Origin of the sequence: Cryobacterium breve, from assembly GCF_004402375.1 — a bacterium.
In the GTDB taxonomy this organism is placed as follows: Bacteria; Actinomycetota; Actinomycetes; order Actinomycetales; family Microbacteriaceae; genus Cryobacterium; species Cryobacterium breve.
In genome coordinates, this window is the sequence record NZ_SOGJ01000003.1 from 1 (window position 1) to 54,587 (window position 54,587).

Below are 54,587 nucleotides of genomic sequence, written 5' to 3' on the forward strand. Positions count from 1 at the left end.
CTCCAACTGGTTCGCCGTGGATCGCACCGGGATACGCTTCGTAGCCGATCAACTCGACTACGGTCGATTTCTCGGTGTCGGTGTCAGCCCAGCGGGCATAGTCATCGATCATGTCCGTCGCCTCACGGTAGAGACCCCGAGAGACGTCAGCGACTGCCTTTCGCGCCGACACTTGTGACGCCGCGTCCGACGCCGGGACTGCTCCCGCGCAACCAGTGAGCGTGCCGCACACCGCGAAGGACAACAATGCGACGGAGCTCAGACGGTGCCGGTTCAAAACGGAATGGCGCACGTTGTTGATCAAACCACAAGTCGGCCGGATGTTATTGCGTGGGGGATGGCCCACATCAGCACGGCGTCAACGCCGAAGGCAAAGTCAAGCGGTGGTAATCATGTCATCGACGGTACCGCGGCTCCCCGCCCGCAAGGGGGACTCTGAGCGCACACGTTCACGCAATGACAGCTTCGAGGAGCCTTCGCGTCACGGGGTGATGGAATAGCCCGCCCGAAACAGCTTCCCGCTCGGGTGAGCAAATTGCGACAGCGCGGGCCACGCATGAGCCAAGCGCTATCACTGCCACTTTATAAGGGCTTCTATGATCGAGTAAGCGATCTGTTTACTCGTGGCTATATTGTTCTATTTATGGAGCTAACGACGAATCCTTTCAAGCCAGGCGCAGGGCGGGTGCCACCGGTCCTGGCAGGCCGCTCCGACCTGCTCAGTGAATTCCGCACACGGCTGTACCAGTCGCGGGAAACGGGGGAGGGAGAGAGGCCTTGGATCCTCTCCGGGCTCCGTGGCGTAGGGAAGACAGTGTTGCTCAATCAGCTCGGACGCGACGCGGCCGAGCTGAAGTTGATCTTCATCAAAGTCGAGGCCTCGAGCAGCAAGCTCCTGGCCGTCGCGCTGGCCAAGGAGCTCCACCTCGCACTTCGACGAGTCCTCTCAAGCTCTGACCGTGCCAAAGCGCTCTGGTCCAAGGCCGCCCGCGTACTTCGTTCATTCCAAGTGCGTGTCGACCCGTCCGGGACCTACTCCTTCACTGTCGACGTTGAACCGGAGCGCGGCGTAGCCGACAGCGGCGATCTCGCCGTCGATCTCCAGGAGTTATTGGAGACCATCGGGCTTGCAGCGCGTGAGGCCAATACGGTTATCGTGCTGGCCGTCGATGAACTCCAAGAAGCCTCATCCGAGGATCTCGCGGCTCTCAATGTCGCCCTGCATAACCTCGGTCAAGACGTCTTCCCCGTCCCGGTCGTGTTCGTCGGCGCGGGGTTGCCGTCCCTGCCTGCCGTGCTCGCTGACGCGACCAGCTACGCGGAGCGCCTCTACGACTATCGTCAGATCGGTTTGCTCGACACCGCCGCGACATCTGACGCCCTGACTGCCCCGGCCCGTGCCAACGGAGTCGACTGGGAGCCTGACGCCCTGGATGCAGCGGTGACAGCGACGGGGGGATACCCATACTTCATTCAAGCCTGTGGCAGTCATGTCTGGGCCGTCAGGGCCACGGACACCATTTCTCTGCAGGATGCACAAATCGGGATCGAGTCAGCGCGAAGTGAAGTGGAACAAGGCCTGTATCAATCGAGGTGGGAGCGGGCTACACCGACTCAGCGGGCCTTCATGTCCGCAATGGCCATCGACGACGATGCCCCCTCTTCAATGGCCGAACTCGTGACACGGTTGCGGAAGAAGCGCACGACGGACCTCTCCGTCAATCGTCGAGACTTGATCCGGAGCGGTCACATCTACACGCCAGAACGCGGTTTCGTCGCGTTCACCGTGCCCGGCATGGCTGACTACATCGGCAGACAAGTGGAGTAGCCCCGAGTCATCCGCGCCGACGTCGGCACCTGCTCATGCCTTGCGATCGGACCGCTGGCAGCATCTGGCGAGGCGTACGCCGTGCAGACGGGGGCCTCGGCGTCCGGTCAGGACGTGAGCATCGTCACGTCAAGCGCGGGCGTAGCGCGACGCGAGTTGGCGCAGGGTGGCTTCGATACCGGCGGCGTTCTTCCGAGGAACGCCGAGCAACTCGAAGACCTTGCCCTGCACGGCTGGGACGGTGCTGTAGTCGAACGTCTCAGTGACGCGAGTAGACGTGGGCGTGAGCGGCGTGAGTTCCCAGCGCCACCGGTGGCCCGCTGGGCTACTCCATTCCACAAGCCGACCGTCCTCGAAGCGCGTCACCGTGCTGGTAATGCGATACCGGACGCCGAACTGCTTCATCGCTACCGAGAATCGTGCGCCCTGGCTGAGCCGCCGCGGCCCCGACACCGTGTCGCAGACGGTGCCCGAGCCGTCCAGCTCACCGTGACGGTGCGGATCAGCCAACGCGAAAACGTCGTCGGCCGAAGCCGGCACCGCGACAGTGCGCGCGACTCGGCGCGGTCCTTGCTCAACCTGTTCGACCGTCATGCTGCCCAGCCTAAGCCGCGGCTACGTAAGACCGCGCCGCGGCCATGACCTCTCGGGAACGTCCCTCCGAAAGCGCTTCGGCCGGCGACGCATCACCCAGTTCCGGGTTCATACCCATAAACCACGCCCTGGCAACGTCAGCCGAATACCATCCTCACCGCCCTCATCCGCGCCATCTGCAAAACCGCCGAAACCGCTGCGCAGCGAAACGGCGGCCGGCTCCTGGTCCCGCTCGTGATGGAGCTCGACGAGTGCGCAAACATCGTCCGCTGGCCCGAACTGCCCTCCGTGTATTCCTTCTACGGATCGATGGGCATCATCCTCAACTCCTACTTCCAATCCCGCGCCCAAGCCATCGACGCGTTCGGGAAAGACGGGTGGCAAACCCTCTGGGACGCCGCCGCGACCCGCGTCTTTGGCGGCGGGTCCGGCGACGACGACTTCCTCCGCTCTTTGGCCGCCCTCATCGGCGAGCACGACGAAATCACCTACGGCAGCTCCACCGGCAAAGACGGCCACCAATCCACCTCCACCAACACCCGCAAGGTCAACACCCTCGACATCGCCGCCCTCGGCTCCCTCCCCGAATGGCGCGCCATCGTCTTCAGCTCGAAATGCCGACCCGTCATGGTCAACACCGTCCCCTGGTTCCGCGACAAAACCCTCACCACCACCATCAACCGCACCCCGACCACGTCGCCGAACCCCAGGCCGGCACCGGTCCTGGTGCCGGTGCCGGCCCCGGACGACACCACTGCAGCGGAGGTGGCAGCTCGTGGCTGAGCACGATGACTACGACTCGACCGGCCCTGAAGAGGACCCGGTCGACGTCCGCCAAATGTTCCTCGACTGGTTGACCGGCCACCTGGCCACCGTCGAGGTCGTTGGCACCAAACCAACACCGTGGTGCACCCAGTGGTGGCTACACCCCGAGGTCGTCGCCAGGTTCAGAGCCCTCTGGCAGGCCAGCATGCAAGCTGACGCCAGCGTCATGGACGGTGACGCCGGTGCCGTGTCGTCCTGGTGGATCAACCACTGGGACCGCCACGCCGCCGTGATCTTCGACAAAGGAAACGGGCCGTTCCGCGACTGCGACCCCGACCAAGGCCACCTCTACCGTCGCAAGAACAAAGCTGCCTGGATCGTGCCGACGTCAATGCCGCCTGACGACGTGGAGCTCTAAAAGAAGGGGGACGCCACGTCATTCTTAGAGCGTGCCCCGATAGAAATTAATCATTAATCGAAGATTGTTCAACGCGAGTGGAGCTGTTCGACGGGGGATCAGCCCGCGCATGCGTATTGCTGGGTAGTGGCCGTGTCCATCCCGAGTTGCTTGCAGTTGCGGAAAATGACTTGATAGACTTACCGATATGGAAAACAACTTGACGCCGAGCGGGCCGGATGACGCCCGAGTCGTATCCGGGCTCCTTGAGGAACTCCAAGCTGACCGGGCCCGTCTTGTTGAGAAGGTCCGGGCACCGAAATGGCTTGCACCTGGATTTGGACTCATCGCAGCCAGCTACGTGATGACACCCCCCTTCCCCGGCGAGGGCGCCGGGGGCTTTGTGCTGAGCACGGCTCTTGCTGCCGGAATTCTGTTGGTGGCCCTGTCCTACCGGGTCACTGGCATCAAATTCACGCGGTTTGGGGTGCAGGCGTGGGCGGCATTCGCCGCCGCAGTGGTCGGCACGCTCGCGCTCTTCAGCGTCTCCTTAGGGCTCGCTGCCAGCGGCTTGGTCTGGTGGATTGCGATTCCAGCAGTCGTGGCCTTTGTGCTGGTCTGCTGGCTCGCGAGCCTGATCTTCTCGTCGCTGCGAGAGCGTCTTCACTATGTCCGCTGATGGTATTTTCAACGAGATCATTCATGCACCGCTGCGATTGCGGATATGCGGACTCCTCCGCTCGGTCGATGAGCTGGACTTCGCCGTACTCCGCGACACGCTCGGCGTCAGCGACGCCACGCTCTCGAAGCAATCGAAGGCACTCATTGACGCCGGCTTCGTCAGCGTCACCAAGAAAACATCAGAATCGCGCGACGATTCCCGTCGCATCACCTGGCTTCGCCTCACCGCAACGGGTAGAAACGCGTTCGACGAGCACATTCGTGCACTGAGGAAGATTTCAGTGGGCTTCGAGCACCTCGACAACACGGACTCTTGATCCTGAGGCGTCCTACTCAAAGCGTTAGACCACTAATCCTGTGCGGAACGGTCAATTGGACAGTGGTGGCCGTGGGTCGAGGATCCCGTTGTCATTCACGTTCTGACCTGACGCAGCTGCCTACGGGTGCGCGAAGGGCTCGATCGATACCCCCGGCGCTGGAGCCCGGAACCCGGGGGTGTCGCAAGACACCTCTACGAGGTATATCCAGTTGTCGCCGTCGAACCCACCCGTCACCCGCAATTGGTCGCTGTCAACCAGTCCAGCGATCTGGGCCCCGTAGGTGAACAAGTCGTAATCCGGGTCGAAGCTGGTAGCAGGGAAAGCTGACGTCCAGACCCGTGCGTAGCGTTCAGCGGTAGTCCACGGGTCCTCGTCCATATCGAACCAGGAGTTCTTTGCGGAAAAGGCGACTTCGTAGCCGTCTGACCTTTTCTCCCAGTGCGGGGTACCACTCAAGTCCTCGGACTCGGTCCAGCAGGCGGACTCCGGTGGCGCGGCGCGCTGCACGTCCCACGTTCCCTCGAACGCGTCGAAGGTGGGCTGGATGGAGCCCGCGATCGTGTCGGTGATGCTCGACCACTCGGTGAGCGTGCCCCCGGACGCAGCGGCCGGCGACACTTGGGCATCGGTGGGCTGGGAAGCGCAGCCGGTAGCGCCCAACAAGAAAAGCGAGACCATTGAGAGAACGAGCGCGGTGCTTCGGATACGAGCCATGGCTTCACCCTAAGACCAGCGTTGCTGCAGGCGAGTCGGGCGCAGGTATGACGGACGTCCACCGACGCAGATTCGGTGACTGAGCGGGACGGTCGCAAAGTGTCTAGGTTGGCTCCCGCGCCGGGCCTCAAGTACCGTACGGGTCGAGCCGTCAATATCGAACTACGCTGACCAAGTGAGGTTTCAGACGGCGGCGCCTACGAAACTTGGCACCCTGCATATTGCTCGGGGGGGGCGCTAGCATTGGCACAGGGGGAACAACTCATGACGCAACGTCACCACTCTCGGGCACTCATGGGAATTTCGGCGATAGCTATCCTGCTTCTGGCCGGCTGTTCGAACTCAGCGGCACCAGTCCGTTTGCCAACTCAGCTATCAGTACTCCGCTCGCTTCGACGGAGCCTGAAGAAGATTTGTCGGCGTGGCAGGTGGTGATGATCTCTTGCCTCGCTGATCAGGGCTGGGAAGCTGCCGGAGATGGCCAAAAGGGTTCGGTGAGTCCCCGCGCTGACTTGACCGGTGATGATTCCGTTCAATACGGCGTGGCAGCGGAAGAGTGCATTGAGCGTCTCGCTCCTCCCAACTAGGTCAGCCGCAAGCCACGTTCCAATCGGGAGAACTACTACTCGACCGCGTGTAAGCGCTCTCCAAACGGTAATCGATGTCCCCGAAGGGGGGAACGATCGTTGAAACTTGTCCCTGTTCAAGCCATCGTTCTTGGACGATCCGGAACGATGTTTTAGGCACCTTCGCTGACCTCGACGCTTACAACACTCGTCGTCACCCCGCGGCTGGATTCACTGCCCTCATACGGGACCTTCATGGTGCACAGAATCCACCGCTAGGCCTTCGTAGCCTTCGCGGACCAATATGGCCCCGAACAGGGGTATTGCTTATAAGAATCTATCTTCCTATAGTTGCGTCTATGGCACGCAGACGACCAGGTACTCTCTTTCCGATTGAGGTGGACATTTTGGAGAGCGGGCTCGCGCTCCAGGCGAGCGAGGGCAGCTTCTATGGCTTCGCCCTGGCGAAGCAACTCTCCTCCCATGATGGTTTCGCGCTCACGGCTCACGGCACGCTCTACAAGGCGTTGTCTCGGATGGCGGAATCCGGCATCCTCGAAGCCAGCTGGGAAGACCCGGCCAGTGCCGAGTCCGAGGGACGGCCCCGACGCCGGCTGTACACCGTGACGGCGGAAGGTTCACGCGCCCTCGTCAGGGCGCAGGCAGAAGCGAACCGCAAAGAGGCAAACGTGCCTCGCATTGCGCAGACAGGGGCGACTTTCGCATGAGCGTTCTGACGTCTATGCCCTACCATCACGCCGTTCACCGCGTCTCTCGCTGGTGCTCGTGGTACACACGCGAAGTTGATGCCGAGGTCGCCGCTGGTCGTCGCGACGAACTCGCCTCGGACCTGTATGAGCACGCGATCTGGGCCGATGAATCGGGAACAACGCCGCGCGCGGTGGCTCGCGCAATCCTCAGTCGTGCGCTGCGGGGCGCACCTGCTGACCTGAGCTGGCGTCACGCGCAGCGAAGACAAGTCGCCCTGGCGGACCCGACCGGCTTTCGCCGACATCGGGTCGAGGGCGCCGTATCGGCGCTCGTTCTGGTCGTGGCTTCCGCGGTGCTGGGCTGGGGTCTCTTCGTGCTCACCCGGATTGCGCTCAGCGTGATCGGGGAACAGATCCGGCCGGGCTCCGCAACCGCACTGACCATCGCCTCGTCTACTGTCCTCGCAGTCGGCGGACTAGTGCTGCTGTCTCGCCGCCGGACACGTGTCCTCGGCGCTCTCGTCATGGTGCTCGCTAGCTTTGGACTCGTTCACTTCGGCCTTTTTCAGCTCTACTCCCTCAGCGCCACGGTGGGTGCCCTGACCTTCACGATGCCAGGGTGGGGACTCGCCAGCAACAGCCTCATCGCAGGGCTTGGCTTGTTCTTCACTGCGGCAGCGATCTGGTGGTGGCCGGAACACCGGACCGCCCCTGCCGACACCGACACCCGACTCAAGACAATTGGAGAGATGGCTCGATGAAGAAGAAACTCGCACTCGGAATCGGTTTGGCCGGAGCCGGGCTTCTGGCCCTCTCATTGACTGTCTTCGGGATGGGCGCGGCGGCGACGCTCAATCCTGCAGCCCCGGACTCACCATCCGTACGCGCGGCCGAAGCCGCCCTCGTTCCTGCCGAGGCTGTTACCCCCACACCAACCGGCACCCCGGCCACGTCGGTGACGTCGGAAGCGGGCGCTATCGAACCTGCCGACAACGCTGATCCGATGGCATCCGAGGCGTTCAAAGCGATGACCCCCGATGAACAGGCCAACGGCAGGGAATGGGTGGAGACGCAGACGATCACGGCCGCCTGCATGAAAGACAAGGGATTCGTCTACACCTTCGAACCGTTCTGGGACAGAGACAGTGCTGTGCTTCCACTGATGTGGGAGGACACTCTTTCAGCCTCCGAGCGGGCAGCCGCCCGCCTCGCACTCGACGGTGACACCGGAGGCGGCGCCGACTACCACTGGGACGACGCTGGATGCTGGGGCTACGCCGTCCACGTCATGGGCAACGACAACAACCACTGACGAGCCGCTGTTCCGGGGGAAACAGGCGTGCCCAAGCGGTCGATTCCAAGGGGGGCCGGTTCATTGGCCGGTCGGGAGGTTAGTTCGTGAAAAACAGTGAGTCCGCGAGACGGCGTGGCAGGCAGTTGGATCAGCCGATCCGGCATGGACAGTTGACGCGTCAGGGGCCGTGGCGGACGGTAACGAAAACGCTTGGGTTCACCTCAGGTGTCCTTCTGGTCAGTGGGGGCTCCGTTGCCGCGGTTGCCACCTGGGACCTTGCGAGCAGTGTCAAGCCCGGCGTTCATCTGGCCCAGGCGCCCGGAGACAAGGCCGCTCCCGGCGCGGAGGTGAGCGCGATCGCCGGCGGGGTGAACCTGCTATTGACTGGCACTGACACCCGCACCGGCCAAGGCACGGCCTTCGAGACCAGCGCCGGGTTGGAGGGTAGCTCCGGCGCGGGAAACAACGACGTCACAATTCTGCTGCACATTGCACAGAACCATCAGAGCGTGAGCGTAGTCAGTTTTCCCCGCGACCTGATGCTGGCCGTGCCAGCGTGCCCGCAGCCGGACGGCGGAACCACACCGGCATCCAGCCGGGTGATGCTCAACACAACTCTGTCCCGTGGCGGCCTGTCCTGCGTAGTGCTGACGATCGAGAAGATGATTGGTATCCAGATTCCCTACGCCGCTCAAGTCAGCTTCGACGGTGTAACCGCCCTGTCCGACGCCGTCGGAGGGGTCACTGTCTGCCTGGCAACACCGGTCAACGACCTGTATACGAATCCGCCGCTGCACTTGGCGGCCGGCCAGCAGACTCTCGTTGGTGCGGACGCTCTCTCGTTTCTGCGCAGCAGAAAGGGTGTGGGCGATGGCAGCGACCTGGGTCGGATCAGCAACCAGCAGGTCTTCATGGCCGCCTTGGCCCGGAAGGTCGTAAGCGGCGGCGTCCTCGGTAACCCCATCGCGCTGTTCTCCCTGGCTAAGGCCGTGACCAACAACATGGTCCTCTCTGACACGTTGACGAATCCGACGACCCTGGTCCAGATCGCTGTCGCGCTCAAAGACACCAATCTTTCGAACATGGTATTCCTGCAGTATCCCACCGTGTCTGACCCAACCGAGCGGGGACGGGTCATCGCCGAGTCCAGCGCCGCCGAAGTTCTGAACATGGCGTTAGTCGCGGATCAACCATTGCAGCTCACCGGCGACCCGGGACCAGGGGCGGTACTCGCGAGCAGCGCACCGCTCGTCCCCGGTCCCGTGACAACCGCGACCCCACAAGCCACCTCGACGTCCCCACCCGTGTCAACGCCTGCGGCGGCCCCTGCTCCCGCTCCGACTGATGCGGTGCTGCCGACCAGCGTCACCGGACAAACCGCAGCCGAGCAAACTTGCACGAAGGGCAACTAGTGTCCAGCACAGTTAGTTCGTCGTGGTGGTCGCTTGTTAGCGGCGCCGAAGTTCCGAGACCTCGGGTGAGTGGCGTCTGGGAACCCCTGCGCGATGGATCCGCGGCCAATCGGGCCGATTGCCGAGCGCAAGATTCTGGGTCAGTGGGGGGACCGTAGCTGGTCGCCCGGCTGGAGCGCCGTGCCGGCTGCGCACCCGAGCTCTCCGGGCTGAAGCAGAATCTTGGGAACCTGCAACACCTGCACGCCGTCGACGTCTCGTTTCACGAGCAGGCAGTCGTCCCCATCGCCCATCGCGAAGCCGATGTCACCGTCGACTACCGTCGCCTCGGGATCGAACGCGACCTCACGCTCACCGGTCGGCTGAGGCATCCGCTTGACGATCTCGGCAACTATGTCGTCAGCGGATGCCGCGGACGGCGCATTTGTCAGCACCTCAACGACGAGAGCCTCCGCCCCGTCGGGAACAACGTCAACCAAGCGGGTGTCGACCGGAGGGGGGATGCGCTTTGCATCCGGCGGGCAAACGATGTCGTAGGCGACCGCCGTGTCGTCGCTCCATCCGCCGGGCTCCTCGGTCGCGACGCCCCAGAAATCGAACTGCGACTCAAAGCAAGCGACGTGCGGCCCTTCGTTCGGGGTGGGCTGTATCGTCGCACGAAACTGCAACGCTCCAACTGGTTCGCCGTGGATCGCACCGGGATACGCTTCGTAGCCGATCAACTCGACTACGGTCGATTTCTCGGTGTCGGTGTCAGCCCAGCGGGCATAGTCATCGATCATGTCCGTCCCCTCACGGTAGAGACCCCGAGAGACGTCAGCGACTGCCTTTCGCGCCGACACTTGTGACGCCGCGTCCGACGCCGGGACTGCTCCCGCGCAACCAGTGAGCGTGCCGCACACCGCGAAGGACAACAATGCGACGGGGCTCGGACGGTGCCGGTTCGAAACGGAATGGCGCACGTTGTTGATCAAACCACAAGTCGGCCGGATGTTGTTGCGTGGGGGATGGCCCACATCAGCACGGCGTCAACGCCGAAGGCAAAGTCAAGCGGTGGTAATCATGTCATCGACGGTACCGCGGCTCCCCGCCCGCAAGGGGAACGGCTATCGGGCATCTCCCTCGGTCATCCGACGAACCCCTGAGTCGTGGGCATCATCGGTCCTGGCCAGTCCCTCGAAATGTGTTCGGGTAGTTGTCGAGCCAGGACCAGTGACCGACGGGCCAAGTGATCACGAACGCCCGGCCGACGACATTTGCCATAGGCACGAAACCCTTGCTGGGCGTGGTCGTGTGGAGCCTGCTATCCGCCGAGTTGTCGCGGTTGTCGCCCTCGACCCATAGAGAATCTGCGGGGACTGTCACGGTGAAGTACTTCTCAGGAGAACGCGTCGTCCCGGAAGATGCTTTGAGGTAGGGCTCGCTGAGAGGCGCATCGTTGACGGTGATGTGGCCTGTGGTGTCGCAGCAGGCGACTCTGTCGCCGGGTAGGCCGATGACGCGTTTGATGAGATGGTCGTTTGTTTCTTGTGCGCTCAGACCCACTTCGGCGAAAAACCATCGGATGCCATCGGCTACAGGATTGCCCGCCTCGACTGTGCCCTGTTCGGTTGCACTGAGCCATCCACCGGGGTCCTTAAACACGATCACATCGCCACGAGCGATGGTGATGAGGTCGGGGACGAGTTCGTTGACCATGATCCGGTCATTGACTTGCAGGGTGTTTTCCATCGATCCCGAAGGGATATAGAAAGAGCGTATGAGGAATGTTTTGATCAGGAACGATATGAGCAGGGCAACAAAGAATATGACGAAAAGGTCTCGGAAGAAGCGCACGATTCCGCGCTTGCGGTTGCGGTCACCCTGGGTACCCTTGTCCCGCCTCAGGCGCATAAGAACGTCGTGATCTGTCAACTTTCCCCCTGCGCTGATGCTACTGGGTTCAGCGTCACCCCTCCGCAGTCCCGAACTGTTTTGGGGAACCGGTTGCGGGCAACCGTCATGCGCTGCAGTAGAAACCTATGGGCAGGAGGTATCTTGGCCACATGGCTGACGTCAGCAGTGCCAGATCTGGGTTTATGCGTCGGATGGTCGGCAGGCCACGTATCGGGGCTGGTGTCATTTGGTCCTGCCTCGGGCTGGCCTGGATTCTCCTCGCGGCATTTCAAGGACCCACTGTGACGCGAATTCTGCTGGGGGCACTGTGGCTAGCACTCGGGGTCTTCCAGGGTGCTATCGCCCTGCATGATCGGAAGCACGGGCGGGGGTTCTATCAAACGCTGGCTCCGACCAGTGCCGTCGACGACATGAATGAGAACGATTGAGCCATCGACTGCCGGACGCCGCTGCCAATGACCGACCTCTGCGGATGCAGTTTCAGCGTGAAATCGCCGACGTGCCGGATTCTTGGGGGAGTGGCGTTCGGGAACCCTCTCCGGTGAGGTTTGGTGCTGCAAGACTCACAAGACTCACAGCCACTCACACGGGCATCCGCCGGACAGGCGGGCCGCCAGCTTTGGGCCGTGGACCACTTGATTTTGCGTCCTGCCAAGGAGCCGCAATCGACAGGGATTAGGTCAGCACCTGTTTGAAGAGTGCCGGGTACTCATCATCAGCTAGGTCCAAAGACATCGCCTTGTCCAAACTGAACCAGTCGAAAGCGTCGTGTTCATCGGGCGCCGCATTAACGATGTCGCCGTCCCACTCGTCGACCCTCCACACCTCCAGGAAAACGTCAGCTGCTCGACGCGTCAGTAAAGCGTTTCCACCAGGTGGGGTGATCTCTACGCCCAACTCTTCTCGAAGTTCTCGCACGAGAGCCTGCCGACTACTTTCGCCTGGTTCGACGTGACCTCCAGGGAGGTCCCAGACATCGGGGAACCACGCTTTCGATGGTGATCGGTGCACGAGGAAAACGTGCCCTGCGCGCACGAGCAATCCGCACGACACATGATGCGTCAGAGGTTCATTCATGACCCGAGCCTACGGACAGTCCACCAGGGGAGGCTTCGGCGCATTCCAGAGGAACGCCCAACTGCGCTCTCGTAGGAGTCTGGGAATTCAGGGGCGGTCCGCGGCCTAGGAGTCACGTTTCTCGGGAAGCCGTCGCGCGTCCATGGCGATCTGGGACGGCTGCCAAGCGCCATAGGCGAGTTCTGTGTTCTTCCGCGAGGTGAACTGGACCACCGGACGAGCGCGAATGATAGCTTCCTGCTCTTGGACTCCATCGAGGCTCATCTCGAAATCCCAAGCGCACCGACCATAGCGCTCGAGCGTGAACGGAAGAGCAGGTGCGTTGGCGTGATCAGGGGCATCGAAGAGAGAGTCGATTCCCCCACCACCGTGCGTCGCAGTGAAGTGAATATTCACGCCGTTGCCGCGATCAATCTGCCAGTAGGCGGCTATTACCTGCGTAGTTTGATTGCCGGTATTCACGACTTCGATGCTGAAGCCAGCGATCCGCCGTCCTTGCGCCGTGCTCCGTTCCCCGATCCACTGCTCACCTGACACCGAGACCACTGGACGATCCCAGCGCCAGGCGCGCCATGCTGTCCAGCCAGCCGTGAGCAGCGACACCACTAGTGCGGTACTGGCAAGAATGTCGGAGTAACTCACGGCCCAAGTCTGCCAGTCATGGTGGCCCAGATGAGGCATAAGCGATCACGACGAGCCGATGGGCAAAATCGTTGTTTGTTGCCCGGAAGCCGGACCTTCATGGGGCCCAGAATTCGCCGCCGGGGCTTCGAGCCGGCGTTGAGCAGCTGGGTGGCATTTTGGAACGTCAACCGGCCTCGATCAGCCGACTTAGAGCGTCGTGCCCGAGATCCGGATCGGAGAAGATTTCCCGAGATAAGCCGGCCGCAGCTCCGGTCGTTGTTGGCCCTTCCCATATTTTTCGCAGACCGGCCCGGACAGCGACCCGCGCAGAAGCAGGGTTGTTGGAGAGCACGCGGGCGGTGATCGGAACCGAGTCGTTGTGGATTCGAGCACCAGCGACTGCTGCAAGAGCGATTTCCGTTGCGAAACCTCGTCCCCAGGCCGCAGGGGAGAGGCGGTACCCGAGGTTCCAGACGAGCGCTGGAGTCATGTTGACTCCGCCCGTACCGAGGAAGGTGCCGGCTGCCAGCGCAGCGTCCGCTCCCTGATCGGCGACGCGAACCGCCCACTGACCGATCTTGTGTTCTCGCCTGCTCGACATGGAGGCATCGACGATGGTTCTGGACTCCTCTCGAGTCTTGTGACGCCCAACGGGTAGGTGCTGCCAGGTATCAGGGTCGCTGAACACCTTGAAGACCGATTCGAGATCAGCAGGAGTCAGGGGTGAAAGCAAAAGGCGGCGAGGATATGGCGTCGATTCAAAAGTCATGATCAAGTCCATTGTTCCCAATCGCACCGACGTTGAGCGAGAGGTCGCCCCGCAAGCCGGATCTCGACGGCCGCCCGCCCGACGTCTTCATCGGCAGGAACCGCAGGCAATCACGGCTCGGCGCTCCTTTGCTCAACATGGTTCAGTCTGAAGTGGAAGCTACCGGTCGATCTAAGCCTGTGAATGGCTGTATCGAGTTCCGGTACTCTTCTGCCTTGCCCGCCTGAACGACCGTTGCGCCGTATCCGATCGCGATGCCGGCCATAGGCAGGTCGAGTCTGTCTGCCTCCCGGCTGGCGTCTCCTGACGCATCCAGGGTGCGATCCTCCATGGTCAAGTACACCCACTGAACTCCGTCTGTCGCCGTCGCACTTTGAAACCAGCATTGGTCTTGCCGGCCGACGCAATACTCCGGTAAAACGTCCCGCACGAATGGTCCGAGACCGGCAGCTTTGGCGGTCTCGCTGGCTGCGTCGAGCACCGTCTGCCACTGGCTTGCGTCGGCGATCGAGTCGGACCTCAACTCACAACAATTTATGGTCGTGAGAAGCGAGTCGCCCCCGTAACCGTTACCCTCCTGCGGGTACCAATTCTCATCCCCGAACCACGCACTCTCTGGCTGGGCGGCTTTGAGATCGGCCTTTGACGCATCGGAGATGGTCACGCGAAGGGCATCCATGAGCTGGCGCGCCCCGGGTTCGAGCTCCGCTTGGTCGGGGTACTCGAGCAGCGCTTCACCATCTTGACCTGCTTGCGCTGGGTAGTCCGCCCAGTCAACGGTGACCGTCTCACCGGAGCTATCGGTGTAGGAAGAAGTCGGTGAGGCACTCAAGGCGCTGCATCCTGTCAGCAGCGCCGCCACGACGAGCAGCACTGCTGCGCGCGGCAAATCCGTGAGGGTCAAGCGCATCATGCCTGGAGGATACCAGTACAGAAACTGTTAGAAGGGGCGATGACGCACCGGTCGGGTTGGCTCGTCAAATGATCCACACGCTTTGGGACATTCCGCAGGCAGAAGTATCGGCGGCGGTCTCCTCCGATGCCGTAAAGTTGCTTAACTTGTGGTTAGGTGAAACACTCAACCGCATGGAAAGCAATTCGATGGGGCACGAGAATCCGACTGCGGCGCAAGCGTCCATTGACGCAATAATTGCCGATCGGCAGAAGCTCGCTAGTCGAACCCGTGCGCCTGCTTGGTCCTACCCGGTGCTCGGGATCGTCACTGCTGCGATCGTCAGCTCTCCGGCCATCAATGACCAGGGCTTGAGGGCCACTGTCATTGCCGGTGCTTGCGCCGTTTTCGTGTTCATGGAGTACGCGTACAAGAAGAGCACCGGACTTTCCACGAACCGTATTCCTGGGCCCCGGAGCTTGCTGGTACTGATCGGTATGGCAGCCCTTGTGGCGGGCATGCTCTTTGTCTCCGCCCTGCTCGCTACCGCTGGACAGCACGCGTGGATCGTGGCCACGGCCGCTATCGGCTTCCTAACGATCTTCCCGGGCGGCCTGTTGTACGATCGGATTTATGGCGCGGAGCTCCGACGTGGGCTCTGACGCGCATTTCGACGAGTCAATCCATGCGCCGACTCGGCTGCGGCTGTGCGCCATGCTTCGTCCGGTCGACTCCGCTGAATTCTCCGCGCTGACGTCGACCCTCGGGGTTAGCGAAGCCAACCTCTCAAAAACCATCCGGAATCTCGTGGAACTCGGATATATCACCACCTCAAAACACTCATCACCTGACCGAAGTGACTTCCGCCGCCGGACGAATGTTTCTCTCACTAGCCAGGGACGCCTCGCCTTCGACCGGCACCTCGCGGCACTCCAAGAGATCGCCAACTCGGCACGCCCCACCCAGACCCCCATCGCGCCGTCAGGCGGGTAATGGATTCAGTCTCTGAGCCTCGGCCATAAGTCACTTGCAGTTGTAAAAAATGACTTGATAGACTTACCGATATGGAAAACAACTTGGCGCCGAGCGTGCCGGATGACGCCCAAGTTGTATCCGGGCTCCTTGAGGAACTCCAAGCTGACCGGGCCCGTCTTGTTGAAAAGGTCCGGGCCCCGAAATGGCTTGCACCTGGATTCGGACTCATCGCAGCCAGCTACGTGATGACACCCGCCTTCCCCGGCGAAGGCGCCGGGGGCTTCGTGCTGACCACGGCTCTCGTTGCCGGAATTCTGTTAGTGGCCCTGTCATACCAGGTCACAGGCATCAAATTCACGCGGTTTGGGGTGCAGGCGTGGGCGGCATTCGCCGCCGCAGTGGTGGGCACGCTCGCCCTCTTCAGCGTCTCCCTGGGGCTCGCCGCCACCGGATTGATCTGGTGGATCGCGGTTCCGTCAGTCGTGGCCTTTGTATGGGTCTTCTGGCTCGCGAGACTAATCTTCTCGACGATACGAGAGCGTCTTCACCATGTCCGCTGATGGCATCTTCAACGAGATCATTCACGCACCCCTGCGATTGCGAATATGCGGACTCCTCCGCTCGGTCGATGAGCTGGACTTCGCCGTACTCCGCGACACGCTCGGCGTCAGCGACGCCACTCTCTCGAAGCAATCGAAGGCCCTCATTGACGCCGGCTTCGTCAGCGTCACCAAGAAAGCGTCAGCATCGCGCGACGATTCCCGTCGCATCACCTGGCTTCGCCTTACCGCAACAGGTAGAAACGCGTTCGACGACCACGTTCGTGCGCTGAGGAAGATTTCAGTGGGCTTCGAGCACCTCGACAACGCGAACTCTTGATCCTGAGGCGTTCTGCTGAAAGCAGGACCCCGGATCCTTTGCGGAACGCCCAATGGGAATTCCTGCCAAGCGTGCGAGCATGTGCGATGCTGTCTCCCATGGGGAGACTGAGTCGACAGGATGTGGCCGCCTGCAAGCCGGGAGCGGTCGCGTTCACGATGTCGCTGGGGGTATTTCTCGGCGTGGCTTCAGCCGCAGCCCTAGCCACCGGCACGCATCTCACTGCCGCCCTGGCCAATCCCCACATTACGACCCAATCCCTCATGGTCGAACTTATGCTCAGCACATTTGGTGGTCTCGTGTTCAGTTCGGCCGCAGTTGTTGGTGCCTCTCTAGCGCTGTGGATCATCGATCATCGTTTGCAGCGTCCACGTGTCGTGCAGGGGATCATCGTGGGTATCGGTGCGGCCCTCCCCGGACTGGGGCTGTTCGCCTACCTTGGCCAGACAGCGACCGTGGGCTTCGGTGGAGCTGCCGGCGTCCTCGCATTCGTCGCGGTGGCGTCCTTCACGCTGATGTACATCAGGGCGAGCGCCCACACCTCAAGTGGCCCGAGGCCGCACCGACCCTTTGCGAGGGACAGCGGCATCACGCTCTAACAGCAACATCACAGCGGCGGGCAGGGACACGTCCACAGACGCAGATTCGTCGCCGATCCGCAGAAGTTCCGAAGTCCCGGGGGAGTGGCCTTTTGAAACTCTGAGTGCGAGGACAGGGCGACTCGCGCGTTGGAGACGATAGAGTCGCGAAAACTGATTGGATCATCACATGCGCAGCAGAAGAGGCAGCACTATTGGTTTGATCGTCGGAGTTTTGATCGCGCTGGGTGCGGCCATCTTCCTTACGAACACGGGAATCCGTGTCGATGAGCTGGGAACTTCCCCGACGCTGGTTGAGCAATTCTTTGGCTGGGGAGGCTTGCTCATCGGAACAGTCGTAGCCGTGGCATCCGTCATCAAGATGCTCGTTTCGAACGAAGACACGCCCACAGCCTCATAGGCCTGCCTTTCCCCGCTAAGGCGGAAGTGCTTGCGAAATCGACGCGCGCGGTTCACTCTTTGGCGGCCGTACGTCCTGCACCTCAGAGAGAGCGCTGTCCAATTCGGCCTCAGGGGAAGGGCTACCGGGTTCTGCGCGTACGGAGAGCCACTCCACCAACTGGTAAAATGATCAATCCCGCAGCGCAAAGCACAGCTATCCACTCGCCAGTTGCCAGGGTCACCCAAAGACCGATTCCGAGAATCACGACGCTGTAAGCGACTGCGAAAATCCAAGCTCCACGTCGGGATGAGTTGATCTGAGTCGTTGACATGCGATCAGGCTATCCAACTGACAGGGTCATCTAGAAGCCCGTCGTCATAACGATCTCGCGGAAGACGGGCTTTTAGAGGTCTACGGTCGATTGGACAGTGGCGGCGGCGAGTTCGAGGATGGCACCATGAGAGACAATCGCCGAACTTCGCGACGTAACCGTGTGGCCATCGCATCTATGGTTCTGCTCGCCGCTGCACTTCCGCTCCTCGCGCGGTTCGAGGACTTCTACGGCACGGTCTGGCTGTTCTGGTTGGCGGCACTAGCGCTTCTAGTTGGGGCGCTCGTGGTTTGCGTCAGAGACCTCAGACATTCCTATATCCAACAGCGCGAATAGCGAGGATTTCCCCACGCTAGAAACATGGCCAAGGCAGGCATCGTGCGGGCCATTTGCTTTGGTTGATGTTCTGCCTGAGCTGCCCGTAAGCCGGACGTCTACGGCAGCAACTTCGGCGCCAACTCGCCGACGTTCCGAAGTTTCTGGGGAGTGGCGCTTGGGGAACCCTCTGCGGAACATCGACTCAAGCGAGACAGCTGATAAAGATGGAAGGCGAGTAGGTCGCAGCCGGTTCGCGGTCGATGTCAATTCAAAGTTGACAAGAGCGCGCGTCAATCTATAATTGACACATGACTCAAAAGGCTCGTGTCTCGAACTCTCGGGCAGCATTGACATCCACATTCTTCGCGCTTGCTTCCGTCGGCATCGCTCTCTCTACGCTGCTCATTGCTTCCCTTGCGATCAAGATCACAGTACTCGTCGTCGCCGCGTTACTGCTCGTCGCAACGGGAATGTTCCTTGCACTCGTGATTGCACGCGCCAAGCTTCCCGGTGCCTCGTGAGTCCATCACCCGAGTGGGCCGACGACACGCTGCGCAACGCTTTGTCAGATGCAATTGCAGCGGCTGACCCGTCCCTGGCGGGGCGCCTTGAACACGAGCCCAACTCATACCTGGACCTCATTGACCTAACAGCCCGGAGTGCTGAGGAAATAGCTCAGCTTTTGCAGCTCGCCGTCACATCTGCCCGTCAAGCCGGCCTGAGCTGGGAGCGCATCGGGCAGCAACTTGGCATGAGCCGCCAAGCGGCCCAGCAGAGATTCGGGCGGGTCGTCGAGGGTATTGACGCTGTTTCCTCTGATGAGATACGTCGGATATCCCCGCTGACTGCGTTTGACGAGATGGACGAATTAGCCGCAGCCGGACGCACGGGGTGGCATTCAATCGGCTACGGAATGTACTTCCATGACCTCATCCGATCCGACGAGCAATGGGAACACCTCCGGGTTGTGGCCTTCGCGTCCAGCCGACGCGCAATGGAGAGCGAAGGGTGGTATCGAATAGGCTCGATGTGGTTTCCCTGGGCCTACTACGCGCGCCCAACGGGCAAGCCAATCGAATCAGACGGTGATCCCGGCGATCACACCCGTTAGTCCAACCTCGCGGTATAGACCGTGCTCTGGCCTCCAAATTGAGTGCGAACCACCGCTGCCCGCAAGGGGATCGTCATACGGGACGGCCGGAACGAACAAGGGTCCAACCGTGGGCGAGCAAGGTCCACATGTTTGGAACAAAGGCCTCGTCGCGCGGTGCCAGGTGTCAGAAGTCCCAGCCGGGGAGCAGCAGGGCATCGTTCAGGCAGTGCACGGGTTGGTTCAAAGCGGACCCTGTCGCTGCACGACTCATGCGCAGGGACTTGGGAAACGGACGTCCGCCCTGATCGATATAGTCCTGCAAAGAGCTGGACGGAACGGCCGTGGCATCCAGCCCAAGGCTCTGGGCCACTCGAACACCCACTTCGTGTGGAGAGAGCCATTCAGGGCCAACTGCATGGAAGACTCCGTGGGCGCCGGTTCGTGCGACCTCGGCCAGAGTCCCTACTGCATCGTCGGTGAAGGTCGGCGTGATGACCTGGTCGTGGAACATCGGGGTGATCGTGCCGGTATGAAGTTGCTCGGCAATGCGGCGAACAAGGTCTGGCTTGCGGTCGGAGTGCTGTTGGTAGGGAAAGGACAAGCGCACGATCGCCCATCCGACGTCGGCTTGCTTGATAAGGTCTTCGGCGTCGCGTTTGGTGACGCCATACCAGTCCGTTCGAGCGTCACCGTCATCGGTCTCAAGGTAGGGACCTTGCCTGTCGCCCTCGAAGACGTAGTCAGTGGACACCTGCACGAAATGCTTTCCTGCTCTCGCGCACGCGCGGGCGACGTTCCCCGCTCCGTGGACGTTGATGCGGTAGCACGAGCCGTCCTTGTCGCCGTTTTGCTGCCGCGCTCCGGACACATCCGTGTACGCCGCGAGATTGATGATCACCGCAGCGGGTGTCGCCACGACGGCGGCATCCACGGCCGCTTAGTCGGTGATGTCGACCGCCAGCGGATCCCATCCGAGTTCAGGGAACAGTTCCTTCGCTCGTCGGCCAACCATTCCCGTTGTGCCCGTGGCAGCGACGAGTGGCAGTCCGTACGGGGCTTCGATCATGCGGTCAGTCTAGATCTCCAGCAGCAGCCCGCCTCCGCGCCTTCATCCCTCCGATGTCTCAGTAGGCAGCATCGTGACTCGCAGCGATTTCATGCAGTCGCCCGGTGAAAAAGCGTTGGCTGCATGGCGGGACGGCCGAACGCCAGCGATGCTGCAGTCGGACACCCCGGTGACGCTTCACACGGCACAGATTCCGCTCGGACAGCCACTGCGACTCGGCACGGACGTGCCATCGACCAGAACCGATGGCAGCTTTGTCGCAGAGGAACCCTTTGCGGATCGCTTGAGCGATTGCGTCGTCTGCGGGGGCGAGACCTGCGAGACTCACCGCCTGTCAACTCAGGCGAGTACTCAGAAACGACGCGCTGTGTCCCCAGTTCTCATCGGATTCGTGGGGATGATCATCGTTCCGATCTGTATCGTGCTCGCGACCAACTCCTGGGATCCTCCAGGCCCAGCAGACTTCGTCCGGATGGCGTTCGGGACGGTGATCGCCTCGACCTTGGCGACGGTGGCGGCTTGGTGGCTGGCGCTCAACCGTATGAAAGCGGGTCGGAGTGACCGCTACTGGTTCTGGAGAGTGGCTGGCATCTTCACCTTCTCCGTAGTCGGCAGCATCACCGGCGCAGCCGAGACGCTGCTGACGCAATTGACTAATCTCTAGGTCGCCAATCCTCGGCCGGGCAACCAACCGTGACCGCGTCATGCAGTCATCAGGTGAAACGTCGCTACGTCCACGACATCGTGGCCTTCGAGGTCGGGGTAGTGCGTGCGTAGTGCTCCGCGAAGTGCGTCCGCGTCGGGGAGGTCTTCTTGGCGGGCGTCGTCGTTACTCAGGTGATCGAAGCGGCGTGATTCGACGCTTTCGATCTGGGCGTTGAGGCGCCGAATGGTGTCTCCGTCGTCGAATACAAGCACTGCTGATCCAATTTGGATGGGATCGTGGTGGCGGATTGTGATTGTCTTCTGGCCCGAAGCGATGCTGTCGTAGTAGCGAGGGTTGAAGTAGATGATTCTGGGGCCGGATGCGGGGTCCGGTGCCGCGTAGCTGCGGGGTAGGAGATCGCGTATGGGTTCCGCTGTCACGTCGCCGCCGGGGAGGGGCAGGATGACTGCCACGTCGGGGTGAAGGTCGAGCAAGACCTGTCGGCATCGGCCGCACGGAGCGAGCACCCCACGGTCATGGTCACCGACCGCGACGATGGTGACGAGGGGGCCAGCGAGGGCTTGCGCGGCGGCGGCGATGACGACGAGTTCGGCGCAGGGCCCGCCTGTGAAGTGGAAGACGTTCACGCCCGTGTGGACATTGCCTTGGGTACCCATGGCCGCCGAGGCGACCGTGTGCGTGTCATTGTCTGGCAGTGATCGCACTATCGCTTCGGCGGCAGCCACGAGACGACGTTCGTTATTTTCCAGCACGGGCCCAGTCTCGCATCGACACCGGACCCGACTCGCTCTGCGGACTCAAACGAGTTCTCGAATTGCGAACGTCCTACGGACGCGTTTCATTGCAGGCTCAGGGGCGAAGCAACCGAAAACCGATATGAATGTGAGTGCCGGAGCTGTGCGGGCGAAACACGAGCTCGGGCCAGAAGGAACCGAAAAGGCCACAGACGACGTGACGGTTGCGACAGGCCTTGCGGTGCACCCTTTCAACCACACGCCGGACGGGAGTCAGAAATTGAAGCTCACGGAGCCGGCGTTGATCGAGTTGACCGTTAACGTGTAGGGGTTGCCGTCACAGTTCACAACGAAGGCGTGAGTGGCCACGGCTCCAGGATCGATCGTGGTCGGAAACTCATCGACAACATACCCGCGAACCGAATCCCCCGTCTTGACATCGGGGAACGGGAGATTCCATTCGAGCGAGCTTGACCCATCGAACACCTCAATGTCGTCTTCGACGAACTTTGCTGTGCGGTTGCTCCCGTTCTCGATCTTCACCCCAACGCCGCAGTATCCGTCGAAGTGGGTCATCTGCTCCGCTCTGAACTTGAGACCGCCGCTAGATTCCTCCTCGAACGGGCCCACCGTGCAGCCGGTCATCAGGCAAGCGACCACCACCATCGAGAGTCCAGTGGGTACAATCCGTGAAGTTCGCATGGCTTGAGGATGGCATGGATGAGTTCACGTTCGAACTCGGCAAAGGCGGCGCCGATGCCGAGGCAGACTCCAACGGGCTGAGTTTGCTCACAACCTGCACGGCTTTCTTCAAGCCGCTCCCGCATCACCTCCGTGCGCAACAGCTCCCACACTGCTGCGGCGTCGAGCTGATCGCCCTGCTCGGCATAATCCAGCAACACCTTCACCTCAGGCATGTGCAACAGGGGAACCTTCAACGCCGCAGCACACGTGTCTAGGTGTTCGTCATGGAAGCACGGGAATTATGCAACGGTCTGTTGCACATTTGTATTAGTCCAACCGTGATCGGGACGGTTTATCCCTCAGACGGTGAGATCTTCCCAAACGAAATTTGTGGTCTCGCCCGTTACCCAGTCATGACGAAGAATTGCATAGGCGACTGATGCCAGCGGGTGCGAGCCGGTCACGGGCCAGCCCTCGCGGTAGTGAGCTTCCTTGATGAACCCTGAGCGAAGGAAAGTCTTGCGCATCGCGATGTTGTCTTCGCGGGTCTGCCCTTCGAATCGATTGATGTTCGGCCATCGCTGGAAGACCTCGGCGGTGAGGGCCCGCAGAATGGGTGCGCCCAACCTGCGGCCCCGAGCGGCCGCGGATAGCCGCAGGTCGAACAAGGGTGCGTCGTCGAGGAGGTCTTCGAGGATCACAAGGCCTATGCGCCCTTCGGATTCCGTTTGGACCCAGAAGCTCGCGTGATCGGGGCCGCCGAATGCTCCGTCGGAGATCTTGCGCTCAAGATCAGTGCGGGACGGTCTGGCGTTTACGTGGAAGGGGAACTCGTTGGACAGCGTGAACTGCATAAGTGCAGCGTGGTCGGCTGGCAGGTCGAGCGCGGCAAACGTGATGTCCATGCTGCTATCTCCTAGGTGATCGCGTGAACGGGCGCCGTTTGGGCTGAATCGAGCCCGTTCAAGCTGGGCCCGATGTCGTCGATGACTCGATCTATCCATTCGAACCGATCGAGCTGTTTGATCTCGAGGGGAAAGAACCAGCCGACAGCGGACAACTCCTCCGTCTCGAGGATGGGCGGTTCCTCGGCGAGGTGGCAGAGGTAAACGGTCGTGACGTAGCTCACGACGTCACCGTTGGGATACTCGTTCGTCAAGTCGCCGCCACCATAGCTATCGACCACGAGGACAATGTCGACCTCGAGTCCGAGTTCCTCTTTGACTTCCCTGCGCAACGCTGCCCGAGGATCCTCCAGCGGTTCGATCCCGCCTCCGACGAATCCCCATCGGTCGCCCGCCACGTGCCGAGCAAGTAGATAACGGCCGGCACCGTCGATTATCACTGCAGTCACGCCAGGCAGGATCAGAAGTCGGGACCCGATGAGCCCGCGAATCGCACTGACGTGCTCGGAGAGCGACATAAGACTGAGGCTATGACACAGTTCCCGAAATATGCTCCGCCGCTTCCAAAAGGATTGGGGAACCTTGAGTAGGACAGCTACAACGTTCCGGGAGCAGATCTCCTAACGCGTCGGCTGAGTCTCAGCATGTGGGCTGGGTTAGCGTGGGCGTTATGACGCGCGTGTGGCTGACGAAATGGGAATGGGCGTGCTGTGGCGATGCTTTTGCCATCGGCGATGAGGTCGACTTCGGTATCGAGACACGAACGCCGCATGCTGCTCTCGCTGAAATGCTCGGGCCGGAACTTTTCGCCACGGTGGACACGATGGAGTCGCACCATGAGGAGGAGCTCCCCGATCGTGTGCGCGGCAGGGTCATCGCGGTACACGCGGTCACACAGGACGTCATCGAGCGTCGGTCTCTGCGTCAGCCCGGCCACGGCGCGCCGCCCGAATCGATCAGGACGGCGGACGGTGACGAGAGGGCGATGGTCGGCCGCGATTTTGGCAATGGAGCGTTCCTAGCAACTTGGCCCTCTCGATACATGATCGAGATCGAGCCAGTTGCGAATACAGCGAGGTTGACCTCGGTTCAGGGAGTTCGGCTGAGCATCGACGAAGACGCCGAACCGCTCTCTTACGCCGGAGAGTTCGCTGTTCCACCGCCCGAGCAACGCCGACGCTCACTGGAGGGCTGGCTCGTCGACATCCAGGAACACGCATAAAGTGTCCGCTCGCGGAACCCTCACCGGTCCGAATCGCGGCCGGACGACCGCACGTTCGCCACGACCGGTCCGGTGCGTCCCACGCGCCGCCGGATGTCAGGCCCGAGCACGGGGCGCACCCGCATCTCTTTGGGTAGGTGACGCCGAAAGCACAACAGGGTGGGCGGATGAACCGTAGTGGCGTGGGCTGGGCGTCGTGAGCAGGACGCCGTGAGTCCGAGGGGCAGCGCGATACTGAGTCTGAGTGTAGGCTTCGTCGTATCCGTTTTTGTGGGGAGCGGCTTCCTGCTGTCGCTCGTGCGTGATGAGCTGCACTTCCAGTGCAGTTTCCTGCGGATGGGCAGCGATGATCCTGGCTCGTTCTATTGCGCGGACGGTATCAGTTACATCGGCGTTGAGGTGGGTACGTTCGGTGTGTACGGCGTGATTCTGCTGGTCGCTCTCGGTATTGCCTCGGCCGGCCGGACAACTGCGGGGATGCTGCAGTCGCGGCTCATGGCAGGGATCTCGATTCTTCCCATTGCCATGTTCAGCTGGTCCACGTGGTACGCGACAAGCGCCCGTTCTAGTGACCAGGCACCTGGTGTCAACTATTGGGTCCAGCCCCTTCTCCCCGTGACAGTGGTTCTTGTTACTACCGTGGCCGTCATCCTGGCGGCCGGGCTGATTTCTCGGCCTGGGGTGCGCACGGCCGGATTCCGAGTGGCGATGGCCTTGTTCGTCGCGGCCGTTTTCATTCAGCCTGGCAGTCTCTCGGCCGTCGCTGTCGCCCTTGGAATATTGGCTGCGGCAATGTTTCTTGAGCGTCGGGTGCCAAAAAAGATCGAAAGCCCCCCGGTCACTTCCGTCAAGAAGAACCTTTAGGACATAATCCGCGGCATCCGACAAGTCAGGCGGGAACGCTAAGGGGGGCATCCGCGATTCCACGCCGGCAAAGGTCGAAAACCGTCACCATCGCCGGTGTCGGAGGACCTGCAGCCTAGCGAAGTGAGCGCAGGTAGCGTCTACGCGCGATTCGTTGGGCAATGAGCAGCAGCGGGTAGAGAGCACGCCAGGGCTGCTGTGGCGCACGGCGCGTGAGTGAGCGCACGGTTAGACGCACCTCGTCGCCCCGTCGGTGCACGATGAACGCCTCTTCGCCACTGACCGGGTGCCCGGGCATGGTCCGGTAAGCGAAGCCGACCCGGTCGAGCTCCTTGACGACGGCCACGACCTCCACTGGCTCAACGACGATCACCTTGAGTAGACGTGCGGTGACGACGACGCGGTCGCCCTGCGAAACCGGGCCGGTCGAGTCGACCGCAAACCCGCTCGCCGTTTTCACCCGCCAGCAGAGTACATCCCGGGTGACGCGCTCCCAGACAGCGTCACCACGTCCCACGACCGCCGATACCTCGGAGCGCCGGTATACCCGGTCGCTCGAGGGCCAGTCGCGAAGCTCAGGGCTGGTCATGCGTCACGTCCTTCACTGCGTCCAGCGGGCTCTTGACCGGATCCTCGCTCGTGCAATTGTCCGCGACGTCGCGAACGCGAGCCACTGATTCGCAGATCGCTCCAGCTGAAGCCGTCTGAATCGGGCAACGCGTCGCGGATTTGTGCGTCGTTGAAGGCGAGATGTGGACGGAGATCGTCCGGTAGCTCCGCAGCCGGCAGAGCAGCGTCCGTGACGCCTTCGGCCAGCATTCTCGCTTGGGCTTTCGCCAGAAGCGGCACCGTCATCGTCCATTCTGTGAACTGCGCGAGGACATAGTGGAACGCGACCGGCAATCGGACGATGACCAGGCGGCGGTTGAGAACTCGGGCAACTCGACGAGCGGCTTCGCTCAGCAGCAGGGTCTCGCCGCCGCGGACGGCGACGGTTTGATCTGTCAGGCGCGTGTCGAGCGCGGCGACCAAAACGTCAACAAGCTCACCAACCGGGACGGGGCTGATCGACTTCTCCCGAAGTCCAACAGAGGCGAAGATCGGGATCGTCTGGATTGTGCGGCTGAGGTGATCGACGAGGTGGTCGCCGAGGCCGTAGATCATTCCCGCTTTCAGAATCGTGTAGGCCAAGCCTGAAGAGCGAATCATCTCCTCGGCCGCCCATTTTGACTCGTGGTACGGCGAACCGGATCCTGGGCGGGCGCGCAAGAAGCTGAGCATCACGATCTTGCGGACGCCCGCGCGTCGTGCCGCTTCGATCACCGCGGCCGTACCTTGCACGTGGACACGGTTGAAGGTCTGCTCACCTATTTCACGGTTGATGCCTGCGCAGTGCGCCACCACTTCGCAGCCCTCAAACGCCCGTGTCAGCGCATCCACATCATCGACGGGCGTGCCAGAGCGGCGAGACACTATCGACACGTCGGACGCCGGGAATCGTTCCGCGAGGTGGATGCCGACGAATCCAGTTCCACCAGTAATGGCTACTCTCATAGTCCGACTATGGCGTACCCCGCAGCTCCTCGTTACAACCTGGTCCGTCCCACTCGCACAATGCCCGAAACCGTCCCAAAAGCCGGACCCTCATGGGCACAGAGCCAAGCCCGTGTTGGCGTGGATGAGCAGTGCATGCGAGTGCGGAATTTGTGCAGCCGAGGACGGAAATCGACAGCCATCACCCGACTCCACCTTGGGGCGGCCGTATCGCGTAGACCCCGCCCGCACGGGATTCGCCTTCAGCTCCGCTTTTTGAGAACACAATTGCTTGAAAAGCGTACTCTGGTTATACTTTCCAAGTATGAGCGTTGTTGTTGAGCCGATTCTTGAGGAACTGGCTGCCGGCCAGTGGGGTCTATTCACCACGGCTCAGGCGCGGGCGCGGGCTGTGAGTCGCGCCAATCTCTCGCATCGGGAACGAGATGGGCGACTCGAGCGTCTCGCCCACGGCGTGTACCGGCTCGGGGGAGTGCCGGTCGCTGCTCTGGATGATCTGCGCGCCGCCTGGATGTCGACCGAACCCATGGTGCTGGCGTGGGAGCGGGTGAGTACCCCGCGAGTTGTGGTGGGCGGGGCGGCCGCGGCAGCTGTTCATGAGTGCGGCGATATCAATCCAGTCCCGTATCGCCTGATCACCAGCGAACGGCGCCAAACGCAACGAACCGACATTGTCTACAGCCGGCGCCAGCTGGATTCCCGCGACGTTGTGGTTGTCGGGGGCCTCCCGGTGACGAGCATCGAACGAACGGTCGCCGACCTGGTCGACGAGATCGGCGACCTGTCCCTGGTCGGCGACGTGCTGGCCGACGCGACCCGGGGAGAACGAGCGGTCGACCTCGGACACCTCGGCCTTCTGCTGACACCGTTCGCCGCACGATACGGCCACCCTCGAGGCGATGGCCCAGCTCTGCTGGAACAGCTCCGCCGGAGCGCGGGGATCGATGATGTCGCCGCGGCGCGTGCGCTCGTGCGACGGCCTGCTATCGGCGCCGCCCTCGAGGGAATCGTCAGCCAGGCAGTGCGGGAACAGCTCAGAACCATCGTCGTCGGCCTACAGTCCCAGCTGGCGGGGAGCATCGAGCTGGGCGAACACATCGAGCGGATGATCGCACCGGTACTCGTGGAGCAGAGTCGCCTCGTGTCCGAAATCACGGATACCGTGCTCGCCCCATTACTTCAGCGCCAGCGTGAACAACTGGATCAGATCACGAAATCCATCGCAGCGCAGTTATCGGAATCGCTGCCGAACATCACCACTCCTGCGATCGCCTTCTCGGCCCAAACCGGGAACTCGTCGGCTCCGACAGTCGGCGCCACAGAAAGTCCAGCAGCCAAGGGGAAGAACAATGATCGCTAGCGACCCGTACCCAGATGGCCGCGCGGTGCTTTCCGCGATCAGGGAGAAGGCCCGAGCGGCGCGGCGGAATCATCGATAGGCGATACGCGAGTACCGTTACGAATCGGAGTCCCCCCACTCCAACGATTAGCCCCGGTACTCATACTCGTCTGCCCCAGGCGATACATGCCGGGGCTTTTTCGTACTCCGCAGTTCGGCCAGGCAATAAGAGGTAGGCAGCCGCTGGCAGGCCGGGCATTCGTGAAGCCAAGCGATATCACGGGACTTTATAAGGGCTTCTATGATCGAGTAAGCGATTCGTTTACTCGGGGCTATATTGTTTTAGTTATGGATCTTGCGACGAACCCTTTCAAGCCCGGCGCGGGGCGAGTGCCACCGGTTCTTGCCGGCCGTTCCGATCTGCTCAGCGAATTCCGCAACCGGCTCTACCAGGCACGGGAAACGGGGGAGGGGGAGCGACCCTGGATCCTGTCCGGTCTCCGTGGCGTGGGTAAGACAGTGCTGCTCAATCAGCTCGGACGAGACGCGGCTGAGCTGAAGTTGATCTTCATCAAAGTCGAGGCCTCGAGCAGCAAGCCTCTGGCTGTCGCGCTGGCCAAGGAGCTCCACCTCGCACTTCGACGAGTCCTCTCAAGCTCTGACCGTGCCAAAGCGCTCTGGTCCAAGGCCGCCCGAGTGCTTCGTTCATTCCAAGTGCGTGTAGACCCGTCCGGGACCTACTCCTTTACTGTCGACATTGAACCGGAACGCGGCGTGGCCGATAGCGGCGATCTCGCCGTCGATCTCCAGGAGCTATTGGAGACCATCGGGCTTGCAGCGCGTGAGGCCAACACGGTTATCGTGCTGGCCGTCGATGAACTCCAAGAAGCCTCATCCGAGGATCTCGCCGCTCTCAACGTCGCCCTGCATAACCTCGGTCAAGACGTCTTCCCCGTCCCAGTCGTCTTCGTCGGCGCGGGGTTGCCGTCCCTGCCTGCCGTGCTCGCTGACGCGACCAGCTACGCGGAGCGCCTCTACGACTATCGTCAGATCGGTTTGCTCGACACCGCCGCGACATCTGACGCCCTCACTGCCCCGGCACGTGCCAACGGAGTCGAGTGGGAGCCTGACGCCCTGGACGCAGCGGTGACAGCTACGGGGGGATACCCATACTTCATTCAAGCCTGTGGCAGTCATGTCTGGGCCGTCAGGGCCACGGACACAATTTCTCTGCAGGACGCCCAAATCGGGATCGAGTCAGCGCGAAGTGAAGTGGAACAAGGCCTGTATCAATCGAGGTGGGAGCGGGCTACACCGACTCAGCGGGCCTTCATGTCCGCAATGGCCATCGACGACGATGCCCCCTCATCAATGGCCGAACTCGTGACCCGGTTGCGGAAGAAGCGCACGACGGACCTCTCCGTCAATCGCCGAGACTTGATCCGGAGCGGTCACATCTACACGCCAGAACGCGGTTTCGTCGCATTCACCGTGCCCGGCATGGCTGACTTCATCAGCAGACAAGGGGAGTAGCCCGAGCCATCCGCGCCGACGCCAGCACCTGCTCACGCTTCGTGATCGGCGACATGCCGTGGGACGAGTGTGGCGCGCATCGGGCGCGTGGCGCGCAGACCCCTGCGACAGGAATGTAGGAGCCGCCAAACTCACAAGACTCACAAGACTCACAAGACTCACAAGACTCACAAGCTGCTCGCCCCACAGCCCCTCTCAAGAGTGCGGTTCTTGATCGTGATCTGGTTGAGCAAACGCGGTCAGGACGTGAGCACCGTCACGTCAAGCGCGGGCGTAGCGCGACGCGAGTTGACGCAGGGTGGCTTCGATGCCGGCGGCGTTCTTCTGAGGAACGCCGAGCAACTCGAAGACCTTGCCCTGCACAGCTGGGACGGTGCTGTAGTCGAACGTCTCAGTGACGCGTGTAGACGTGGGCGTGAGTGGCGCGAGTTCCCAGCGCCACCGGTGGCCTGCTGGGTGACGCCATTCCACAATCTGACCGTCCTCGAAGCGCGTCACCGTGCTGGTAATGCGATACCGGACGCCGAACTGCTTCATCGCTACCGAGAATCGTGCGCCCTGGCTGAGCCTCCGCGGCCCCGACACCGTGTCGCGCACGGTGCCCGAGCCGTCCAGCTCACCGTGACGGTGCGGATCAGCCACCAACGCGAAAACGTCGTCTGCCGACACCGGCACCTCGACAGTGCGCGCGACTTGGCGCGGTCCTTGCTCAACCTGTTCGACCGTCATGCTGCCCAGCCTAAGCCGCGGCTACGTAGGACCGCGCCGCGGCCATGACCTCTCGGGAACGTCCCTCCGACAGCGCTTCGGCCGGCGAAGCATCACCCAGATCCGGGTTCATACCCATAAACCACGCCCTAACAACGTCAGCCGAATGAACCAAACAGAGGATCTCGAGCACCTGAAATGTGTCTCTGAGGAGCTTTTCACTCGCCTGCGGCGGCCGCACCGTTGCGTGTGCCCAGCGAGCAAGCGTGCGGGCGTTCTTACCCACGATCACCCCCAACAGCGCCTGACCCAGTTGCGCTTGCAACACCGCTGCGATCTCAGCAACGCTCAAACCCACGGAGCGTACGTGTGCCGCGCGGTCAGCACCAAAACGAGAACCATCCCCGGTTGCCGTATTAATCATGAACCGAGGCTACCATTTGGCGGGTGTTATGACAGGTAGTTTGTCGGACGATATGACCGATAATAGTTATTATGACAGCTTATGGTAGCGGTAGCCGGCGACTTAGTACTAGATGCTGGACTAGCGCTATCATCAGGCGCTACTCGCCAAGTTGGTAGTGCACCTCTTGCAGAATGTGCCGCATAGAGCTCCCCCGATATCAAGGAGTGGGCCGACGGCTGGTCGATGAGCTATGACGGCACCTTATTCCGGCGCGCGCACGGCCCTGGCGATAACACGTTCACCGAGCCCAGCGAGCAAACGGACGCGCTCCGCGGGTGCCGCATACAACCTCAATCAAAACCGCCTGCAAGCGTCGCATCATTTCTTCGTCACTGTTCGCCGCCGGAGCACGCCGAGGCGTGAAATCGACTCAGAGCATCACATGGATGAATTTCTTGGCACAAACGTCCAGGCATCGTCCGCCCCGTGCGTATGAGTATTTGCGGGTTTGGGGGCCAGCGAATATTGCCTTCGGGGGCCACCGGTATTGCCTTTGGGCGCCACGCAGTCGCGCGCGGCCGGGGCCAGCGTGCGCCCGACCGCACGGGTGCCAATGCCGTGACCTGGCCGGCGGTGCGTTCTCAAATGTTGTGGCTGTCGGTTCGGCCCAGATGGTGTTGTGCACGATGCGGTCCATGATGGCGTCGGCATGAACTCTGGAGCCGAGGCGCTGGTGCCAATCCCGTTCCGAGTATTGGGTGCGGAACACCATTGATACCTGGTCGTAACGTCGCTCGAGGAATTCCAACAGCATGCTCTCGGTGCTTTCGTCGGGCTCGTCCGGGAGCCACTCATCGATCACCAACAGTGAGAACGCGGCGTACTTGTTCAAGAACTTCGTATTCCCGGCGGGTTGGTCGCAGGCCAGCCGCGGGGCCCATTTGAGCTCTGGACGGAAGGAGCTAAGCCGATGGCCCCCAACACGTATATTCGGTGGCCCCCAGAAGCGCAAATACTCACGTAGGGACAAGTCGGAGCAAGGGGCAGGGCGTACGGGGGTACGGGGCACCAAGCTCGAATCCTTGAGCATCATCCCCGAACCTAACGAGGCGAGCGACCATGTCACGGGTGATGTCTTAGCGTCAGTCAGACGGCTGTTCCGTTAACGATCTTTGGACAGCGAGCTGGGGTCGCCGCGTGAAAGCCATAGATTCGCGGTTGATACTACAAGCCAGGCAAGGCCGCCCTCAAATGTCCACAGGACCTGCGAGGAGGGGTCGACGAAGTAGTTGGTCACAAACAGCAGCGTGAGGGCGCTCGAAGCAGTGAAGCATCCAGCAAGTAGCGATTGTTCGTAAAAGAGGAGGAGAAACATCGACCTGACGGTGGTCCCTGAGAACCGATAGCTTGCGATGTCGCTTGAACGGAATCGATTGACGACCAGACCCATTACTCCGCAAAGAATACCCAGCGTGATCGGGAGGAATCGATCGAGTCTCGACAGGAAGGTTTCGACGGGGTCGACGCTGTCGGTGAAGCTCACCTTGCTAGTCAAGGTGCCTCCTGTAGCGACCAAGCCACTGGACAGGCGAGGAACAGATTCGGCTACTTCCGAGAACCAGTCGAGTACGACTATGCAACGATCAACGCTGGATTGAGTCGGCAGGAATGGCACGGACATCGCATTTCCGAGATCGATTCCTGACGGTTCTTTGTGGCCCTGGCTGACTGATTGCGTGGATCCATCTGGCATGAGAAAACGTCTATCTACTCCGGTATAACCGAGCTCCGAGCCGACAACCGCATCCACGCGCCCAAGCTCCGGGAGGAGGGACGAACTCACACTGAACACTTGAACGGCTGGACCGAGTTGAGTGAATTTCGCCGAGCCAATCAGGCTTATTCCTCCAGCGCGCCTCACGCCGGGCTCCGATGAGATCGCCTCACAGCTGGACCGATCTATTTTCGTTGGTACTGCGATGTCCGCGCCCTGATAGATGACGATGTTGCGCCCCTTGGCTTCACTATCGACAAGCAGTTGAGAGAAGGCGTTCCATTGAAACGCCGCGACGAGGGATACGCCTATGCCCGCCAATAACGCAAAGCCAAGAACGAGAAGTAGTCGAGAATCTCGCGAGAACACGTTGCGGTTCGCTTCTCGCCACAGATATTGCTTCTTCCATCCATCACGCTGAAACGGCGCCATGCTCCCTCCTTACTTGGACAACATCCTGAGCAGCTTCGACCAGGATTGGATCATGGGTTGCCACTACAATCGACGCAATTTCTCTTAATGACAGCAATAGCTCGGCTATCTGAAACGTGTTTGCTGCGTCCAAGCTGGAGGTTGGCTCGTCGGCGAAAATAATCGGCTTCTCCGCAGCAAGCGCGCGAGCAAAACCCACTCTCTGCAATTCGCCTCCGGACAAATGCCTCGCTAGGACGTGTGCTTTATCCCCCAAGCCAACCTTCTGGAGCTGAGCGTGCGCTATTTCTCGTGCCGAAGTGAGGTCTCTTCCGGACGCGAGCGCACTCAATAGCACGTTGTCCAGCGCGCTACGTGCTCCGAGGGAATTCGCCCCTTGGGGCACCCAAGCGATTCGTTGCGCATTGGGCAAGTCAGTCGTTCCATTCGGATGCCGATATCGTATGGTCCCTGAGTCAAGTCGCTGGAAGCCTGCCATCGCCGCGAGAAGTGTTGACTTTCCACTGCCGGATGGGCCGACCAGAGCAGTTACCCGCCCGCTCGCTATGGTGCAGGAGAAGTCTTTGAGGACTATGAGCGGTCCGAAAGACTTTGAAGCGTTCTCTACATCTATGAACACTTGGACTGCACGCTGGGTGATGCTGTCGACGGATCTCGGAGGATTGACAACCCTACGATGCCGACATCGGTGAACACCTGACCTAATTCACCAGCAGCGGGCGCAACGCTCGCGAGAGGTACAGCCCTATACTCAAGGCCGTCCGGGGAGGTAGTCGAATCGATTTTGGTCACGGCGACAACACAACTCTCACCGTTGGCCCCCATCAGGATGCTGTTTCCGGGTACCGCGGCTACAACGGTCGACTTCTGCTTGCGGAGCATCAATCCCGCGTAGCTGGCTTTGAGATCAGAGCCAGTCGCGTCAGACCCCGGTGCCTCGCTTGCTGCCGAGACGGTACCCAGGGCGGCTGAAGCAAGCGCAAATTTGTAAAGCTCCAACACCGCAGTCGCGTCAAGAGACGTTAAGGTTGACACCACGATTTCACTGCTGTCGCTCGCAGAGACGAGTATCGGTTGGTCTGCGAAAGCAATGAGGTCACCGTTCTCCGCAGCAGGTGTGAACTTCGCCGAGATTGGGAGCGGAGTGCCTTCTATTACAGCGTCGCCTTCGACGAGAACGTCTCCCAATGTTGGAAGAATAGTTCCAACGGCTGTCACGTTTGCGGGCACATATGCGACCCGTGCGAAAGAAAAGACCTCGCTGCACGCAAGGAAATTGGCTTTTTGGAATGCGCACACGGCGTCCTCCGTATCGACGCCAAACTTCCCGTTGACATTTTCCGTGGAGTCTTCTAGAAAGCCTCCCGAAACCAAAAAACGCTGCATGGCGGCCACATCAGTGCCAGACATCCGAGGTTCTAGATCCCGATACAACGGAGGAGTCTGCGGCATCGCGAAAACCGGCGACCCGTCAACGTCAAAAAGTCGGGTCCCGCTGGAGATAGCCTCCGTAGGATTCACAGACAAGGCAGTCAGGCGGCCTGAAGTATTGGACTTGACCGTTCCAGCCTCGCTCAGAGTGAAGTCGAGCACGACGGATTGCCGGAAATCTGCCTCGCGTGAACCAACCTGAATTACCGTCGGTAGCGTCGCAGTGACCGCCGCTCGTTCACTCCGCTGGGCCACGGGAATCAACAGCACGAAGACCAGAATCGGAATCGCCATGCACAACAAAGCTGGCGCCAGGTATCGGGCATCCCGTATCCAGTTGGCCCTAACTGCATCCGGCATCTATGGCGTCGTCTGTGCGCATTGGTCGAATGTCATATCGTTCTCATTTAGTTGTCGATTCATCTCGTCCATTGTTGTCAGCGGGGCGATGCCACTCGCTGACAGACAGTCCGCAATTAGTTTCGCAGTCTTGGACGAATCTTCGTGACTAATCTGCCACTCAATATCGAGATTCTTGAACTCCGAGGTGTAACAGCGATCGTCGTCGCCAGACACAACAGCTTCTGCTGGAACTCCGAACGAGTGAACGTCATATTGCACACCGCTGTCGATGATGGCGTAGCCGGCGGCCGACAGGCAGCCCACATAGCGCCTATATCCAGATTCATAGTCGTCGTGAGTGACTACTCCATCGGCCAGGGCAGCTTCTTGCACTGCTGACGCTTGCGCCCTCTGGGCTGTCGGCTCCGCTGACGGCCCCGCTGACGGGTCGCTCGTAGAAGCAGAGCAACCCGTCAGCAGCGTCAATATCGAAGCTGCACATAGCAACCTGTATTTCATTGAAATCAGCTATTGAATGGGAAGTTGCCTGCGTACCCCGAACTCGGGCTTGTGACCGTGTGATTGCCTCCGAGGATGATGTTGCCCGGGGTGCTGTTGGCGCCGTAGGTGCCGTAGGTCCAGGCTGCGTAGTACGTCGGAGAGCCAGTGTAGAGTTTGTAAACTGCTCGCACCCCCACGCTGCCACAGATGGTAGACGACGGCTTGGATGAATACGCTCCTGAACTGTAGCTCGTCCCGCTCACGTTCTGATCACTCCGACAGGCTTGGGTAGTGGACCCCGCGAAGGCGGGGCCTGCGGCCAACATCGACATTGCGATGAGGCCTGCTGCCAACGCTCCAGTTGCAGCGCCGAGATATTTTGCATTCTTCATTTTTCCCACCCAATCATCATTGAAACGGTTGGGCTCCCCCAAGCGTGGTCTGAGCCTCTCAGAGGACACAGACGCGTGCCACCCCCAATCACGGGGGTTTGTAGTCCGGTCCGAATGTGCGTCAGAGGGGACACCCTTGGAGGCTTTCATAACCGCGCGGCCGCCGGGCCGAGCAAGCCAGCCGATGCGAATGCCATCCCGCACGATCCTTGAATTCCTCAATGAGCTTTGACCAGAACTCCCTCATTACCCACCCGAGAGCGTTACGACGGGGTCCGTCACTATCTATCATTCGAACGACTGGCCCGGAAAGCGACGAGGTCGGAACTGGAAGGGCCAGATCTCGCACGAAGCGAGTCACGCCTCAATCGACTGCGCGCACGCTGACGCACCCAACACGCGCTGGAACAACCCGTCTGCGGTTACAAAAGTTTTGAAGTACGTCGACGAGCACACACTCTGTGGCTAGCGTGGCAGCCCGCCTTGCCGACCCAACGCAAGGCCTGGCTGTCTTGAAGACCACCCGCACGGACTACAAGTCGGTCTGAAAGCCGAGCGCTCGCACGAGTGCTCAAGGACCGGTCGTGGCATTGAGGCGTCAGATCTTCTACCGTTCGCGGCCGTCATCGCGGGTGAGCTGGGCATCGGTATGTGTCGTCTGGTCGCCACGCATGCCCTGCCGGGCCTTGATGGTGAGGCCGGCGGCGCGCTGTGCCTCACGCTGCCGGTCGGCCGTGGCCCGGTTCGCGGCGCGCATCGCGTCGAGCGCGGTGACCGGCTTCTCTCGGCCCGCCTCTGGAGCGTTCGGCCCGGTGGGCTGAGTCTGCGCCTTCTCCAGAGCCGTCACGCGGGACGCGAGCTCCGCACCAACGCTGCGCTCACGGTACGCCTCAGGGATGGCCTGCGTTTGTGCCGGGTCGACCTTGTACCGGTCGCGGAACACGTCGACTTCGGCGGCCAGCGTCACCCATTCCTGCCGGCGGGTGCCATCGGCCGGGACGTCGCCGAGTTGCTGCGCCCAGGCGGGCTTCTCGACGGCGATCGCCGTGCCGCGTTCCTCGAGGCGCACAGCCAGGTACTCGTACCGCTCCGACAGGTGGTCTCGCCATGCGGGGTCGGTGCCTGCGGAGTCCAGCACCCGGCGATCGGCAATCCACGCCGGCACCGCCGGACGCTCGGTCGCTGCCACCGGCGCCTGGTCGGCTGGGGCTGTTTCGATGCGTCGTTCCATCCGGTGGGAGAGGACGGCGCCGACGTCGTCGGCGGTGCCGCGTTCTCGTTCGTTCCACGATTCCCGCAGCACACTGGCCGGGTCAAGGCCCTGGGTTTCGGCGCGGGTGAGGGCAGCGGTGACGGCTCCCCAGCTCTCGGAGCTGGTGAGGTTTCGGGCGTCCTTCTCGTCGAGGGTGTGGCCTACGAGTTGGGTGAAGCGGACGGTGTTGGCGCGTTCGGCGACGTCGCCGTATTGGTCGATGAGGGTGACCAGGTCATCGACTCGGGCTTGTTCGGCGCGGATGGTTTCGGTGGCGGAGAGCATCCCGTCGCTGTGGCCGGCGATGGTGGACAGGACGTCGCTCATGGGCTGGGCGTCTTCGGTCTCGACGTAGAGGTGGTTGGCTTCCTTGCCACGCGTCAGCCCGACGTAGACGAGTTCACGGGAGGTGGAGGAGTCGGCGAGGACGTGGGCGGTGTCCGCGGTCATCCCCTGGGCCCGGTGAATGGTCGACGCGTAGCCGAGCTCGACATTGTTCTGCACGTACTCGGCCGGGAGGGTGATGCGGCCGCCGTGCCCGGCATGGGTGACAGTCAACGCCCCGTCGGCTTGCACATTCCCCACCGTCCACACGTCACCGTTCTTGACCCGGTCAGTGCCGCGGCCGGTGCGGAGAGTGGCGTCGTTCAGCCGGGTCACGATCCGGTCGCCCTGGTACGCGGCGAGCCCGTCGCGTAGCTGCGAGGACTTCTTCCCGGAGACGAGGCCGGAGCCCATCCGGTAGGCCTGGGCCCGGGTGTTGAGGTCGGTGACGGTGACGTTTTGTTGGGCGAGCATGATGGCGTTCTTGCCAGCCTCGTCGTCGTGCTGCCAGGCGGCGAAGACGTGGTCGGTCATCCGGTCGATGCTGCCACCGGTGACCCGGTTGTTATCCACGTACCAGCGGAACGGGTCCCCCACCGTGGCCGGGTCGCGAAGCTGCCGGGTTGCTTCGGCTTCGGCCGGGGACGTGAACCGGTGGATCTCCTCCAGCTTGACGGACCCGACTTCGCGCTCCAGCAGGCGCAGCGCCCCGCCGGACTCGACGGCGGCGAGCTGCCGGTCGTCACCGATCAGGCGCACGTGCGCCCCGTGCCGCTCGGCAATGCTGGTGACCTTGGCGAGGTTGAGGGTGCCGGCCATGCCGGCCTCGTCGACGACGATGATGTCCCCCGCCCGCAGCTTCAACTCGTCCGGGTGGCGACTGTCGGGGGTGGCGTCCCCGTGGGTGTCGTAGGCGCGGACGAAGGAGTGGATCGTGGCCGCCGGGACCTCGACTGCGTCACGGAACACGGCGGCCGCCGTCGCAGATGGGGCCAACCCGATCAGGCGGCCGCCGGCTTGCTCGGTGGCGCGGGCGGCCAACGCGAGGGCTGTGGTCTTCCCGGCGCCGGCGGGGCCGGTCGCGACGACGAGGAGTGTGCCGGAGGTTGTGAACTCGCGCGCCAGGGCCCGCTGCCCGGCATCCAACGGTCCGGTGTGACGGGCGGCCGTGCGGTCAAACTCGGCCACCGTGATGGGCGCGATCGTGCGTGTGCGGCCGGCGGCCAATAACGTGTCTTCGGCGGCGAGGAGGCCGGTGGAGGTGAAGAGCATGCGGCCCTTGTGCTCGTAGATGCTCGACCCGTCCCGGCGGGTCAACGGTTCGAAGGAACCGTGCGGGGCGGGCGGGGTCACGGCGATCGAGTCGGTCTCCAGTGCACGCCGGGTGATCTGCTCGACGGTGCCTGCGGGGACGGGGCCGAGGCTGGTTTCTTTCTGTACCCAGCGGCGGGCTTCGGCCTCGATCATGTGCGGACCCCAGACCGCGTGATGCTCCGACACCGTCGCCACGACCTCACGTGCAGCCCGGTCCACATCGACCACCCGCGGCTCCCCCGGCCTGCTACCCAGGGCAGGTGCTGAGGCGCGGGCGTCTTTCAGGAGGTTGGTGACGGTGGCGGCGCCGACGCGTTCGGCGGCCTTCGCAGCCCACTCGGCGCGGAGGCCGGCGAGGGAGCGGGCGTGGGCTTTCGCGGGGCGAGTCTCGAGGGTGGCCTGCTGCGCGAGCTTGATCCGGGCGACCGCGTCCGGGCTGCGCCCGTGGGTGGCCCGGTAGTCCTTCTCGAGCTGCCCGACGACCTTCTTGATGTCCGCGGACCGGGTCGAGAACACCCCGGTGAGGCGCTCGTCGATCCCGGCGATCTCGACCACGGGACGCTTGCCCGGGGTCACTTCCCGCAGCTCCGTGGCCAGGCCCAGTCGGGTGGTGACTTCGTCCATGACGCGTTGGTTGTAGAACTCGGACGCGGCCACGCCCTGGCGGTGGAGGAGCTTGGAATCGATCGTGCGCCACTTCCCATCGACACCCTCGACCTTGTTCGCCACGACCAGGTGATCGTGCAACTGCGGGTCACCATTGCGGGAGTCGTAGTGACGGAACCGCGTCGCGACCAGGCCACCCTCGACGTCGATCTGTGCGACCCCGTTCGTGCCCGCACGGGTCGCGATCGCTTCCCGCTCCAGGTACGACACGGTGTCCAGGATCGCGACCGCCTGGGCATCCTCGATCGTCTTCCGGGTGTCCTCGTCGCCGAGGCCCCAGAGCACGGACACGCTCTTCGCGGGTGAGAACACCAGGTCGAAACCGGCGACCGCCTGCTGCGTCGGACGCGTCGCCGCGGTGATGAACCGGCCCAGCTCTTCCTTGTCCGCCGGCGGCCGGCCCTTCGCGTCGCGGAACGCCAAGTCACCCTCACGGGCGCGGATCGCACGCCGGTCGGCGACGTTCGGCTCGCGCCCGTTCAACTTGGTGAAGTCGGTGTAGCCGGCGGCGATCTTCGCGGACAGGTCCGTGCCGTCGGTGCTGTACCCGTAGTAGGAGCGGCCGAGCTTGGCGGCCTTCGTGGCCTCCCCCACGGTCTTGCCCTGCGCTTGCGCGTCAGCAATGATTCGTTCGGCGCCGGGGTGCAGACCCTCACCGTAGAGGGCCTTCATTTGCTCCTCCGTGACGACCCCGGACACGCCGAGTGCGGCCAGTCCCCCGCCGACCCAGACACCTTGAGGGTTGCCGTCCTCGGTGTAGTAATCGCCCAGCTCACGGCCGCTCTCACGCTTCGCATCACCGGTCGCGACCTCGTTGGTGTAGTACACATACCCGTCTCCCGCAGAGAGGATATGCATAGTCATCACCCGCTCACTTTACCTCGTCTATTACTAATGCCAGACGTATGACAAATACTTGTACGAAGAATGAGGATGCAGGGTGGTCACGATCGAAGATTGAGATGGTTGAAAGTTGAGGCTGAGATCGACGGGCGACTGCAGGTAGGAGCTATCGATATGACCGAACCAGGCAGTACACAGCTCGCCACTGGACGCGCTCCTCCCTGCACAAGCGCGCATCCTCCCCAGCGTTGGTTTTGGCGGACGAGCATGCGCGTGGGACTCACGCATAATGGTTCTTCACCCACGAAAGGGGTACACTCATGGCCGATGTACGTAAGTCTGCGAAGCAGACTGCCGCCCGCTCTCGCGCACGCGATAAGGCCGCAGAGTTCCGAGCGAAGGAAGACAAGCTCGAGCAGCTCGCCACCGACTACTTCGTCGCCACTGACTCCCTCGACGAGATCGACGCGACAGCACAGGCCGAGATCGCAGCCATCCGTGAACGCGCAGCGCAGCAGAGCGCGGCCACCCGCGCATCGGCGGCGGCTGTCATCGCCTCCATGCTCGAGCTCGGAACCCCCAAGGCAGAAGTCGCCGGCCGCCTCGGGCTGGCGCTGCGCGACGTCAAGAAGACCCCTACCCTCTGAAGCCATTGAACTCTCGAAGCGGCCGCTAACCTGTCTGGTTTGGTTCTCTTCGACGGAGTGGATAGGTCCTGTCGGTCCCGCCGGAGCCTCACCGGAGGATGCTGAGCGGTCCGTCCAGCGGGTGTGCGCGCAGAGTTCGCCCGATGCCTCATCGTCGCCAGGTTCCGGGACGGCGCCGATCCTGCCGGAGCCGTCCTCCGTTCAGGACCGCGTTTGGTGGCCGTCAGCGCTCCTCGAAAAGTAGACCAGTAACGCTCGGCGAGTTCTAGGCGAATTTCAACGGACTACTTTTCAACGAGCGTCGACAAAGACCCCGATCATGGTTCTTCGGCGGAACCGCCAAGGCACCGCGACGAGGTCGGCACCGCCCACCTCGTGTCACCGAATGCACCGCCGGCGACTCGGGGGAGTTGTCTCACATTGGTGTCGGTGCGGCAGCATCAAGCAAGTGGTTGTGGTGTTCGACGGCCGATCGATAGACTTGCGGGCGCGCCGACGTCGGCGGCTTCACGAGCTCACGGGCATTGCGCAGAGAAACGAATCCGTATGACGAAGTTGTTGCCCTCTCCGTTGGCCAGATGGACCCGGTTGAGTGGAGCAGTTGTCGCGATAGTCGGCATGACTCTGACCGCAGTACCGCTCGGCGCGACCGCGGTCGAGCCGACGACGAACAGTGTGACGATCGAAGTCACGATCGCCGACCAGGACGCCCCGGCTCCACTGGTGGGGGCGGTCGTCACGCTGCGAAATGAGACGAGTGGCGCCGACGTGGGCGCAAGCACGACGGGCCTCGACGGCCGCGTCACCTTTGACGTCGATACAACCGCCTCGTCGCAGTATTCCGCCGCCGCGGAGTGGCCCGGCGGCGATGCGCTGTGGTGGCTAAGGACGGAGTTCATCGCCAAGACCACGAGTGTGGTGGCCATGAATGTTCAGCACCCCTACCGGTACCTCACCGGCCACATCACCGCGACGGATGGCGTCACCCTGCTTCCGGATCTGACCGGCGGTGCCGCTGTGCTCTCCCGCGGAGACTCGATTCTGCAGACGATCCCACTTGCAGCCGACGGCTCCTTCAACACCCCCGCCGTTCCCACCATCGATGCCGAACAGTATCGGCTGAGCTTCACACCGCCACCGGCCTACGTGCTCGTCGATGGGCAGGATGCGGTCAACGCGGCATTCGAGCTGCCGACTGACCTCGACGGCGCAACAACCCTCGACGTGTCGCGCCAGTTCTCCGTCTTACCGCTCGCGACTCCGAAGCCGACTCCCACCGCAACGCCCACGGAAACGCCCGCCCCGGCCCCCGTCCAGGCGCCCGGCGCCATCGTGCTCCCCGGCGCGACCGGACTAAGCGAGGGCCTCAATGCGATGTCCGAGGCTCAACTCGAGGACCTGCTCTCCGCGACCGCGCAGACTAGGAGTGGCAACACAGTCCCGATCACCAACGAGCAAGGCCAGGTACTCGGTCTGGCATTCGGGGTGCAGGACTCGATCCAGCAGAAGGTGCAAACCTTGATCGGCTCCATAATCAGCAACATGGCCGGCGTCGCTGTAAAGAACGTTCCTCTCGTCGCATTCGATACGGAAGAAGCGCTCCAAAGGGCGACGCTGACCAACAAGGTGCAAATGCTGGATGACCAGGTCATGGCCAAGGTCGAGGACATCAAAGCCGGCAATGCGCTGATGTCCCGGATCAAAGTTGCCCTTGACGCCGTGGGTACTTATTCTGACGGCCCGAACACCCCCAGCTTCGTGGAAGCCTCGACGTCAGTTCGCGAGGCGGGCGTGGCGAGCGACCCTTTCCTGGACGCATCCGCGACGACCGCGATCGCAGTAGCTCCGATGTTGAGCACCAAACTCACGGGGCTCCTCTACAGCGCGGAGAACTACCAGTCACTGGAAATGGACCGCCTGCATTGGTTGATAGCCAGGCAGCAGGTAGCTGTCAGGGCCCTGAACACTTTTCTGGCCATGATGGCGTACTCCGAATCGCGCATCATCGGCACCATGCGCTCCGAGCCGGTAGACGTCGGTACCGTGCAGTGGGCGAATGGTCAAGTGACCGGCAGCTTCGACCTGTCAGCGGTCCCCGATGGCAGTCATCACCTCATCCTCAACTTCGCGGATCTGGGAGTGACGATCGTCGCCGACGTGGAAGTCCAGCGCGGCACCCCGGCGGTCATGGATGTGCAGCGCGGCACCCTGGCGGTCACGGGAGCGCAGACGGGGGCGACGCCGGCCATCGGCCTGGGCCTGCTGCTTCTCGGCTTGGCCGTCGTCCTCGGCGGGCCCTTCCTTCGCCGGCGGGAGTCGCGAGCGTAGCGACGCAGCGCAGCGCGACCGGCCGCCCGCCCGCCCGCCCGCCCTCGAGCGTCACTGCACCCCGCACGGGCCACCGTGCCAGCTATAGGTGACGCGCTCACCCACACGGGGTCCAGCGGACGCCCGCATTCGCGGTTTCGGCCCGTCCTGCACGGCTGCCCGGGCTGGTTCTCCTGGTCTATCGGGTGGCCACGGTTGTCGTGCAGAGGTTGACGCGGTGCAAGATGACTTGGGCGATGTGCACGGGGCTGTAGATGTAATCGTGGAAGTGCCCGGCGACGTAGATCCCGTGGGGCACGGCGGCATCGTTGAGGGGTTCGCCCTCGGGGGTGAACACGACGAGGTCTTCGTGGTCGCTGTCGGTGCTGATGAGGTGCTGCGCGACCCGATATCCGGCGGCCGAGTAGTCGCGGTGGGTGTTGATCCCGTCGCAGGAGTACCGCACGACCCGGGGCATGTCCTCGCCGTCGAACGCGACGAGCGCGGACCCTTGGTCGTCGTACCCGTCGGTCATGCCGTTGAACTTGCGGCCCTCGTACTGGCTGGTCACTGCGCTCACCTCGCGGTCGGTGGGTCCATCGCTCCACGACACGTTCATCCACGCGGACGCGGTGCCCGTGCTCATCCGGACGCTGAACTTCCCGCCGGGAAACGCGTTCTTCAACGCCACCCGAACCAACTTGGCGGTGTACTTGGTGCTGATGTAATCCGTCATGTTCGTATCTCTCTAGTTGCTCAGTGCGGTGGTGGCCTGCTCGGCCTGGATCGCTTCCCACAGGGCAAGCCGGGTCCGGAGCTCGGCGATCCGGGCGAGCTGGCCGGCGGTGCGCGCGGCCGCGACCGCGACCGCGGGGTGCTCGGGAGTGTGGGGCGTGGCGTATCCGTCCCAGTTCAGGGTGCGTTCGCGCCTGCGGATCGAGCTAGTGAGGTGACGGATCTTCCACTCAACGTCAGCGGGAGCGATCGTGTGTGCGGGGGTCTGTGTTTGTTCAAGCATTTTCTCTCCTCCAAATGTTTTTTTGCCTTTCGGCGGCTTTTCCGCCCTCATGGAGTGCTGTCGGGGTCAAGCCCCAAGGAGCTGTTGCAGGCCAAAAGTTATGGAGGAGCGCAGCGGGGGAAGAAGTTTTTGCTGAAACTGTGACGATGGCTTGACGCCGGCAGCACGCAGTGAACAATCCCCCAGACGAAAAGCAACAAAGTTCACGCGCGCCGACCTACACAGTCGGCACTAAGACCCTGTGTCGTCCGCTGTCTCGAGCGCGGTGCCGGCGGAGCGGTCAGCGTTGCGACACACCCACGGGACCTGCTCAACGCTCCCCCTAAAACCCGTGAACTTGGACGACCGCATGATGCCGAGGGACGCTCTCGTGTCTACTAATTGCACGCTTTGGATAGCGGCGTCGAGGTCCCCTGTTTCATCGCATCCGACGCACCCCGCAGGTCAACTCCTGGCAACGATGGTCACCATTTGGATTCGAGTGCTCGTGCTCGAAGTCCCCGCACGTCGAAGATGACCCCCGAAGCTCCTGCATCGCACGGAGTCCGTTGGGGTTCCGGGCCGCAGCGAAGGCGTCGAATCTGCTCAAGGCGTGCACAATGTTGTGTTAATGGACGTCAGGCAATGTGCCCGCAGCTCGTTACTGTGTCGTTGAGTTCAGGTCTTTGATGATCTGAGGAATGCGCCACTGTCCCACCATCCGGGTCCAGCGACGCACCGGGTAGGACAGTCGAACTACGAAGTAGTTGACGTACTCAATAGCGCCGAAAACCCATACTCCCAAGGTTGCCAGCGCGAGACCGAGGTGATCCGGCCACCACACAATGACGCCGACGAGGCCGGCGAACAGCAAGAAGGAGTCCGCAATCCGGAACACGCGGTAGGCGCCGACGAGGCCCCTGGGCATGGGTGCCTTCTGAACCCAGGTGCATGCCAACAACCAGTACGCGCCAGCCTGCACGAGGACGACGAGCAGCGGGACAAGGGCCACCCACAGAGCAGCGGAGTCCTGACGGTCCTCGAGACGAGGCACTGCGACAGCCGCGGCAACGGTGGCGAAGGTTGCCGCCGCGGCCAGCTCACCCATGCCGAGATTCACATACGTGCGCCGCAACTTTGCTCGCCGCTCGATCGTCACACCGTCAGCCTATGCGGCTGTGACCCGACGATCCGGGTCCGCCGTGTTTCTGCGGCCCTGCGAGAATTCCGGATTCCCGCGGAGGGGTCCGCACTCACTCCGCACTTATACGGATGGTCGCGAGAGTCTCGCGGTGACGAGCGTACTGAAAGGCGGCTGCCGCAGTGTGGTCGAAGCCATTGCGTATGCTCGCCGAAATACTGCAGCATGGGGAAGCCGCCCCTGCCGCCTACTCACTCGGCCCTGGCCCGGCCGATGCCTGACAAACACTGAGATAGGGCAGGAGGACGGCGCGGAGGTAGCGCGTTCCGCCCGAGGAGTCCGGGTCACGGCCACCGCCAGAGGCATCGGCGTCAAGTTCGTCAAAGGCGAACCAGGATTCGGCGAGAATCCAGAGTGCCCGCACGAGGTCGTCGAGCTCGGGATCGCTAAGAGGGCGGATGTCGCCGTGATCACGCCAGCCACGCGCGAGGTCGGTGAACAGGACAAGTCGACGCGCACGCACGAGCCGGTACTGTTCCGCGAGCACAGGGTCTGCGTGCAGCAAGCCAAAGAGGTCGCGGGCCAGAAAGGCATACTGCCGCGTCAGCGCGGTACCCGCGCCGAGGCGGTCGAGCACTTGCTCGGGGCCGCTAGCCGCGCCGGTTTCGGGCACACCCCAGAGGGCCTCGTAAGCCGCGACGAGCTGGGCGTGCAGCTCGCGGACGATCTCATCTTTGCCGCCGAACCAGTAATACAGGTTGCCGGGGCTGATGCCGGCCGCAGCCGCGATCACGTTTGTGGTGACGGCGGCCGGGCCGCGTTCGTTGAAGAGGTTGAGCGCTGTTTGGAGGATGCCGGCCACGGTTTCCCTCGCCGTTACTGTTGTGGGGACCCGGCTCACGAGAGCACCACCTCCCGTGCGGGGCGACGTGGACTTGGCAGCGCCTTCCCGGTCGGATACCCGATCCGGAAGGTCATGATCGCGTGGCGATCAGTGGGCAGCAGGGCCGCAAAGGCGGGGGCGAAGTCCGGGGTCAGGCCCGCAGCTTGCTCCCGGTCGATTCGTTCCGGAATCTGGCAGAGCGGCTGGGCGCTGACCCCGTCGACTGTCAGGGCCAGATGCAGGCGCTGCCAGAGCCGCCCTGCGTCGAGGCGCTGACCGGTGTCGGCCGGATCCCGCACGACGATCGCGCCAAAGGCCGACGCCGTCGGGACCTGGCTGTCCCGAGTGCCCGCAAGCCAGCCCGCGTTGTTCTGGGCGGTCGAAACGGGCATAATTTTCGAAATCGCCCGGATGAATTCGGACTGCCCGGACGGGTCGATCGTGATGCCATCCTTGTGCGCCTGGATCTCGCGCCAATCGGTGCGGTACCAGGCGGCATCATCCGCCACCTGCTGCGGATCCGCGATGATTACCTCTGTTGCGCGGATGGTCAGGGCACCGAACGCCTCCTTCTCCGCCGGGGTCGAGAACCAGACCAGTTCGGTGTCCATCGTGTCGGCGAGGCCACTGAGGCGGGCTAGCTCCGCGGCGCCCACGCGCCGGGCCGGGTCGTAGCCGTTGCGGTCGGTATGTCTGGACGTGATGGCAGCGAACAGAGGTGAAACGGAGGCTTCCACCGCGTGGAGGTCGATCCGGGCGACATGCGTGGGGTCTGTAGAGTCCGGCAGCGGCGTGACGGTGGCCGCCTTCCCGTTCGCGGGGGCCGCGACGACGATGTTCTTGATGGCGCACCCGAGCGAGACATCCATCTCGCGAAACAGCGGGTCCATCGCACCCAGGTTCCTGGACGTATCCGCAAACACGTCGATCCGGTTGTCCAACACCCGAAACTGCCACGGCTGCGCATTGTGCGCGTTCGCCGCAAGCACCGCCGCCCGCACCAAACCGAGGGCGTCGTGCGTCTCGGGGCCAGCCTCCCCCCACGCCGCGAAGGCCTCCCCCGTGCTGCTCGCGAGCACGCCGCCCTCCACTGCACGCCACGTCACCCCAGCGGCACCGACCAATAGAAGGGATCCCGCCCCGATTCCCGCGACCTTCAGAAACGAACGCCTGGTCGACGCCCGCCCCGTCTTCTCCTGCGCATCCGTGTGCGCACTATCACCGTGTAGGGCCGTTTCAGCTTTCTCTTCCGGCGTCATACCCTAATTAGAGTTTTTGCTCTAATTAATGTCAAACCATAGCCGTAAAGGGCAGCAGTACGGGCAGAGCGTCCAAGGCGTCGGTGAGTCCATCGTGGACTTCAGCGGAGCTGTGGCCGTTGGGCAGATGCACCAAGACGACGAACCGGGTCGTGCGTTCAACCAAAGTCGCGATTGCCGAGCCCGACGCGGAACCGACGATCAGATCACCCTCCCAATGGCCGGCGACCAGTCTGTCGTTGGCCTCTTTCGGCCGTTCGCTCAACATCACCCTGTCGCGGATGTGACCTGCCGCGTTCAGCTGCGTGCACCGCAGTTTCCGTGCTGATCGACCCCACCACAGGTGCCGGAGCAGGTGAACTCCGACGTAACCGCGCCCGTGAACGTAGAGGCTTTGATAGATCGACTCGTGCGAGACCTGCAGCTCGGCCTGGCCGGCGAACACGACCGCGAGGTCGTCACTGATCTACTGCGGACTCCAGTTCTTCCGCAACCGCTCCTCCACGACCGCAGCAAGGAGCCGGTCGTCGAGCTTGCTCGGCTTGGGCCGGCCCACTCTGATCACGCAGTGTTTCTGCGCGGCATAGGGCCGGTAGCTGCGCGTTGTCGGGTGGGAGTTACGACGCAACTCCCGGCCGATCGTCGACGCGGAGCGCCCCAGATCCCATTCGATCGCCCGCACGCCGGCGCATCCCAACCTTGGACCCGCGATGCGCAGATGCTCCTCCTGGCCAAAGTAGCGCCCCGACGACGCACCGGCCGGAACGGGTATTCGCCCGCCGGCGGCCTTGATCCACCGGTATACCTGTTTGCGATTCACTTCCATAGATTCACATGCGGTCGCCGCCGACATGCCTTCGAGGACCCGATCCCAGAACAGGTTCTCATGCTCCTTTATGACCACTTTCGACGCCATAAACAACACCTCACTCAGGCGGTGTTGCTCCGACCCTTGAAGCCGCCCATAGGTTGTGAGTCGTCTCATCGGAGTAATCTGCAAGGCGTCCTGACGGTGAGAAACTGCGTCCGATTGAATAATCGTGCGGCGCACGGCGGATTTTCTGAATGCGAGAGCAGCTGTAAGCCAGCCGAGCCGGAGACGGACTCGAGGCCAATCGGATGCGCCGGCCTCGAGTCCGGATTGGTACTTGCCAAGCGACGCTGACGCGCCGGCGGTGTTCATTGGCATTCGCCTCGTCTGGTATCTGCGCTGTTGAGGTTGCGGGGACGAGGCGCCGTTCCAGAACCGCGCCCCGCCAACCTGGTGAGCGCAGTGATCGTAGGAAGTGGGCCGGATGAGACCGAACTTAGGCGAAAGAACGTGCCTCGTTTAGTCGATCCGGTTCGGGGATTCGTGGTGGCGGCGTCTTAGTCGGATGCGACAGCTTCGAGAACGGGCAGTTGGGCTGCCCGTGACGTTGGGGTGCGGTAAGAACAGGCGCGGGTGTGTTTCTTCTACTCCAGCGAAAGCGGCGCTCATCCGCTCGGGGTCCCATCCGTGGGTGAGAATCACGGCTCGAAGATCGCGGGAGCGTTGCGCGCGTTTTTCTCGGGCAAGTCCATTGAACCGCCATGCTGACCACCGGTTAGCGTGACGGTTTTTCTGCGCCCGGTCCAGCATGTTTGTTTTGTGACCGCCCTCGGATAGGTGCGACTCTGCCGCGTCGAGTACAGCGCACACACAGATAAGCACGTCGCACGAGTGCAGCAGCAGAACCGACGACGGCAGCGCCGTTCCGGTCGCGAGCTGGTACGCGAACCGTTGCGGCCGACAGACCTTCTGGCCGTCGCCGGCCTTCGTCCAGAAGCGGCCGGACCCCTCATCGGTAATAGCACCCGTCCATATCCAGCAGTCATCAGCGGCGGGCCGTTTAAAAAACGTGAGACCAGAACTGTTCCGGCACTGTGGCTCTTACTTCACCCACGCGCGCGCTGAGCTTAAGCCGTCTCTTTCACTTCATCGAACCAGCGCACCGCGCCGTTGGCGCTATGCGCTTTGCTGACCAGGTCTGCCGCTTCTGCGGCGGACGCCGCCGCAATTTTAAGAAGAAGCGTCACCTGCTCGCGCGCACCGGTGGCCGTAGCGGGAACGCCGGGGATGCTGAGGGCATCCCTGCCGCTGTAGTGCATTTCGCCCACCGCTGCCTGGTGCCAGGCTGCTAACTGCGCGTAGACCAGGGCTAGCGAGTCTTGGGCCGAGCGGAGCGAGGCCAGCAGCTCGTAAGAATCTGAGGGGCGCGGAACGGACCGAGTCGAATGCGAAAGCAACCGGGCGACCTTCGCCAGCTCATCCGCAATCTCGTTCTGTCGGCCTTCTTCGTTATCTGACATGGATCTCCTGGTCGTTAGTCTTGTGGGTGAGCTGGTGCACGCGCTGATATGAGACGCCAAGCACTACGCCTATATCGCGGATCGTGTAGCCGTCCGCCTCTAGGCGGCGCGCGACGGCGCGACGCAGTTCGGATGCGCGTTGCTCGCGCTCCTGCGCTTCCTCGCGCAATGCGCTAGCCTCCTGCACCTCTCGGTGAATCTCAAGCCTGATCGAGACGCGCACCAGGACCTCTATCAACTCCGCCGAAATATTTGAAACGAATGCGATAGCTTCCCGCTGCGCCTCGGCCGCTTGGTCGATCCTGGTTACCTGCGAGATCGCGCCGGGTACCTGGTCGTTTTACACGACCCACCAGCGGCCTTCCTTGTGTGCCTGTGCTGTGTACGTCACCGCCACCACCCCTTTCCTAGTTCCTGCTCGAACTGCTTGTAAAACGCGCGGGCGGTTCCATCCGCAACTTCGGAATGTCGCCCGATAGTGCTCCGCGTTTCTCCGACCACGATGCCGGTGTGGTTGATCAGCTCGGCCTTTTAATAATCAAGGCCGCGGGCTCCCGCCGCATCCCTGTTCTTTATAAGTACCGCGCGTTTGTTCATGACTCTAGTCACGTGACCTTGACTAAACAGGTCAAGGCCACTAGACGCATTTGAGGGATTGATTTGGCCATCGGGTGGGTGCGGTGACGGTGCAGAGGTTCACACGGCGGAGAAGTGCCTGAGCTAGCTGTGTAGGGTCATAGATGTAGTCGTGGAAGTGTCCGGCGACGTAGAGGTTCTGGAGCAACGTCGTACCGGTGATGGTGTCGCCCTCGGGAGTGAACAGAACCGAGTCCTTTCGGTCGCTGTCGTTGCTGATGAGGTGCTGTGCGACGCGGTAACCGGCGGTGGCGTGGTCGCGGCTGGTGTTGATTCCGTCGCAGCAGTAGTGCACGACGCGGGGCATGTCTTCGCCGTCGAACGCGACGAGCGCTGACCCGTTGCCGTGGTAGCCGTCCGTCATGCCGTTGAAGCTGCGGCCCTCCTACTGGTTGGTGATCGCGCGCATTTCGAGTTTTGTGGGTCCGGCGCTCCAAGAAACGCGCATCCATGCTGCCCTGGTGCCAGTGCTCATCCGAACGCTGAACTTCACGCCGGAAAATGCGTTCTTCAACGCGGTGCGAACCAACTTAGCGGTGTCCCTGGTGCTGGTGTATTCAGTCATGGTCTGGTCTCCTTAGTTGCTGCGTGTGGCGTCGGTGATGGTGACCTGGTTGGCTTGGATGGCTTCCCAGTGGGCGAGCTGGGCGCGGAGGTCAGCAATCCCGGCGAGCTGTACGGCGGTGCGCTCGGCGACCACGGCTGGGCGACTATCGCCGTCGTGACGATAGTGCTCAGGGCGGGGACTATTACGATAATGACACTGGTCCAGTCGAGCTGGCCGCGGGCGGGCTGATTGCCCTCGGTCTTGTTCTTCTTTGCCATGCGGTTTCCTCCTAGTTAGCGGGGCAACACTGCGTCTACCCACACCACTCCCTTTGCGCCGGCTAATTGGCCGGCTGCTTCGTAGGGGTAGAGCGCCAGGGACGCGCCGCCTACTCGTACTATCGGCCGCTCGGTTCCCGACTGGATTTCGTGGTTCTCGGTGTCCGTTAGGGGATCCCCTCAGACGACAAGCAACAAAGTTCACGTGCGCCGGCCTGCCCATTGGAGCACCAAGGCGGTCGCATTTCCCCGTCTCAAGAACGAGTCCTGGTAGGGCGGGGCTATAGTGCCGGCACGGAGCGGGCCCTGTGGACGTCACCCCCCTTATGGGATTACCTCGGCGGGGCGTGTCTAGATAGCCTTCATCCGTAGCCGCCAGTGGTGGCGGCAGAAAATGGGGGGATCCATGAAGAATCAATCACGTATCCGGGGCATGATGGGCGCTGTCGCAACCTGCGCATTGTCCGCCTCGCTCTTGGTGACCGGCGGAGGGGCCGCCTTCGCAGACGAGGCGTCGGTGAACATTCTCGAAGCTCTGGGCAGCGCCTCGCCGTCGACGTTGGAAGACGTGGCCGGTGTCGTAACATCTGACTCCGGTCAGCTCGCCATCGACGCCCAGCTGTCCTCGGCGCTGATCTCGGTGCCGGTCGACCCTGCGGCCGGGATCGTGGCGCAGTCTCCGCACTCCGACACTTCGTTCACGATCGGGCTTCCGTTCGCTGGCGAGGCATCGAGCGCCAAGGTGGAAGCCGAGGGAATCGTCTCCTATGACAACCTGAACGGATCCACGACCGTGCCCGTGGTCAAGGCTGACGGCACGATCCAGATCAACACCGTCATCGAGAACGCTGACGCACCGACCCGCTACGACTACCCACTCTCGCTCCCTGGGGGGGGCACGATCGTGGACGACGGCGCTGGTGGCTTCATCGTCAGCGACGCCACGCAGGTCATCGCCGCGATCGCCGCACCGTGGGCAAAAGACGCAGACGGCGTTGAGGTAGCAACCCGCTACGAGCTGACAGGCACGACGCTGACTCAAGTCGTTGAACACCGGGCCGCCGGCGTTGCCTACCCCGTCGTGGCTGACCCTAAGGTCAGCACGCTGTGGTGGGGCATTGCCATCAAGCTCACCCACGCCGAAACTGTCGCAATGGCAAACAACTTCACTCCGGCCTACATTTCTGCTGCATTCTGTGGCTTTATCCCGGTGCCGCTTGGTAACGTCGCATGTGGAGTGGCCGTGGGTATTCGCCTCTGGACGTGGGAAAAGCCCATCAAGGACGCGGCCTCCCAGGCAGGTCGATGTGCGCAACTCAACGCACCATACGTAGGAGGTGTCGTCGCTTGGAACGTCACAAACGAGCGCTGCTAGTTGATGCCCTGACCTCCCTGGCGGTCGCGCTGATCGTTGCAGTTGCCATGTTGAGCCTGCAAACTCCGTTTGTTCAGGTCTTGGCGGCAACGGCCGTCGTAGCGATCGCGGTATTCGTGATCAGGTTCACAATGAGGAATCACCGAGATCGTAAGCACCAGACCTCTTCAGGTCCTGACGACGATTTCAAGAGTCAATAGCCACACGACTCTGCACAAACTCCAACCAACCCAGAGGGTGCCCCGTCAGTTCTGCACTGGCGGGGCATCTGGTTTGTGTGCTGACGCCACTCGGCTGAGACCCAAGACCCCACTCGGGAAAGACCCGCCCCGCACCCACCGCACCTACCGCACCTACCCAAAATTAGGTGGGTTCAGCTATCACTTGGCACGGTTTCACGCAGAATTTGGTTTGGACCAAGGATGCCAGTTCCGGATGGTCGAACTTGCTGGCCTTGGGGCGGCGGCCGCGCAGCTCGGCCTGCTTCTGGGCCGCATAGGGGGCATACCTGGTCCGGGCTCGCGGCCCGGACTTGGATCCGCCTCGGGCCAGCTCGCGACTGATCGTCGCGGCCGACCGGCCGACCTGGCCGGCGATGACCCGGATGCTGGCGCCGGTCACGTGCAAGTCCGCGATCCGGAGCCGCTCCTCCAGACTCAGGTATCGACCTGACAGTTCCGGCTTGGGACGTGGAGCCCGCCCTCCGTTTGCTTGGCGCCAACGCCGTCCCGTTCGTCGATTCACCCACACAGCATCACATGCCGAAGTCAGCGTCGAGCCTTGGGCCATCAACACCCAGAATCGAGCCTGCATTTCAACTAACTCATGCTTCAACCACGTAGACAACAACTCACGATCAAGCAGGCGTTGCGACAACCGATCGAGCCCGCCGATCGCCTTAGTGGGCAATCCCACTTCTGAGCGCTGAACGAACGAGCTGATTCCAGTCAAGGAATCGATCCGTTCAAGTGTCCGACTCCGTTGAGCCGTTGATAGTAGCGAGACGTTCCATCGCATGTCGGCGGCCGAGTGCAAGTGACCTTGCGGACTCGTGCCACCCTGTGACCTCGTTGCACAGGAGTACCGCGGCGGCAATTTCATCCTCGCTCGGGCGTTTGCCTCGAACCAGCAGCTCATCGACGCACTCACTCTGGACGGGTGTCCCAGCCCCTCCCCTTCGTTGCCACATGTCACGGAACTGTCCGTTCTTGCCGTGTCCCAGAACGATCTGACCCCGCCATCTGGCGTCAACGAAACTCCGCCATCAAGCGGCAAAAGCCACACGCATGACCGACAACGGTTCGGCCGAGCAGCGATGCGGGGCCTCTATCGAGGTCACAACCATCGCCGCCATTTGAAGACCCCGTACAGTCCGAAGCCCATCGCAAGCATGAGGCTGAGAGCGAACGGGTAGCCGAACGCCCAGTGCAGTTCCGGCATCTGATCGAAGTTCATGCCGTAGACGGTGCCGACCAGGGTTGGTGCGAACAGGATCGCCGCTCATGACGAGATGGTCTTGACCTCGATAGAGGCCGATCCAGGCCAAGCCGTCGCGGTCGTTCATCAATCGAAACGTCGCCTCGAGAGATGCCGGGGTGGCAATCCGGTGACCGTCGACGTACACGCCGTTGTCCATGAGAGGCATGGAGACTCCTCAGTTCATCGCGGGGGTTAGTTCTTCACGGGTGCCTGCGACTCCGGGTTCGCCGGCGCGGCCGTTCTCTCGTCGGTAATGCCGTGGGTATCAGCCCGCAGTTCCTTCGGGAATCGGAACGCGACCAGGAAGAAACCGATGAGCAGCACGGCCTCCACGATCAGCGTCTGGCGGAAGGCGTCTCCGGGCGAAGCAGCCGTGGTAAAGCCGTTCAGGAACACCGAGCCGAAGATCGCGACGCCGACCGCGCTCGCGATCGCTTGCACGGCGGTGAGCACGCCCGACGCCGAACCGATCTCGGCATCGTCGACGGCCGCGAGGATGCTGCTGAACAGTGCAGCGATGACCGCGCCGCCGCCGACACCGAACAGGAAAATGCCGGGAACGATGCTCCAGATGCTGAACTCTCCGCTCGGCTCCAGTTCGAACCAGAGCAGCGCGACGCCCGCGAGCTGCACCAGGG

Annotated in this window: 63 protein-coding genes and 3 pseudogenes (1 of these 66 running past the window's edge); 27 read left to right on the top strand and 39 right to left on the bottom strand. The window is 62.3% G+C overall.

The genetic code is table 11. The annotated features are described in order from the left end of the window. Positions 1–643: 643 nt before the first annotated feature. Positions 644–1,828: an ATP-binding protein gene (locus E3O65_RS00045; RefSeq protein WP_241985711.1), complete on the top strand. Its 1,185-nt coding sequence runs from the start codon at positions 644–646 to the stop codon at positions 1,826–1,828. Positions 1,829–1,957: 129 nt separating this feature from the next. On the opposite strand, the gene E3O65_RS00050 is transcribed toward E3O65_RS00045, so the two are convergent. Then, positions 1,958–2,422: an SRPBCC family protein gene (locus tag E3O65_RS00050; RefSeq protein ID WP_174722245.1), complete on the bottom strand. Its 465-nt coding sequence runs from the start codon at positions 2,420–2,422 to the stop codon at positions 1,958–1,960. Positions 2,423–2,596: 174 nt separating this feature from the next. On the opposite strand from E3O65_RS00050, the gene E3O65_RS00055 reads away from it, so the two are divergent. The 4 genes from E3O65_RS00055 to E3O65_RS00070 all read left to right on the top strand — a co-directional run bounded on the left by E3O65_RS00055 (position 2,597) and on the right by E3O65_RS00070 (position 4,582). Next, complete coding sequence (locus E3O65_RS00055) at positions 2,597–3,205, top strand: type IV secretory system conjugative DNA transfer family protein (RefSeq protein WP_277870423.1); 609 nt, start codon at positions 2,597–2,599, stop codon at positions 3,203–3,205. After that, positions 3,198–3,605, top strand: a complete 408-nt coding sequence (locus E3O65_RS00060; RefSeq protein ID WP_134361717.1) for a DUF4913 domain-containing protein — start codon at positions 3,198–3,200, stop codon at positions 3,603–3,605. Before E3O65_RS00055 ends, E3O65_RS00060 begins: the two co-directional genes overlap by 8 nt. A 187-nt stretch (positions 3,606–3,792) precedes the next feature. Then, positions 3,793–4,263, top strand: coding sequence for a hypothetical protein (locus tag E3O65_RS00065; RefSeq protein ID WP_134361718.1), 471 nt, complete (start codon positions 3,793–3,795; stop codon positions 4,261–4,263). After that, positions 4,253–4,582 carry a transcriptional regulator gene (locus E3O65_RS00070; protein WP_134361719.1) on the top strand — a complete coding sequence of 110 codons (330 nt, stop codon included), beginning with the start codon at positions 4,253–4,255 and terminating at the stop codon, positions 4,580–4,582. The genes E3O65_RS00065 and E3O65_RS00070 overlap by 11 nt, the downstream gene beginning before the upstream one ends. Positions 4,583–4,702: 120 nt before the next feature. Here E3O65_RS00070 and E3O65_RS00075 read toward each other — a convergent pair whose 3' ends face one another. Next, positions 4,703–5,299 (bottom strand): hypothetical protein, encoded by a 597-nt coding sequence (locus E3O65_RS00075; protein ID WP_134361720.1) that lies wholly within the window; start codon positions 5,297–5,299, stop codon positions 4,703–4,705. A gap of 925 nt (positions 5,300–6,224) precedes the next feature. Here E3O65_RS00075 and E3O65_RS16525 point away from each other — a divergent pair. From E3O65_RS16525 to E3O65_RS00095, 4 genes are all read left to right on the top strand, one after another. Next, the gene (locus tag E3O65_RS16525) at positions 6,225–6,593 is read left to right on the top strand and encodes a PadR family transcriptional regulator (RefSeq protein ID WP_166785597.1); all 369 of its coding nucleotides are present in this window, start codon (positions 6,225–6,227) and stop codon (positions 6,591–6,593) included. Next, positions 6,590–7,336, top strand: a complete 747-nt coding sequence (locus E3O65_RS00085; RefSeq protein ID WP_134361722.1) for a hypothetical protein — start codon at positions 6,590–6,592, stop codon at positions 7,334–7,336. The genes E3O65_RS16525 and E3O65_RS00085 overlap by 4 nt, the downstream gene beginning before the upstream one ends. Next, a complete protein-coding gene (locus E3O65_RS00090; protein ID WP_134361723.1) occupies positions 7,333–7,887 on the top strand; it encodes a hypothetical protein in 555 nt (184 codons plus the stop codon). The genes E3O65_RS00085 and E3O65_RS00090 overlap by 4 nt, the downstream gene beginning before the upstream one ends. 329 nt (positions 7,888–8,216) lie before the next feature. Beyond that, complete coding sequence (locus tag E3O65_RS00095) at positions 8,217–9,281, top strand: LCP family protein (RefSeq protein ID WP_241985712.1); 1,065 nt, start codon at positions 8,217–8,219, stop codon at positions 9,279–9,281. Between the two features lie 140 nt (positions 9,282–9,421). Here E3O65_RS00095 and E3O65_RS00100 read toward each other — a convergent pair whose 3' ends face one another. The 6 genes from E3O65_RS00100 to E3O65_RS00125 form a co-directional block, all read right to left on the bottom strand. After that, a complete protein-coding gene (locus E3O65_RS00100; protein WP_134361725.1) occupies positions 9,422–10,063 on the bottom strand; it encodes a hypothetical protein in 642 nt (213 codons plus the stop codon). A gap of 373 nt (positions 10,064–10,436) precedes the next feature. Continuing rightward, entirely contained in the window at positions 10,437–11,195 is a 759-nt protein-coding gene (lepB, locus tag E3O65_RS00105) for a signal peptidase I (RefSeq protein ID WP_241985713.1), read from the bottom strand. A 657-nt stretch (positions 11,196–11,852) separates the two neighbouring features. Then, complete coding sequence (locus E3O65_RS00110; protein ID WP_134361726.1) at positions 11,853–12,254, bottom strand: NUDIX domain-containing protein; 402 nt, start codon at positions 12,252–12,254, stop codon at positions 11,853–11,855. A gap of 105 nt (positions 12,255–12,359) precedes the next feature. After that, on the bottom strand, positions 12,360–12,896 hold the full coding sequence (locus E3O65_RS00115) for an ApaG domain-containing protein (protein ID WP_134361727.1): 537 nt from the start codon (positions 12,894–12,896) through the stop codon (positions 12,360–12,362). A 166-nt stretch (positions 12,897–13,062) separates the two neighbouring features. After that, positions 13,063–13,647 carry a GNAT family N-acetyltransferase gene (locus E3O65_RS00120; protein ID WP_166785598.1) on the bottom strand — a complete coding sequence of 195 codons (585 nt, stop codon included), beginning with the start codon at positions 13,645–13,647 and terminating at the stop codon, positions 13,063–13,065. 142 nt (positions 13,648–13,789) lie between these two features. Then, positions 13,790–14,560 (bottom strand): hypothetical protein, encoded by a 771-nt coding sequence (locus E3O65_RS00125; protein WP_134361729.1) that lies wholly within the window; start codon positions 14,558–14,560, stop codon positions 13,790–13,792. Between the two features lie 68 nt (positions 14,561–14,628). Between E3O65_RS00125 and E3O65_RS00130 the strand changes: the two genes are divergently transcribed. The 9 genes from E3O65_RS00130 (at position 14,629) to E3O65_RS00170 (ending at position 19,134) form a co-directional block, all read left to right on the top strand. Continuing rightward, a complete protein-coding gene (locus E3O65_RS00130) occupies positions 14,629–15,201 on the top strand; it encodes a hypothetical protein (RefSeq protein WP_134361730.1) in 573 nt (190 codons plus the stop codon). Then, the gene (locus tag E3O65_RS00135) at positions 15,173–15,532 is read left to right on the top strand and encodes a transcriptional regulator (protein ID WP_134361731.1); all 360 of its coding nucleotides are present in this window, start codon (positions 15,173–15,175) and stop codon (positions 15,530–15,532) included. Before E3O65_RS00130 ends, E3O65_RS00135 begins: the two co-directional genes overlap by 29 nt. 71 nt (positions 15,533–15,603) lie before the next feature. Next, complete coding sequence (locus E3O65_RS00140; RefSeq protein WP_134361732.1) at positions 15,604–16,074, top strand: hypothetical protein; 471 nt, start codon at positions 15,604–15,606, stop codon at positions 16,072–16,074. Then, entirely contained in the window at positions 16,064–16,393 is a 330-nt protein-coding gene (locus E3O65_RS00145; RefSeq protein WP_134361733.1) for a transcriptional regulator, read from the top strand. Before E3O65_RS00140 ends, E3O65_RS00145 begins: the two co-directional genes overlap by 11 nt. 98 nt (positions 16,394–16,491) lie before the next feature. Beyond that, positions 16,492–16,992, top strand: coding sequence for a hypothetical protein (locus E3O65_RS00150; RefSeq protein ID WP_134361734.1), 501 nt, complete (start codon positions 16,492–16,494; stop codon positions 16,990–16,992). A 169-nt stretch (positions 16,993–17,161) separates the two neighbouring features. Then, positions 17,162–17,392, top strand: a complete 231-nt coding sequence (locus E3O65_RS00155; protein ID WP_134361735.1) for a hypothetical protein — start codon at positions 17,162–17,164, stop codon at positions 17,390–17,392. Positions 17,393–17,831: 439 nt separating this feature from the next. Next, entirely contained in the window at positions 17,832–18,041 is a 210-nt protein-coding gene (locus tag E3O65_RS00160) for a hypothetical protein (RefSeq protein ID WP_134361736.1), read from the top strand. A gap of 290 nt (positions 18,042–18,331) precedes the next feature. Continuing rightward, on the top strand, positions 18,332–18,544 hold the full coding sequence (locus E3O65_RS00165) for a hypothetical protein (RefSeq protein ID WP_134361737.1): 213 nt from the start codon (positions 18,332–18,334) through the stop codon (positions 18,542–18,544). After that, positions 18,541–19,134, top strand: a complete 594-nt coding sequence (locus E3O65_RS00170; protein ID WP_134361738.1) for a hypothetical protein — start codon at positions 18,541–18,543, stop codon at positions 19,132–19,134. Before E3O65_RS00165 ends, E3O65_RS00170 begins: the two co-directional genes overlap by 4 nt. 166 nt (positions 19,135–19,300) lie before the next feature. Here the strand turns inward: E3O65_RS00170 and E3O65_RS00175 are convergent, their stop codons facing one another. Together E3O65_RS00175 and E3O65_RS17355 are read right to left on the bottom strand one after the other, a co-directional pair. Continuing rightward, on the bottom strand, positions 19,301–20,047 hold the full coding sequence (locus tag E3O65_RS00175; RefSeq protein WP_134361739.1) for an SDR family oxidoreductase: 747 nt from the start codon (positions 20,045–20,047) through the stop codon (positions 19,301–19,303). Between the two features lie 6 nt (positions 20,048–20,053). Continuing rightward, positions 20,054–20,182 (bottom strand): hypothetical protein, encoded by a 129-nt coding sequence (locus tag E3O65_RS17355; RefSeq protein WP_277870421.1) that lies wholly within the window; start codon positions 20,180–20,182, stop codon positions 20,054–20,056. 73 nt (positions 20,183–20,255) lie between these two features. Here E3O65_RS17355 and E3O65_RS00180 point away from each other — a divergent pair, with 73 nt between their 5' ends. After that, the gene (locus E3O65_RS00180; protein ID WP_134361740.1) at positions 20,256–20,846 is read left to right on the top strand and encodes a hypothetical protein; all 591 of its coding nucleotides are present in this window, start codon (positions 20,256–20,258) and stop codon (positions 20,844–20,846) included. A 38-nt stretch (positions 20,847–20,884) separates the two neighbouring features. Here the strand turns inward: E3O65_RS00180 and E3O65_RS00185 are convergent, their stop codons facing one another. The 5 genes from E3O65_RS00185 to E3O65_RS00205 form a co-directional block, all read right to left on the bottom strand. Then, positions 20,885–21,601: an ASCH domain-containing protein gene (locus E3O65_RS00185; RefSeq protein WP_134361741.1), complete on the bottom strand. Its 717-nt coding sequence runs from the start codon at positions 21,599–21,601 to the stop codon at positions 20,885–20,887. 255 nt (positions 21,602–21,856) lie between these two features. Continuing rightward, the gene (locus tag E3O65_RS00190; RefSeq protein WP_134361742.1) at positions 21,857–22,159 is read right to left on the bottom strand and encodes a hypothetical protein; all 303 of its coding nucleotides are present in this window, start codon (positions 22,157–22,159) and stop codon (positions 21,857–21,859) included. 68 nt (positions 22,160–22,227) lie between these two features. After that, the gene (locus E3O65_RS00195; protein WP_134361743.1) at positions 22,228–22,500 is read right to left on the bottom strand and encodes a hypothetical protein; all 273 of its coding nucleotides are present in this window, start codon (positions 22,498–22,500) and stop codon (positions 22,228–22,230) included. A gap of 126 nt (positions 22,501–22,626) precedes the next feature. Continuing rightward, entirely contained in the window at positions 22,627–23,172 is a 546-nt protein-coding gene (locus E3O65_RS00200) for a GNAT family N-acetyltransferase (protein ID WP_134361744.1), read from the bottom strand. A gap of 11 nt (positions 23,173–23,183) precedes the next feature. Then, positions 23,184–23,690 carry an NUDIX domain-containing protein gene (locus E3O65_RS00205; RefSeq protein ID WP_134361745.1) on the bottom strand — a complete coding sequence of 169 codons (507 nt, stop codon included), beginning with the start codon at positions 23,688–23,690 and terminating at the stop codon, positions 23,184–23,186. Positions 23,691–23,842: 152 nt separating this feature from the next. On the opposite strand from E3O65_RS00205, the gene E3O65_RS00210 reads away from it, so the two are divergent. Continuing rightward, positions 23,843–24,394, top strand: a complete 552-nt coding sequence (locus tag E3O65_RS00210; RefSeq protein ID WP_134361746.1) for a DUF6578 domain-containing protein — start codon at positions 23,843–23,845, stop codon at positions 24,392–24,394. Positions 24,395–24,604: 210 nt separating this feature from the next. Beyond that, entirely contained in the window at positions 24,605–25,258 is a 654-nt protein-coding gene (locus E3O65_RS00215; RefSeq protein WP_134361747.1) for a hypothetical protein, read from the top strand. A gap of 115 nt (positions 25,259–25,373) precedes the next feature. On the opposite strand, the gene E3O65_RS00220 is transcribed toward E3O65_RS00215, so the two are convergent. After that, the gene (locus E3O65_RS00220; RefSeq protein ID WP_134361748.1) at positions 25,374–25,847 is read right to left on the bottom strand and encodes a DUF1990 family protein; all 474 of its coding nucleotides are present in this window, start codon (positions 25,845–25,847) and stop codon (positions 25,374–25,376) included. Beyond that, positions 25,844–26,812, bottom strand: a complete 969-nt coding sequence (locus E3O65_RS00225; protein WP_134361749.1) for an NAD(P)H-binding protein — start codon at positions 26,810–26,812, stop codon at positions 25,844–25,846. The genes E3O65_RS00220 and E3O65_RS00225 overlap by 4 nt, the downstream gene beginning before the upstream one ends. 304 nt (positions 26,813–27,116) lie before the next feature. Here E3O65_RS00225 and E3O65_RS00230 point away from each other — a divergent pair, with 304 nt between their 5' ends. Together E3O65_RS00230 and E3O65_RS00235 are read left to right on the top strand one after the other, a co-directional pair. Further along, a complete protein-coding gene (locus E3O65_RS00230; RefSeq protein ID WP_134361750.1) occupies positions 27,117–28,172 on the top strand; it encodes a type IV toxin-antitoxin system AbiEi family antitoxin domain-containing protein in 1,056 nt (351 codons plus the stop codon). 327 nt (positions 28,173–28,499) lie between these two features. Next, positions 28,500–29,684 (top strand): ATP-binding protein, encoded by a 1,185-nt coding sequence (locus E3O65_RS00235; protein ID WP_166785599.1) that lies wholly within the window; start codon positions 28,500–28,502, stop codon positions 29,682–29,684. A gap of 261 nt (positions 29,685–29,945) precedes the next feature. On the opposite strand, the gene E3O65_RS00240 is transcribed toward E3O65_RS00235, so the two are convergent. The 8 genes and pseudogenes from E3O65_RS00240 to mobF all read right to left on the bottom strand — a co-directional run bounded on the left by E3O65_RS00240 (position 29,946) and on the right by mobF (position 40,090). Then, the gene (locus E3O65_RS00240) at positions 29,946–30,413 is read right to left on the bottom strand and encodes an SRPBCC family protein (protein WP_174722246.1); all 468 of its coding nucleotides are present in this window, start codon (positions 30,411–30,413) and stop codon (positions 29,946–29,948) included. Positions 30,414–30,423: 10 nt separating this feature from the next. Further along, complete coding sequence (locus E3O65_RS00245; protein WP_134361753.1) at positions 30,424–30,816, bottom strand: hypothetical protein; 393 nt, start codon at positions 30,814–30,816, stop codon at positions 30,424–30,426. A 643-nt stretch (positions 30,817–31,459) separates the two neighbouring features. Then, positions 31,460–31,723 (bottom strand): annotated as a pseudogene (locus E3O65_RS17665) (ATP-binding protein); the annotation flags it as partial. A 237-nt stretch (positions 31,724–31,960) separates the two neighbouring features. Then, positions 31,961–33,004: a hypothetical protein gene (locus tag E3O65_RS00255; RefSeq protein WP_134361754.1), complete on the bottom strand. Its 1,044-nt coding sequence runs from the start codon at positions 33,002–33,004 to the stop codon at positions 31,961–31,963. After that, positions 32,985–33,623: an ABC transporter ATP-binding protein gene (locus E3O65_RS17510; RefSeq protein ID WP_166785600.1), complete on the bottom strand. Its 639-nt coding sequence runs from the start codon at positions 33,621–33,623 to the stop codon at positions 32,985–32,987. Before E3O65_RS17510 ends, E3O65_RS00255 begins: the two co-directional genes overlap by 20 nt. Continuing rightward, positions 33,614–34,729, bottom strand: coding sequence for a peptidoglycan-binding domain-containing protein (locus E3O65_RS00265; RefSeq protein WP_166785601.1), 1,116 nt, complete (start codon positions 34,727–34,729; stop codon positions 33,614–33,616). The genes E3O65_RS17510 and E3O65_RS00265 overlap by 10 nt, the downstream gene beginning before the upstream one ends. Positions 34,730–34,795: 66 nt before the next feature. Then, positions 34,796–35,170 carry a hypothetical protein gene (locus E3O65_RS00270; RefSeq protein WP_134361756.1) on the bottom strand — a complete coding sequence of 125 codons (375 nt, stop codon included), beginning with the start codon at positions 35,168–35,170 and terminating at the stop codon, positions 34,796–34,798. 1,107 nt (positions 35,171–36,277) lie between these two features. After that, the gene (gene mobF, locus E3O65_RS00275; protein ID WP_134361757.1) at positions 36,278–40,090 is read right to left on the bottom strand and encodes a MobF family relaxase; all 3,813 of its coding nucleotides are present in this window, start codon (positions 40,088–40,090) and stop codon (positions 36,278–36,280) included. A 299-nt stretch (positions 40,091–40,389) separates the two neighbouring features. Between mobF and E3O65_RS00280 the strand changes: the two genes are divergently transcribed. Together E3O65_RS00280 and E3O65_RS00285 are read left to right on the top strand one after the other, a co-directional pair. Next, entirely contained in the window at positions 40,390–40,716 is a 327-nt protein-coding gene (locus tag E3O65_RS00280; protein WP_134361758.1) for a hypothetical protein, read from the top strand. A 618-nt stretch (positions 40,717–41,334) separates the two neighbouring features. Beyond that, complete coding sequence (locus E3O65_RS00285; RefSeq protein ID WP_134361759.1) at positions 41,335–43,044, top strand: hypothetical protein; 1,710 nt, start codon at positions 41,335–41,337, stop codon at positions 43,042–43,044. A gap of 178 nt (positions 43,045–43,222) precedes the next feature. On the opposite strand, the gene E3O65_RS00290 is transcribed toward E3O65_RS00285, so the two are convergent. From E3O65_RS00290 to E3O65_RS00340, 10 genes are all read right to left on the bottom strand, one after another. Then, positions 43,223–43,759 (bottom strand): LPD29 domain-containing protein, encoded by a 537-nt coding sequence (locus tag E3O65_RS00290; RefSeq protein ID WP_134361760.1) that lies wholly within the window; start codon positions 43,757–43,759, stop codon positions 43,223–43,225. A gap of 12 nt (positions 43,760–43,771) precedes the next feature. Beyond that, positions 43,772–44,041, bottom strand: coding sequence for a hypothetical protein (locus tag E3O65_RS00295; protein ID WP_134361761.1), 270 nt, complete (start codon positions 44,039–44,041; stop codon positions 43,772–43,774). Between the two features lie 640 nt (positions 44,042–44,681). Continuing rightward, positions 44,682–45,179, bottom strand: a complete 498-nt coding sequence (locus tag E3O65_RS00300) for a hypothetical protein (protein ID WP_198411677.1) — start codon at positions 45,177–45,179, stop codon at positions 44,682–44,684. A gap of 229 nt (positions 45,180–45,408) precedes the next feature. Further along, the gene (locus tag E3O65_RS00305; protein WP_134361762.1) at positions 45,409–46,062 is read right to left on the bottom strand and encodes a TetR/AcrR family transcriptional regulator; all 654 of its coding nucleotides are present in this window, start codon (positions 46,060–46,062) and stop codon (positions 45,409–45,411) included. Further along, complete coding sequence (locus E3O65_RS00310; RefSeq protein ID WP_134361763.1) at positions 46,059–47,150, bottom strand: nitroreductase family protein; 1,092 nt, start codon at positions 47,148–47,150, stop codon at positions 46,059–46,061. The genes E3O65_RS00305 and E3O65_RS00310 overlap by 4 nt, the downstream gene beginning before the upstream one ends. Before the next feature lie 184 nt (positions 47,151–47,334). Continuing rightward, complete coding sequence (locus E3O65_RS00315; protein ID WP_166785602.1) at positions 47,335–47,748, bottom strand: IS30 family transposase; 414 nt, start codon at positions 47,746–47,748, stop codon at positions 47,335–47,337. A gap of 21 nt (positions 47,749–47,769) precedes the next feature. After that, a complete protein-coding gene (locus E3O65_RS00320) occupies positions 47,770–48,486 on the bottom strand; it encodes a hypothetical protein (RefSeq protein ID WP_134361765.1) in 717 nt (238 codons plus the stop codon). 755 nt (positions 48,487–49,241) lie between these two features. After that, on the bottom strand, positions 49,242–49,634 hold the full coding sequence (locus tag E3O65_RS00330; RefSeq protein WP_134361766.1) for a hypothetical protein: 393 nt from the start codon (positions 49,632–49,634) through the stop codon (positions 49,242–49,244). Then, the gene (locus E3O65_RS00335; RefSeq protein WP_134361767.1) at positions 49,624–49,857 is read right to left on the bottom strand and encodes a helix-turn-helix domain-containing protein; all 234 of its coding nucleotides are present in this window, start codon (positions 49,855–49,857) and stop codon (positions 49,624–49,626) included. Before E3O65_RS00335 ends, E3O65_RS00330 begins: the two co-directional genes overlap by 11 nt. A 414-nt stretch (positions 49,858–50,271) precedes the next feature. Further along, the gene (locus E3O65_RS00340) at positions 50,272–50,634 is read right to left on the bottom strand and encodes a hypothetical protein (protein WP_134361768.1); all 363 of its coding nucleotides are present in this window, start codon (positions 50,632–50,634) and stop codon (positions 50,272–50,274) included. Here E3O65_RS00340 and E3O65_RS17030 point away from each other — a divergent pair. Next, the gene (locus E3O65_RS17030; RefSeq protein WP_241985716.1) at positions 50,633–50,851 is read left to right on the top strand and encodes a hypothetical protein; all 219 of its coding nucleotides are present in this window, start codon (positions 50,633–50,635) and stop codon (positions 50,849–50,851) included. The two genes, E3O65_RS00340 and E3O65_RS17030, sit on opposite strands and share 2 nt — an antisense overlap. Here E3O65_RS17030 and E3O65_RS17360 read toward each other — a convergent pair. Next, on the bottom strand, positions 50,848–50,970 hold the full coding sequence (locus tag E3O65_RS17360; protein ID WP_277870422.1) for a hypothetical protein: 123 nt from the start codon (positions 50,968–50,970) through the stop codon (positions 50,848–50,850). The two genes, E3O65_RS17030 and E3O65_RS17360, sit on opposite strands and share 4 nt — an antisense overlap. Positions 50,971–51,501: 531 nt before the next feature. On the opposite strand from E3O65_RS17360, the gene E3O65_RS00350 reads away from it, so the two are divergent. Next, positions 51,502–52,470: a hypothetical protein gene (locus E3O65_RS00350; RefSeq protein ID WP_134361770.1), complete on the top strand. Its 969-nt coding sequence runs from the start codon at positions 51,502–51,504 to the stop codon at positions 52,468–52,470. Between the two features lie 393 nt (positions 52,471–52,863). Here the strand turns inward: E3O65_RS00350 and E3O65_RS17515 are convergent. From E3O65_RS17515 to E3O65_RS00365, 3 genes and pseudogenes are all read right to left on the bottom strand, one after another. After that, positions 52,864–53,283: pseudogene (locus E3O65_RS17515) on the bottom strand (helix-turn-helix domain-containing protein); the annotation flags it as partial. Positions 53,284–53,805: 522 nt separating this feature from the next. Continuing rightward, positions 53,806–53,970, bottom strand: a pseudogene (locus E3O65_RS00360) (CorA family divalent cation transporter); the annotation flags it as partial. Between the two features lie 171 nt (positions 53,971–54,141). Then, on the bottom strand, positions 54,142–54,587 hold the 3' end of the coding sequence (locus E3O65_RS00365) for an MFS transporter (RefSeq protein ID WP_134361772.1). Its footprint extends 1,036 nt past the window's final position; the window shows 446 of its 1,482 coding nt (coding positions 1,037–1,482); its start codon lies off the right edge, out of view — the gene reads right to left on this strand; the stop codon is at positions 54,142–54,144.

What these genes read in the sequence shown, in the direction of transcription:
- E3O65_RS00160 (WP_134361736.1), top strand. Translation starts at nt 17,832, where the DNA reads ATGAGAGACAATCGCCGAACTTCGCGACGTAACCGTGTGGCCATCGCA.
- E3O65_RS16525 (WP_166785597.1), top strand. Translation starts at nt 6,225, where the DNA reads ATGGCACGCAGACGACCAGGTACTCTCTTTCCGATTGAGGTGGACATT.
- E3O65_RS00070 (WP_134361719.1), top strand. Translation starts at nt 4,253, where the DNA reads ATGTCCGCTGATGGTATTTTCAACGAGATCATTCATGCACCGCTGCGA.
- E3O65_RS00280 (WP_134361758.1), top strand. Translation starts at nt 40,390, where the DNA reads ATGGCCGATGTACGTAAGTCTGCGAAGCAGACTGCCGCCCGCTCTCGC.
- E3O65_RS00130 (WP_134361730.1), top strand. Translation starts at nt 14,629, where the DNA reads ATGATCCACACGCTTTGGGACATTCCGCAGGCAGAAGTATCGGCGGCG.
- E3O65_RS00295 (WP_134361761.1), bottom strand. Translation starts at nt 44,041, where the DNA reads ATGCTTGAACAAACACAGACCCCCGCACACACGATCGCTCCCGCTGAC.
- E3O65_RS00125 (WP_134361729.1), bottom strand. Translation starts at nt 14,560, where the DNA reads ATGATGCGCTTGACCCTCACGGATTTGCCGCGCGCAGCAGTGCTGCTC.
- E3O65_RS17030 (WP_241985716.1), top strand. Translation starts at nt 50,633, where the DNA reads ATGCCGTTGAAGCTGCGGCCCTCCTACTGGTTGGTGATCGCGCGCATT.
- E3O65_RS00235 (WP_166785599.1), top strand. Translation starts at nt 28,500, where the DNA reads ATGGATCTTGCGACGAACCCTTTCAAGCCCGGCGCGGGGCGAGTGCCA.
- E3O65_RS17355 (WP_277870421.1), bottom strand. Translation starts at nt 20,182, where the DNA reads ATGATCGAAGCCCCGTACGGACTGCCACTCGTCGCTGCCACGGGCACA.
- E3O65_RS00120 (WP_166785598.1), bottom strand. Translation starts at nt 13,647, where the DNA reads ATGACTTTTGAATCGACGCCATATCCTCGCCGCCTTTTGCTTTCACCC.
- E3O65_RS00210 (WP_134361746.1), top strand. Translation starts at nt 23,843, where the DNA reads ATGACGCGCGTGTGGCTGACGAAATGGGAATGGGCGTGCTGTGGCGAT.
- E3O65_RS00075 (WP_134361720.1), bottom strand. Translation starts at nt 5,299, where the DNA reads ATGGCTCGTATCCGAAGCACCGCGCTCGTTCTCTCAATGGTCTCGCTT.
- E3O65_RS00065 (WP_134361718.1), top strand. Translation starts at nt 3,793, where the DNA reads ATGGAAAACAACTTGACGCCGAGCGGGCCGGATGACGCCCGAGTCGTA.
- E3O65_RS00340 (WP_134361768.1), bottom strand. Translation starts at nt 50,634, where the DNA reads ATGACGGACGGCTACCACGGCAACGGGTCAGCGCTCGTCGCGTTCGAC.
- E3O65_RS00085 (WP_134361722.1), top strand. Translation starts at nt 6,590, where the DNA reads ATGAGCGTTCTGACGTCTATGCCCTACCATCACGCCGTTCACCGCGTC.
- E3O65_RS00350 (WP_134361770.1), top strand. Translation starts at nt 51,502, where the DNA reads ATGAAGAATCAATCACGTATCCGGGGCATGATGGGCGCTGTCGCAACC.
- E3O65_RS00190 (WP_134361742.1), bottom strand. Translation starts at nt 22,159, where the DNA reads ATGACCCACTTCGACGGATACTGCGGCGTTGGGGTGAAGATCGAGAAC.
- E3O65_RS00255 (WP_134361754.1), bottom strand. Translation starts at nt 33,004, where the DNA reads ATGGCGCCGTTTCAGCGTGATGGATGGAAGAAGCAATATCTGTGGCGA.
- E3O65_RS00165 (WP_134361737.1), top strand. Translation starts at nt 18,332, where the DNA reads ATGACTCAAAAGGCTCGTGTCTCGAACTCTCGGGCAGCATTGACATCC.
- E3O65_RS00045 (WP_241985711.1), top strand. Translation starts at nt 644, where the DNA reads ATGGAGCTAACGACGAATCCTTTCAAGCCAGGCGCAGGGCGGGTGCCA.
- E3O65_RS00100 (WP_134361725.1), bottom strand. Translation starts at nt 10,063, where the DNA reads ATGATCGATGACTATGCCCGCTGGGCTGACACCGACACCGAGAAATCG.
- E3O65_RS00135 (WP_134361731.1), top strand. Translation starts at nt 15,173, where the DNA reads ATGGCGCGGAGCTCCGACGTGGGCTCTGACGCGCATTTCGACGAGTCA.
- E3O65_RS00225 (WP_134361749.1), bottom strand. Translation starts at nt 26,812, where the DNA reads ATGAGAGTAGCCATTACTGGTGGAACTGGATTCGTCGGCATCCACCTC.
- E3O65_RS00110 (WP_134361726.1), bottom strand. Translation starts at nt 12,254, where the DNA reads ATGAATGAACCTCTGACGCATCATGTGTCGTGCGGATTGCTCGTGCGC.
- E3O65_RS00195 (WP_134361743.1), bottom strand. Translation starts at nt 22,500, where the DNA reads ATGCCTGAGGTGAAGGTGTTGCTGGATTATGCCGAGCAGGGCGATCAG.
- E3O65_RS00145 (WP_134361733.1), top strand. Translation starts at nt 16,064, where the DNA reads ATGTCCGCTGATGGCATCTTCAACGAGATCATTCACGCACCCCTGCGA.
- E3O65_RS00285 (WP_134361759.1), top strand. Translation starts at nt 41,335, where the DNA reads ATGACTCTGACCGCAGTACCGCTCGGCGCGACCGCGGTCGAGCCGACG.
- E3O65_RS00230 (WP_134361750.1), top strand. Translation starts at nt 27,117, where the DNA reads ATGAGCGTTGTTGTTGAGCCGATTCTTGAGGAACTGGCTGCCGGCCAG.
- E3O65_RS00220 (WP_134361748.1), bottom strand. Translation starts at nt 25,847, where the DNA reads ATGACCAGCCCTGAGCTTCGCGACTGGCCCTCGAGCGACCGGGTATAC.
- E3O65_RS00200 (WP_134361744.1), bottom strand. Translation starts at nt 23,172, where the DNA reads ATGGACATCACGTTTGCCGCGCTCGACCTGCCAGCCGACCACGCTGCA.
- E3O65_RS00320 (WP_134361765.1), bottom strand. Translation starts at nt 48,486, where the DNA reads ATGAACACCGCCGGCGCGTCAGCGTCGCTTGGCAAGTACCAATCCGGA.
- E3O65_RS00090 (WP_134361723.1), top strand. Translation starts at nt 7,333, where the DNA reads ATGAAGAAGAAACTCGCACTCGGAATCGGTTTGGCCGGAGCCGGGCTT.
- E3O65_RS00155 (WP_134361735.1), top strand. Translation starts at nt 17,162, where the DNA reads ATGCGCAGCAGAAGAGGCAGCACTATTGGTTTGATCGTCGGAGTTTTG.
- E3O65_RS00330 (WP_134361766.1), bottom strand. Translation starts at nt 49,634, where the DNA reads ATGTCAGATAACGAAGAAGGCCGACAGAACGAGATTGCGGATGAGCTG.
- E3O65_RS00205 (WP_134361745.1), bottom strand. Translation starts at nt 23,690, where the DNA reads ATGTCGCTCTCCGAGCACGTCAGTGCGATTCGCGGGCTCATCGGGTCC.
- E3O65_RS00050 (WP_174722245.1), bottom strand. Translation starts at nt 2,422, where the DNA reads ATGACGGTCGAACAGGTTGAGCAAGGACCGCGCCGAGTCGCGCGCACT.
- E3O65_RS00150 (WP_134361734.1), top strand. Translation starts at nt 16,492, where the DNA reads ATGGGGAGACTGAGTCGACAGGATGTGGCCGCCTGCAAGCCGGGAGCG.
- mobF (WP_134361757.1), bottom strand. Translation starts at nt 40,090, where the DNA reads ATGACTATGCATATCCTCTCTGCGGGAGACGGGTATGTGTACTACACC.
- E3O65_RS00245 (WP_134361753.1), bottom strand. Translation starts at nt 30,816, where the DNA reads ATGATTAATACGGCAACCGGGGATGGTTCTCGTTTTGGTGCTGACCGC.
- E3O65_RS00240 (WP_174722246.1), bottom strand. Translation starts at nt 30,413, where the DNA reads ATGACGGTCGAACAGGTTGAGCAAGGACCGCGCCAAGTCGCGCGCACT.
- E3O65_RS00140 (WP_134361732.1), top strand. Translation starts at nt 15,604, where the DNA reads ATGGAAAACAACTTGGCGCCGAGCGTGCCGGATGACGCCCAAGTTGTA.
- E3O65_RS00265 (WP_166785601.1), bottom strand. Translation starts at nt 34,729, where the DNA reads ATGGCGATTCCGATTCTGGTCTTCGTGCTGTTGATTCCCGTGGCCCAG.
- E3O65_RS00290 (WP_134361760.1), bottom strand. Translation starts at nt 43,759, where the DNA reads ATGACGGATTACATCAGCACCAAGTACACCGCCAAGTTGGTTCGGGTG.